General features: G+C 49.8%; 52 protein-coding genes and 1 tRNA gene (2 of these 53 running past the window's edge). 22 read left to right on the top strand and 31 right to left on the bottom strand.

Features of this window, described 5'->3' with window-relative positions:
• The 3 genes in view from BUQ78_RS09400 to BUQ78_RS09390 are tightly spaced (at most 52 nt apart) and all read left to right on the top strand, a layout consistent with a single transcriptional unit that may run on beyond the window.
• On the top strand, positions 1-327 hold the 3' portion of the coding sequence (locus BUQ78_RS09400) for a YjbH domain-containing protein (RefSeq protein ID WP_074200036.1). The gene continues 1,713 nt to the left of window position 1, outside the view; the window shows 327 of its 2,040 coding nt (coding positions 1,714-2,040); the start codon falls outside the window, past its left edge; it ends in the stop codon at positions 325-327.
• Positions 317-2,584: an SLBB domain-containing protein gene (locus BUQ78_RS09395; RefSeq protein WP_074200035.1), complete on the top strand. Its 2,268-nt coding sequence runs from the start codon at positions 317-319 to the stop codon at positions 2,582-2,584. Before BUQ78_RS09400 ends, BUQ78_RS09395 begins: the two co-directional genes overlap by 11 nt.
• 52 nt (positions 2,585-2,636) lie before the next feature.
• The gene (locus BUQ78_RS09390; RefSeq protein ID WP_074200034.1) at positions 2,637-3,896 is read left to right on the top strand and encodes a GumC family protein; all 1,260 of its coding nucleotides are present in this window, start codon (positions 2,637-2,639) and stop codon (positions 3,894-3,896) included.
• Positions 3,897-3,946: 50 nt separating this feature from the next.
• Here the strand turns inward: BUQ78_RS09390 and BUQ78_RS09385 are convergent, their stop codons facing one another.
• Both BUQ78_RS09385 and BUQ78_RS09380 read right to left on the bottom strand, forming a co-directional pair.
• Positions 3,947-5,833, bottom strand: coding sequence for a polysaccharide biosynthesis protein (locus BUQ78_RS09385; protein WP_074200033.1), 1,887 nt, complete (start codon positions 5,831-5,833; stop codon positions 3,947-3,949).
• A 395-nt stretch (positions 5,834-6,228) separates the two neighbouring features.
• Positions 6,229-7,461 carry an O-antigen ligase family protein gene (locus tag BUQ78_RS09380; RefSeq protein ID WP_074200032.1) on the bottom strand — a complete coding sequence of 411 codons (1,233 nt, stop codon included), beginning with the start codon at positions 7,459-7,461 and terminating at the stop codon, positions 6,229-6,231.
• A gap of 191 nt (positions 7,462-7,652) precedes the next feature.
• Here BUQ78_RS09380 and arsM point away from each other — a divergent pair, with 191 nt between their 5' ends.
• A complete protein-coding gene (gene arsM, locus BUQ78_RS09375; RefSeq protein WP_074200031.1) occupies positions 7,653-8,453 on the top strand; it encodes an arsenite methyltransferase in 801 nt (266 codons plus the stop codon).
• A gap of 183 nt (positions 8,454-8,636) precedes the next feature.
• Here arsM and BUQ78_RS09365 read toward each other — a convergent pair whose 3' ends face one another.
• Both BUQ78_RS09365 and BUQ78_RS09360 read right to left on the bottom strand, forming a co-directional pair.
• The gene (locus BUQ78_RS09365; protein ID WP_084532338.1) at positions 8,637-9,947 is read right to left on the bottom strand and encodes a glycine/betaine/sarcosine/D-proline family reductase selenoprotein B; all 1,311 of its coding nucleotides are present in this window, start codon (positions 9,945-9,947) and stop codon (positions 8,637-8,639) included.
• Between the two features lie 13 nt (positions 9,948-9,960).
• Complete coding sequence (locus BUQ78_RS09360) at positions 9,961-11,244, bottom strand: glycine/sarcosine/betaine reductase component B subunit (RefSeq protein ID WP_074200028.1); 1,284 nt, start codon at positions 11,242-11,244, stop codon at positions 9,961-9,963.
• Positions 11,245-11,401: 157 nt separating this feature from the next.
• On the opposite strand from BUQ78_RS09360, the gene BUQ78_RS09355 reads away from it, so the two are divergent.
• Positions 11,402-12,586: a CdaR family transcriptional regulator gene (locus BUQ78_RS09355; RefSeq protein WP_074200027.1), complete on the top strand. Its 1,185-nt coding sequence runs from the start codon at positions 11,402-11,404 to the stop codon at positions 12,584-12,586.
• A 101-nt stretch (positions 12,587-12,687) separates the two neighbouring features.
• Here the strand turns inward: BUQ78_RS09355 and BUQ78_RS09350 are convergent, their stop codons facing one another.
• Both BUQ78_RS09350 and BUQ78_RS09345 read right to left on the bottom strand, forming a co-directional pair.
• On the bottom strand, positions 12,688-12,903 hold the full coding sequence (locus BUQ78_RS09350) for a type II toxin-antitoxin system HicB family antitoxin (RefSeq protein ID WP_074200026.1): 216 nt from the start codon (positions 12,901-12,903) through the stop codon (positions 12,688-12,690).
• A gap of 50 nt (positions 12,904-12,953) precedes the next feature.
• On the bottom strand, positions 12,954-13,778 hold the full coding sequence (locus BUQ78_RS09345) for a ZIP family metal transporter (protein ID WP_074200025.1): 825 nt from the start codon (positions 13,776-13,778) through the stop codon (positions 12,954-12,956).
• 719 nt (positions 13,779-14,497) lie between these two features.
• On the opposite strand from BUQ78_RS09345, the gene BUQ78_RS10050 reads away from it, so the two are divergent.
• Positions 14,498-14,635, top strand: a complete 138-nt coding sequence (locus BUQ78_RS10050) for a hypothetical protein (protein ID WP_159432098.1) — start codon at positions 14,498-14,500, stop codon at positions 14,633-14,635.
• Positions 14,636-14,684: 49 nt separating this feature from the next.
• Here the strand turns inward: BUQ78_RS10050 and BUQ78_RS09340 are convergent, their stop codons facing one another.
• From BUQ78_RS09340 to BUQ78_RS09305, 8 genes are all read right to left on the bottom strand, one after another.
• Positions 14,685-15,800 (bottom strand): class I SAM-dependent methyltransferase, encoded by a 1,116-nt coding sequence (locus tag BUQ78_RS09340; RefSeq protein ID WP_200779709.1) that lies wholly within the window; start codon positions 15,798-15,800, stop codon positions 14,685-14,687.
• Positions 15,801-15,948: 148 nt separating this feature from the next.
• Entirely contained in the window at positions 15,949-16,539 is a 591-nt protein-coding gene (locus BUQ78_RS09335; RefSeq protein WP_074200024.1) for a hypothetical protein, read from the bottom strand.
• A gap of 36 nt (positions 16,540-16,575) precedes the next feature.
• On the bottom strand, positions 16,576-16,917 hold the full coding sequence (locus BUQ78_RS09330; RefSeq protein WP_074200023.1) for a hypothetical protein: 342 nt from the start codon (positions 16,915-16,917) through the stop codon (positions 16,576-16,578).
• A gap of 100 nt (positions 16,918-17,017) precedes the next feature.
• Positions 17,018-18,016, bottom strand: a complete 999-nt coding sequence (locus tag BUQ78_RS09325; protein ID WP_084532336.1) for a tyrosine-type recombinase/integrase — start codon at positions 18,014-18,016, stop codon at positions 17,018-17,020.
• A gap of 176 nt (positions 18,017-18,192) precedes the next feature.
• Entirely contained in the window at positions 18,193-18,453 is a 261-nt protein-coding gene (locus BUQ78_RS09320) for a UPF0175 family protein (RefSeq protein WP_074200022.1), read from the bottom strand.
• 348 nt (positions 18,454-18,801) lie between these two features.
• Entirely contained in the window at positions 18,802-20,448 is a 1,647-nt protein-coding gene (locus BUQ78_RS09315; RefSeq protein WP_074200021.1) for a M20/M25/M40 family metallo-hydrolase, read from the bottom strand.
• A 30-nt stretch (positions 20,449-20,478) separates the two neighbouring features.
• Entirely contained in the window at positions 20,479-21,852 is a 1,374-nt protein-coding gene (locus BUQ78_RS09310) for an MFS transporter (protein ID WP_318259655.1), read from the bottom strand.
• 174 nt (positions 21,853-22,026) lie between these two features.
• A complete protein-coding gene (locus tag BUQ78_RS09305; protein WP_318259610.1) occupies positions 22,027-22,695 on the bottom strand; it encodes an endonuclease III domain-containing protein in 669 nt (222 codons plus the stop codon).
• Between the two features lie 197 nt (positions 22,696-22,892).
• Between BUQ78_RS09305 and pfp the strand changes: the two genes are divergently transcribed.
• The 4 genes from pfp (at position 22,893) to BUQ78_RS09285 (ending at position 26,910) form a co-directional block, all read left to right on the top strand.
• Positions 22,893-24,155 carry a diphosphate--fructose-6-phosphate 1-phosphotransferase gene (gene pfp, locus BUQ78_RS09300; RefSeq protein WP_074200019.1) on the top strand — a complete coding sequence of 421 codons (1,263 nt, stop codon included), beginning with the start codon at positions 22,893-22,895 and terminating at the stop codon, positions 24,153-24,155.
• A 147-nt stretch (positions 24,156-24,302) separates the two neighbouring features.
• Positions 24,303-25,280 carry an ATP-grasp domain-containing protein gene (locus BUQ78_RS09295; protein ID WP_318259608.1) on the top strand — a complete coding sequence of 326 codons (978 nt, stop codon included), beginning with the start codon at positions 24,303-24,305 and terminating at the stop codon, positions 25,278-25,280.
• Positions 25,274-26,317, top strand: coding sequence for a hydantoinase/oxoprolinase family protein (locus tag BUQ78_RS09290; protein ID WP_074200017.1), 1,044 nt, complete (start codon positions 25,274-25,276; stop codon positions 26,315-26,317). The genes BUQ78_RS09295 and BUQ78_RS09290 overlap by 7 nt, the downstream gene beginning before the upstream one ends.
• The gene (locus tag BUQ78_RS09285) at positions 26,299-26,910 is read left to right on the top strand and encodes an amino acid kinase family protein (protein WP_074200016.1); all 612 of its coding nucleotides are present in this window, start codon (positions 26,299-26,301) and stop codon (positions 26,908-26,910) included. The genes BUQ78_RS09290 and BUQ78_RS09285 overlap by 19 nt, the downstream gene beginning before the upstream one ends.
• Here BUQ78_RS09285 and BUQ78_RS09280 read toward each other — a convergent pair.
• The 4 genes from BUQ78_RS09280 to BUQ78_RS09265 all read right to left on the bottom strand — a co-directional run bounded on the left by BUQ78_RS09280 (position 26,873) and on the right by BUQ78_RS09265 (position 30,451).
• Positions 26,873-27,625, bottom strand: a complete 753-nt coding sequence (locus tag BUQ78_RS09280) for a (5-formylfuran-3-yl)methyl phosphate synthase (protein WP_084532332.1) — start codon at positions 27,623-27,625, stop codon at positions 26,873-26,875. The two genes, BUQ78_RS09285 and BUQ78_RS09280, sit on opposite strands and share 38 nt — an antisense overlap.
• Complete coding sequence (locus BUQ78_RS09275; protein WP_084532330.1) at positions 27,622-28,362, bottom strand: HisA/HisF-related TIM barrel protein; 741 nt, start codon at positions 28,360-28,362, stop codon at positions 27,622-27,624. Before BUQ78_RS09275 ends, BUQ78_RS09280 begins: the two co-directional genes overlap by 4 nt.
• Positions 28,363-28,364: 2 nt before the next feature.
• The gene (gene lipB / locus BUQ78_RS09270) at positions 28,365-29,138 is read right to left on the bottom strand and encodes a lipoyl(octanoyl) transferase LipB (protein ID WP_318259606.1); all 774 of its coding nucleotides are present in this window, start codon (positions 29,136-29,138) and stop codon (positions 28,365-28,367) included.
• A gap of 89 nt (positions 29,139-29,227) precedes the next feature.
• Entirely contained in the window at positions 29,228-30,451 is a 1,224-nt protein-coding gene (locus tag BUQ78_RS09265; protein WP_074200014.1) for a dicarboxylate/amino acid:cation symporter, read from the bottom strand.
• A 566-nt stretch (positions 30,452-31,017) separates the two neighbouring features.
• Between BUQ78_RS09265 and mgtE the strand changes: the two genes are divergently transcribed.
• Positions 31,018-32,376: a magnesium transporter gene (gene mgtE / locus BUQ78_RS09260; protein ID WP_074200013.1), complete on the top strand. Its 1,359-nt coding sequence runs from the start codon at positions 31,018-31,020 to the stop codon at positions 32,374-32,376.
• Between the two features lie 337 nt (positions 32,377-32,713).
• Positions 32,714-34,225 carry a Na+/H+ antiporter NhaC gene (gene nhaC, locus BUQ78_RS09255; protein ID WP_074200012.1) on the top strand — a complete coding sequence of 504 codons (1,512 nt, stop codon included), beginning with the start codon at positions 32,714-32,716 and terminating at the stop codon, positions 34,223-34,225.
• 72 nt (positions 34,226-34,297) lie between these two features.
• Here nhaC and BUQ78_RS09250 read toward each other — a convergent pair whose 3' ends face one another.
• Both BUQ78_RS09250 and BUQ78_RS09245 read right to left on the bottom strand, forming a co-directional pair.
• Positions 34,298-36,052, bottom strand: a complete 1,755-nt coding sequence (locus tag BUQ78_RS09250) for a phosphodiester glycosidase family protein (RefSeq protein WP_074200011.1) — start codon at positions 36,050-36,052, stop codon at positions 34,298-34,300.
• A 71-nt stretch (positions 36,053-36,123) separates the two neighbouring features.
• Positions 36,124-37,557 (bottom strand): alanine/glycine:cation symporter family protein, encoded by a 1,434-nt coding sequence (locus BUQ78_RS09245; protein WP_074200010.1) that lies wholly within the window; start codon positions 37,555-37,557, stop codon positions 36,124-36,126.
• Positions 37,558-37,997: 440 nt separating this feature from the next.
• On the opposite strand from BUQ78_RS09245, the gene BUQ78_RS09240 reads away from it, so the two are divergent.
• The 7 genes from BUQ78_RS09240 (at position 37,998) to BUQ78_RS09210 (ending at position 45,401) form a co-directional block, all read left to right on the top strand.
• Complete coding sequence (locus BUQ78_RS09240; protein ID WP_074200009.1) at positions 37,998-38,732, top strand: basic amino acid ABC transporter substrate-binding protein; 735 nt, start codon at positions 37,998-38,000, stop codon at positions 38,730-38,732.
• A 28-nt stretch (positions 38,733-38,760) separates the two neighbouring features.
• The gene (locus BUQ78_RS09235) at positions 38,761-39,426 is read left to right on the top strand and encodes an amino acid ABC transporter permease (RefSeq protein ID WP_014807114.1); all 666 of its coding nucleotides are present in this window, start codon (positions 38,761-38,763) and stop codon (positions 39,424-39,426) included.
• A 9-nt stretch (positions 39,427-39,435) separates the two neighbouring features.
• A complete protein-coding gene (locus BUQ78_RS09230; protein WP_014807115.1) occupies positions 39,436-40,194 on the top strand; it encodes an amino acid ABC transporter ATP-binding protein in 759 nt (252 codons plus the stop codon).
• A gap of 2 nt (positions 40,195-40,196) precedes the next feature.
• Positions 40,197-40,895, top strand: coding sequence for an amino acid ABC transporter permease (locus BUQ78_RS09225; protein ID WP_084532328.1), 699 nt, complete (start codon positions 40,197-40,199; stop codon positions 40,893-40,895).
• 202 nt (positions 40,896-41,097) lie between these two features.
• Entirely contained in the window at positions 41,098-41,835 is a 738-nt protein-coding gene (locus tag BUQ78_RS09220) for an IclR family transcriptional regulator (protein ID WP_084532326.1), read from the top strand.
• Positions 41,836-41,930: 95 nt separating this feature from the next.
• Positions 41,931-43,937 carry a urocanate hydratase gene (locus tag BUQ78_RS09215; protein WP_074200220.1) on the top strand — a complete coding sequence of 669 codons (2,007 nt, stop codon included), beginning with the start codon at positions 41,931-41,933 and terminating at the stop codon, positions 43,935-43,937.
• 114 nt (positions 43,938-44,051) lie between these two features.
• Positions 44,052-45,401 carry a YjiH family protein gene (locus tag BUQ78_RS09210; RefSeq protein WP_074200007.1) on the top strand — a complete coding sequence of 450 codons (1,350 nt, stop codon included), beginning with the start codon at positions 44,052-44,054 and terminating at the stop codon, positions 45,399-45,401.
• A 72-nt stretch (positions 45,402-45,473) separates the two neighbouring features.
• On the opposite strand, the gene BUQ78_RS09205 is transcribed toward BUQ78_RS09210, so the two are convergent.
• The 8 genes from BUQ78_RS09205 to BUQ78_RS09170 all read right to left on the bottom strand — a co-directional run bounded on the left by BUQ78_RS09205 (position 45,474) and on the right by BUQ78_RS09170 (position 51,735).
• Positions 45,474-46,865 carry a YfcC family protein gene (locus tag BUQ78_RS09205; RefSeq protein ID WP_074200006.1) on the bottom strand — a complete coding sequence of 464 codons (1,392 nt, stop codon included), beginning with the start codon at positions 46,863-46,865 and terminating at the stop codon, positions 45,474-45,476.
• Positions 46,866-46,987: 122 nt separating this feature from the next.
• A complete protein-coding gene (locus tag BUQ78_RS09200) occupies positions 46,988-47,476 on the bottom strand; it encodes an ECF transporter S component (RefSeq protein ID WP_074200005.1) in 489 nt (162 codons plus the stop codon).
• Between the two features lie 103 nt (positions 47,477-47,579).
• Positions 47,580-47,774: a hypothetical protein gene (locus BUQ78_RS09195; RefSeq protein WP_074200004.1), complete on the bottom strand. Its 195-nt coding sequence runs from the start codon at positions 47,772-47,774 to the stop codon at positions 47,580-47,582.
• Positions 47,775-47,945: a Gfo/Idh/MocA family oxidoreductase gene (locus BUQ78_RS09190; protein WP_200779707.1), complete on the bottom strand. Its 171-nt coding sequence runs from the start codon at positions 47,943-47,945 to the stop codon at positions 47,775-47,777.
• A 39-nt stretch (positions 47,946-47,984) separates the two neighbouring features.
• Positions 47,985-48,860 (bottom strand): shikimate dehydrogenase, encoded by an 876-nt coding sequence (gene aroE, locus BUQ78_RS09185; protein ID WP_074200003.1) that lies wholly within the window; start codon positions 48,858-48,860, stop codon positions 47,985-47,987.
• 277 nt (positions 48,861-49,137) lie between these two features.
• Positions 49,138-49,920, bottom strand: coding sequence for a type I 3-dehydroquinate dehydratase (gene aroD / locus BUQ78_RS09180; RefSeq protein ID WP_074200002.1), 783 nt, complete (start codon positions 49,918-49,920; stop codon positions 49,138-49,140).
• A gap of 55 nt (positions 49,921-49,975) precedes the next feature.
• A complete protein-coding gene (locus BUQ78_RS09175) occupies positions 49,976-50,779 on the bottom strand; it encodes an IclR family transcriptional regulator (RefSeq protein ID WP_074200001.1) in 804 nt (267 codons plus the stop codon).
• A 29-nt stretch (positions 50,780-50,808) separates the two neighbouring features.
• On the bottom strand, positions 50,809-51,735 hold the full coding sequence (locus BUQ78_RS09170; RefSeq protein WP_074200000.1) for an isocitrate lyase/PEP mutase family protein: 927 nt from the start codon (positions 51,733-51,735) through the stop codon (positions 50,809-50,811).
• 196 nt (positions 51,736-51,931) lie between these two features.
• Between BUQ78_RS09170 and BUQ78_RS09165 the strand changes: the two genes are divergently transcribed.
• The 3 genes from BUQ78_RS09165 (at position 51,932) to BUQ78_RS09150 (ending at position 54,245) form a co-directional block, all read left to right on the top strand.
• A complete protein-coding gene (locus BUQ78_RS09165; RefSeq protein ID WP_074199999.1) occupies positions 51,932-53,494 on the top strand; it encodes an amidohydrolase in 1,563 nt (520 codons plus the stop codon).
• Between the two features lie 319 nt (positions 53,495-53,813).
• Entirely contained in the window at positions 53,814-54,035 is a 222-nt protein-coding gene (locus BUQ78_RS09155; RefSeq protein ID WP_084532324.1) for a Rossmann-fold NAD(P)-binding domain-containing protein, read from the top strand.
• A 135-nt stretch (positions 54,036-54,170) separates the two neighbouring features.
• Positions 54,171-54,245: transfer RNA gene (locus BUQ78_RS09150), tRNA-Val, on the top strand.
• Positions 54,246-54,248: 3 nt separating this feature from the next.
• On the opposite strand, the gene BUQ78_RS09145 is transcribed toward BUQ78_RS09150, so the two are convergent.
• The 3 genes from BUQ78_RS09145 to BUQ78_RS09135 form a co-directional block, all read right to left on the bottom strand.
• Positions 54,249-55,268 (bottom strand): DUF128 domain-containing protein, encoded by a 1,020-nt coding sequence (locus tag BUQ78_RS09145; protein ID WP_318259604.1) that lies wholly within the window; start codon positions 55,266-55,268, stop codon positions 54,249-54,251.
• Between the two features lie 204 nt (positions 55,269-55,472).
• On the bottom strand, positions 55,473-56,360 hold the full coding sequence (locus BUQ78_RS09140) for an isocitrate lyase/PEP mutase family protein (RefSeq protein WP_074199996.1): 888 nt from the start codon (positions 56,358-56,360) through the stop codon (positions 55,473-55,475).
• Positions 56,357-57,671, bottom strand: partial view of a TRAP transporter permease gene (locus tag BUQ78_RS09135; RefSeq protein ID WP_074199995.1) — the 3' portion only. Its footprint extends 569 nt past the window's final position; the window shows 1,315 of its 1,884 coding nt (coding positions 570-1,884); its start codon lies beyond the right edge, outside the window — the gene reads right to left on this strand; the stop codon is at positions 56,357-56,359. Before BUQ78_RS09135 ends, BUQ78_RS09140 begins: the two co-directional genes overlap by 4 nt.

Raw genomic sequence — 57,671 nt, 5'->3', positions numbered from 1 at the left:
GGAATTGGTTTTTATGTAACACGAGCCGACACGTTGAGGGCAGGCAAGGATTATTCTTTCGTCGGAGTTGAACTAGAAATACCAACAAACATATTTTTTGGATCCGACACGGATTATATATGGAATCAGGATATAATAATGACTGGCGGTTGGCCATACTATACCGGTAGAATGCCATGGCACTGGAAAGATCCAGAGCTAATGTGGGGACAGCTTAACCCTGACAGACTAGTGAATAATTTATACGATAGGCTAGAGCAAGGTCAAAATATGGCCAAGGAGATGAAATACTCGATGCAAGAGGGAGGAAATACGTATGTACCGTAGGATGTGGAAGTTTGCTTTTATTTGGTCCTTCGTTTTTATCATGTTTATGTGCGCCTCGCCAATGGCCTTCGAAGCGCAGGCCCAAGAAGGTTCCGTAAGCGCACCGGGAGGATCGGTCCAAGCACCTGGCAGTGCGCCTGCGCAAGGATCTCCCGGATTGCCATCTAACCTTCAAAATATTCAAAACATATTGCAGAACGCCGCACCCGCGCAGGAAGCTCCAGCGGTACAGCCTGGTGAAACCACGGCTCCCCAGGAAGAAACTCCGGCTGAAGCCCCCACACAGGCTCCCGTTGAAGTAGGAGAACAGATGACGCCAGAGGCCTTCAGCGCGCTTTCAGACGCTCAGTTAGACCAGCTTTTCTTAAACACCCCCGCATCCCAGGTGATGCGAATGCTACCCCGCTTTGGCACCAACTTTTTCAGGCAAGCCCCTTCGACGTTTGCGCCCGTTACGGCGGTGCCCGTGGGGCCGGATTATGTTATTGGTCCGGGTGACGAAATCCGCATCTCCATATGGGGCATGATAGAAGGGCAATGGAGCGTTACCGTTGATCGTGACGGCAACCTAAACCTTCCTCAAGCCGGTGTCATTGGAGCGGCTGGTTTGACCTTCGCTCAACTGCAGGAGGCGATAAAGAAGGAATACTCCCGCTACTATACGAACTTCGATCTAAACGTCACCATGGGTCAGCTTCGCACGATATTAGTGTATGTAGTGGGCAACGCCAGAAGGCCCGGAGCCTATACGGTATCCTCACTTGCTACGCTGGTCAATGCGTTGCTAGTATCGGGTGGGCCTAGCAATACCGGCTCGATGCGCAACATAGAGGTCAGAAGAAACGGCAAGGTTATAACTACGTTTGATATGTACGATATGCTCCTTAAAGGGGATACCGCAAACGATATAAGACTCATGCCCGGAGACGTCATATTCATAGGCGAGGTTGGCCCCCTTGTTGGTGTGGTGGGTAACGTAAAAAGGCCGGGACTTTACGAAATCAAAGAAAGGATCAAACTTGGAGATCTCATCGACATGGCAGGTGGCCTTACGGGACAGTCCTTCAAGGGACGCGTGCAAATCATGCGAGTCGAGGACCGCCGCTACCTTACGCTCGTCGAAGGCGATTTGGACACCTTAGGCGCAGATTTTATGCAGAAATTTGCCGTACAGGACGGCGATATCGTGAGGCTTTTCCCGGTGGCTCGAAGCACAAGTACAGCACGCATAACGGGACCCGTAGCAACACCAGGTGAGTACGCCATAGAACCGGGCATAACAAGGCTTTCTGAAGTTATAAGCAGAGCAGGCGGGCTTAGCTACATGGCGTCAAATCAGGCCGAAATAACGAGGGTGACCGTGACACAACAGGGTCCCGTAACTCAACACCTGCTGGTTGACCTGGAAAAAGCGATGAAAGGCGACCCTAAAAACGACATTCCCCTTGAGATGAACGACTACATATTCGTCAGAGCCGTACCGGAATGGGATTTGTACGCAACCGTCACGATTTCAGGCGAGGTTAAATACCCAGGGACATATACCATAAAGAAAGGTGAGACCTTGTCCGATTTAATCGAGCGCGCCGGAGGATACACCAGCCGTGCCTTCTTGCAGGGGGCCATATTTACGAGAGAATCTGTTCGCATCTCGCAGCAGCAAAGCATAAACGAAATGGTACAACGTTTGGAAAGGGAGCTCTATACCGCAAGCACAGCTGGCGTTGCCTCTTCGTTAACGTCTGAGGATGCACGGTTAGTCGAGATGGAAACTCAGCAGAAGCGCAGGATGCTCGACGTATTAAGGCAGACTAGGGCTACAGGTCGTGTGGTCATTAGGCTTGAAGATCCACCAACTTTACTTAAAAAGACCCCTTATGACCTCGTGCTTGAGGAAGGCGACCGCCTCCACATACCTCGCGAGGCTCAGACGGTTAACGTAGCCGGCAACGTGCTAAATCCTTCATCCTTTGTGTATGAGCCCTACACAACTTATGAGTACTACATCCAAAAAGCCGGCGGCTACGGGACCAATGCCGACAGAGGCAAGGTGTATATACTAAAGGCCGACGGAAGCGCCGTGCGTGTCGGTCACTTAAAAAAACCGTCGTACCTTGAACGAGGCGATACCATAATAGTGCCTGAAAAAATCCAGGTAGTATCCGACCTCCGAAGAACAAGTGATTTAATTGACATTGTATATAAGACTGCTATAAGTGCCGCTGTAATCGTAGATGCTTTAGATAGCAACGACTAAAATCAAGTTGTGCGACGAAGATTTTATCGCTTCGGTTAAAGGAGTGAGTTTTTTGGAAAATGAACAGAAACAGGACGGCCAAAAGTCGATTCCCGGAGGGCAAGCATCTGCACCTGAAGCTCAATACAAAGCTTCATATGAGGAAGACGAAATAGACCTGCTCGACCTGGCATTGGTCTTGGTCAAGCATAAAAGGTTGATAATCGCTACAGCCTTTCTGGCGGGCTTGGTTGCCTTGATACTGGGGTTTATAATGACGCCTATTTATAGGGCAGAAACTCACCTTGTGCCGCCACAATCGCTTGCCGGGCAACTTCCTGCTAGCATATTGTCGATGATCCCCCCGGAGTTTCGAACATTGGCCATTCAGTCCGGCGCCATAAAGACAACGGCTGACTTAGTTGTGGGCATTACAAAAAGTCGCACCGTAGTTGACAGTATAATTGATAAATTTAACCTAATGGATTACTATCATGCCGAAAAAAGAGATGCTGCACGTTCTGCCTTCTCCAAAGCAATAAGCGCTAAGGTCGATGAGAAGACAAGTCTAATAACAATTGCTATCGAGGATAAAGATCCAGTCATGGCTGCAGATATGACTAACGCTATTGTCGATGTGCTTCAAGACTTGCTTCAAGACCTGGCGTTAACTCAAGTATCTCAACAACGCCTTTTCCTGGAAAATCAACTCAAACGCGCACACCACAACTTAATACAGGCAGAAGAAGATTTTCAAAAGTATCAAATGGAGTCAGGGCTTCTTAACGTAGATGTTCAAACACAGGCATTGATGGATTCCATTGCAAGGATACAGGCCCAGATAGCCGTCAAGGAGGTAGAATTAAAGGCGGCTAAAACATACGCAACTGTTCAAAATCCACAGGTTAAACGATTGCAGGCAGAGCTGGCCGGGCTTAAAGGCGAGCTTAAAAAGCTTGAGGCTAAGGCTGGGGGTGGTCCAAATCCTATACCCGTCTTTAAAGAGATCCCCAAAGCAGGCATAGAGTATGCACGTAAGCTTCGTGATCTAAAGTTTCAGGAGACCTTATACGAAACTTTGCTGAAGCAATACCAAGCCGCCGTCATGGCCGAAGCAAGCGAGGGACTGGTCATCCAAGTAGTCGATCCCGCCGTTCCACCTGAGCTTAAGGTGAAGCCACAACGCAAGCTAATGATCATCGTTGCCGGCTTTCTTGGGCTTTTCGTCGGGATATTTGCCGCCTTCGTCAAGGAATTTATAGACAACTCTTCAAAAAATCAAGAAAGCGCCGAGAAAATGGCGCTGCTTAAGTCTTACCTTCGAAGGATTTAACTTTAAACCTAATACACCTCCAGCCTCATCACAAGGCTGGAGGTGTATTTTTAGATATTCTTTATAGTGATCCTGTCTGACAGGGCAACTTTTTCTTTATCGACTCTAAAATTGGGAACGATCGATTTTATCGTGGCTATGATTTCTTCAACATCCCCTTCATGAGCTACCTTAAGTAAATAATCGAGCTTCTCGCAAAAGCTTTCGTCGATGTCGTTTTGATTGGCAATGAAGATCTTCTCATGGGGTGACGGTACGGTACCCTCCTCTGCCGTCAATAGCTCCTCGAAAAGCTTCTCCCCTGGTCTTAATCCCGTGTAAACTATATCGATGTCTTCGTAGGGCGTAAATCCTGACAGCTTAATGAGATCTTCCGCCAGGTCTTTGATTTTAACGGGCTCGCCCATATCTAGGACGTAGACTTTTCCGTTATATGGCAATGCCGCGGCTTCCAAAACGAGCTGTGCGGCCTCAGGGATGGTCATGAAGTAACGTTTTATCTCAGGATGCGTCACTGTTACTGGCCCACCCCCTGCTATCTGACGCTTGAATATGGGAATTACGCTGCCTCTGCTTCCCAAGACATTCCCAAATCTCACCGAAACGAAGGTGTGCCCTGGCTTTGCCTTTGAAGCGATGTAGCGCACGACCATCTCGGCGATGCGCTTCGAGGCTCCCATGACGGATGTTGGGTTAACGGCCTTGTCCGTCGAGATGTTTACAAAACGCTCTACACCCCATTTTAGCGCCAACTCAGCTACGTTTTTTGTGCCGCCTACGTTGTTTATTATGGCCTGGTCAACATTTTCTTCCATCATGGGAACGTGTTTATGTGCTGCAGCGTGAAACACTACTTGAGGTCTAATTTCCTTAAAGACGCTTTCAAGCTTTTGACGATTCTGAACATCCGCGATGATCAATTTATACTTGAGGTCCGGAAATGAAGCTTTGATCTCAAGTTCAAGCTCAAATAAGCTGTTTTCACCCCTTCCAAGAAGAACCATAAATTCAGGGTCGAAACACGCAACCTGCCTGACGATCTCAGATCCTATGGATCCCCCCGCCCCCGTCACGAGGATGCGTTTGCCCCTTAGATATTTCGATATGGCGTCAATATCGAGCTTAATAGGTTTCCTGCCAAGTAGATCTTCTATGTCCACCTTACGAATTTGCGATATGGAGACGGCTCCGGAAAGGACCTGATAAACTCCCGGGATAATTCGATAAGAGACGTTGACTTTATGAGACAAATCCACAATTCGCCGCACAAGGCGACCATCACCGGAAGGTATTGCTATTAAAACCTCCTGTATGTTGTGCCTCTCTACCTCTTCGGGTAAGGAGGCAATGGGGCCAAAGACGGGAAGATTTAATATCCTGATGCCCTTCTTTGCTGGGTCGTCATCCAAGAAACCGATGGGCTTCAGTCCTGCCTCGGGATGACGAAGCATCTCGCGGGCAATCATCGTTCCTGCCTCACCGGCGCCAATTATCAATACATTTTTAGCTTCGTTACATTGGCCTGAGATCTGATGACCTCGATGCTCGCAGAAACATCTAAAAGACATCCGCACCCCGCCTAAAGCAAGCATCGATAGAAAGGCATGTATAATGGGGATGCTCCGCGGCACCCGAAATGTCGTACCACCGACGAAACATAACCCAGAAACGGATAGACCAAAAAATATCATGGCCTTTAATAACGCCATCAGATCCGGTATTCCCGTGCTTCGCCAAGAACGCAGGGGGAGTCGCCAGATAAATTCAGCAACGAATAAAGCCGCCGTAGACACAAACATATAAGGAAATATCAAATGTACATAAGCGAAGGCGCTACCTTCAAACCGCAAATAAAAAGCCAGCAAAACACATAAAACACAAGAAAGAAACCAATCAACAGATAACTTCAACGCACAATTTCTCCGAAAGGCCTTCATAATGAACCTCCAATGCCTAGTACTTAATTTAAAGCAATGTGAGATTGAATAAAAAAATCGCACGTCAACAGGATAGCACACTTACCATGACCCATTAACATTTTACCTTACTTTGGGCATCTTTGGCAAATATAATTAGATTTGGCTTTTAGGAGGGCGCCTTGGTCGCGGGCAGCTTTAACGTAGATACATAAATGTGGATGACAATACCTCTAAAAGCTTCAATGTGACCTTATACCTTTCAATATGTGAAACACGGGCATGTCTTTACGTTTTAAAGACACAATTTGTCCACCACGACAAATCCATTATACCCAAGTTTATTTACCTTGCGCAGTCGTCTACCATGTGGGCAAAATAGGCCAAATATCAAAATTTTACCATCACAACCTCTTTTAAACCTCACCTTTGCCCCTTCCCGGCAGTGCCACGGCGATGCCATACAAGGCCCAGAAGAGGAATCCGATCTTTTGTCTGGCGGCAAAGACACTTCCTCCCATGCTATAGACCAAGATAGCCAATATTGTGGCAAGGACTGCAGCGTAAAGATACTTATTTTCGCCTTTGCAGCTTTTAAATTTTCTCCAGGCAAGCCATGCACCGCGCAGCATCAAGCCCACGACGATGATAAGAAGCGGAAAACCTCCATAAGTCAGCAGCTGAATGTACATGTTGTGAGGCTCTACGGGAATGCCTACTCCTGGTATCGCTTCAAAATTACTCTTCAAAAACAAGGTCTTGTATCTAATCCACCCCCATCCCGTAATGGGCTTTTGGGAGATCAAATGCGCCGTTTTTTCCCATATGCGGGTGCGATTGGTGGTAAATTTCGAGAAATCCCCCGAGAAAGATATCAATTGAGATATCTCTCGTTTAAATAGGTCAAGGTAAGTAGGTTGACTTAAAGCAAACGAAAATCCCAAAATGGCCGTAATTAAAAGGGGAATCAATAACCCCTTAAATAAGCCGTATTTCCCGGGACGGGCTATTATCAAGAAAAGCAATATTTCTATCCCGCCCACCAGCCAGGGACCGGAGCTGAAACTTAGAAAGAGCGCTATTAAATTAAGGACAACCGTCAAAGAAGAAAAGACGTTTAGCAGCCTGCTGTCGTATCTTCGAACCGCAAAGTTAAGTGACATGGGAAGGGTCACGACGGCGTACAAACCAAGGGTGTTGTGATGAGAAAAGACGCTAAAGTTAAGCAAGTTCACTGCCTGCAAAATACAGGCTACGAATATCAGGACGCTCGAAGCCCACCACACCTTTTGAAGACGCCCCGTCCCCTCTTTAGACACGACGAACGCCGTCAGCCATATGCCAAAGACGGCCTCCAAAGGGTTTGATATCCCCTTGCCAAAATGGTACCATCCGTAAAAGTTAAGCAGCGTGGTAAAAACAGACCATATTATCATCACGTATATAATGATTTTAACCGCAGGGTCCAAAACCGGCCTGCGAAGCTGTGGGCTTCGAAGGATAAACATGCCGACTATCCCGATGATGCAAAAAAGCCATCCCAAATACCTGGGGATGGGACCCCAGGGATCGAAAAAGAGGGAAAAATAAAACCCGAAAGCGATCAAAGACGCCGGCCACGAAGGGGTTTTGACAAGGGAGTCATTCATCTTTTAATCCTCCATTATGTCAGATAATTAATATCACTTACGCACATAAAGAAATAGGGCATAAAAGGCCAAAATATTTTATCACATATCGCAAGAAATAAGACAAAGCACCTATACTAAATTTGAGCGACACACCTTCATTTAAAACCAGTATAATAAAACAGTAACCCAAAGATCGGGAGGTTGTTACCGTGAGTGAAGACATAAAAAAGCAGATACGACATTTTTACGGAAAGTTAGCAAAGAATGCAAAAAAGGGAAATTCCTGCTGCTGCAGCGGCTCATGCTGCGGGCCCATCGCAAACGCACCGCTCATTTACGGCGAAGAGTTTCTTGAGGGACTGCCCGAGGAAGCCTTGGCGGCATCTCAGGGGTGTGCCAATCCGCTGGTATTTGCCGATCTAAAGGAAGGCGACGTGGTGCTCGATTTGGGAAGCGGCGGCGGCATCGACGCATTCTTGGCAGCAAAGATCGTCGGAGACAGCGGAAAGGTTTACGGCCTTGACATGACGGACGACATGCTTGCCCTCGCCGAGGAAAACCGGAAAAAGGCGGGGCTTATGAATGTGGAGTTTATTAAAGGCTATATCGAAGATATCCCCCTGCCCGATGAATCCGTCGACGTGGTCATTTCAAACTGCGTCGTAAACCTGTCGGAGGACAAGGAGAAGGTCTTCAGGGAAATCTACAGGGTCATAAAGAAGGGCGGCCACCTGTCCATAGCAGACATAGTTACGTTAAAGGAGGTGCCCGACAGCGTCAGACAGATGACAGATCTTTGGGTGTCATGCATAGCCGGCTCCATGCCCGTCGACGAATTGAACAAAACGCTCGCCCACGTCGGCTTTAAGGACATCACGATATCCGTGGAACACGTATATAGCAAAGACGTGATAAAGTCCATGCTTGGAGACGAGGCAAAGACCGATTCTGTCGACTTCGACCTCCTTGACGGGGCCTTCGGCAGCGCCGTGATAAAAGCCGTTAAATAAGCAGGGCTTGACACAAGGGGAGATCGCCATGCATCTCCCCGATTTTTACCCCACCCCCACATCCAAGATCATCATCATGGCAAACCCTAGAATGATAGCCTGGTGGTGATGTTGGTTTTACCGCTACGCTGTGCTTCGGGGATGGCCTCGAGCTTTCCCCCCTTAAGGTAACCCCCCACAGTGTTAGGATTCAAATATTGTCTGTTCGGATATATCTGCCTGCAGGGCCTTTAAAGCCCGAAGCACGAGTTTGCGTCTCGTCTTTTTGTCCTCCTCGGGGCCTGCCTCGGGGTTGCCCACAGGGTGAGGTATGGCAACGCCCGGCACGATCCGATTGGCCCCCACGGTAAGCATTATGGGCACTATCGTCGCGATCTGGGCAACGGGGATTTGGGCCACCCTTTCTATTTCCCTCGTTATCGATGCGCCGCATCGGGTGCACGTCCCTCAGGTGGAGGTCAAAATTACGCCGTCCACGCCAGCTTCTTTCAGTTCGCGGCCTATCTCTTGGCCAAATCGCTCGGCGTTTGCTACAGATGTCCCCGTTCCCGTGGTCGTATATAAATAAGGATGAAGTTTGCCAAACACCCCTTCCCTTTCAAGCTCCCTCATGACATCTAAGGGCACTACCACGTCGGGGTCCAAGTTTGCCCACATCCGGTCATATCCTCCATGGATCGACTCAAATTCGTCGGGAGTCAAGTTATTCAGCCCCGAGATGTCGTATTTGGCATAACTTTCGGCCGAGGAAACGCGAAGCCTATCGGGGTTGCCCCTCGGCACGATCCCGCCCGAGGTGACCAGGGCTATGGTTGCGCGCTTTAAGTCCTTGATAGGAGGCGCCGGAGGGATCTTTTTAAAGGCGGGCATCTCATATTCCGTGCGAAATTCTTGCCCTGCGATTTTTTGAAGCAGCATGTCGATGGCCCGAAGCGATCCTCTTTTATCCTTGAAGAAGTTCTTGCGTATGCCGCGGTGGATGTAGCCTTCTTCATATGCGGGGCCGACTGGTTCGCCTTTTAACAGCTTAAGGCCGAGGCGCGCCATGCTCGCCAACGCCTGCTTCATGCCCCTGGCGCTGTTCTCGGTTTTAACGATGAACGTTTGGGCACGGTACAGCTCAACGCCCGGGTTTTCGGGAAACATGCCCGTGACGGAAGGTATGCCCAAGCTTCGCGTTACGGCGGCACATATGTCGCCACAGGCCACGCCGTAGCGACCGGCGTTGAAGGCAGGGCCCGCCACGAAAAGGTCTGGTTTTAGATCTTCGACGATCTTTATGCACTCGGCACGGGCTTTTTCGATGTGTTCGGCGTAGTAGCCGTCGCCGCAGATGACGGTGCCTATCACCCTTGTTTCGTCGCCAAACAACCTTTGAAGCTCAAGCCCCGGCCCCACGGGACCTTCGACGAGCTCAGGTCTGAAATCGGCAACTTCCTCTCCTCCCCTTCCTCCGTAAAATTGGTTTATGTAGCAAACCACGCGGTAAGACATCGCACTTCCCCCCTTATACCCACTCGCAGCCGACCCGGCTGTAGCCAATTTCCACTGTTGAGCCGATGACGGACTGAAGCTCAACGTACATGGAGCCGTCTTCCCGCAAGGATTCGGCAGAACCGCCCGAAAGCAGGGCTATGGCCTTAGGATCGCCGATCACCTTTTCCATCGGCGGCACGACGATCATCTCATTCACGTTTCCCGTCGAGACAAAGGCATTCATCTCGGGCGTCGCGTCTGCCAAACTCTGGCTTTTGCCGTCCGTACCTGCTGCTTCGTCTGAGATGACGACCGTCCTGATGCCGGCTTCCTCGAAATATTTGGCCGTAAGGCAAAGGTCGGTATCGGGGTTGCCGTAGCCTTCCTCGGTTATGACTGCCCCGTTGGCGCCAAGCTCTGCTCCTATGGCAGCGCTCATCCTGGCGTTTCTTTCCTTTCCCGCCAAGACGGTGCTTTCAGGCGAAACCACCACGCCAAGGAAGTTAAGGTCCTTGCCGTGGCGCTCGTACAGGTCGCGCACGACTGGGTTATCTACGTGGTGATAGGTCGTGTTTTTATCGCAGGCCGAGACGCAGTTTCCCGACACGACGGCGCCGTCTAAGACCTCGTTTGGGTGAAGCAAGAAGGGAAAGCTCATCTTTACGTCCGTTCCGTAGACGTAGGTATCGTGAAGCAGCCCCTGGGCTATGGACATGCATACGTAAAGAATTCTTGGAAGCCCCGGGTATTTCGCATTTTCTTCGGCGATCGGGCCCTTATCAAAGGTCTCTATTTCGTCGGCCCTTGAGTCCATGCAACATTTGGCTAAATAGACAGCCAGCTTTAACCCCGCTGTTCGCAGGGAGGCTTCGTATTTGTGCTTATCCAGGCCGTCGGTCGGCTCTACGACTAAGACTACGTTGTTGGTCTCAGAAAAGGGCGTGTAGCGTGCTCCCTGGCCGCTCATGTCGATGAAGCCCTCCTGGAAGGCCACGATGGACCCGCAGGTCACGACCGCAGCGCCGTCAAGCACGAGCGTCGCACCGCTACCCGCCCTTTGTAAGGGGGCACAAAAGCCGGGAAAGTATTCCTTTCCGCCCGATAACTTCACCCTCGGTTGGATGCAGTCCTTGACCGGGATTATCCTTATGCTTTCGCCGGGCCTTGCAAGCTCAAGGTCGACCTTGGCGAAGGCGTCGTCTTTTACCGCCTCCAAGGCGGACGTCTTGTCTACGTACAAGACTCCTTCTTGGACCTTGGTGACGTCGCCCCAACGGACGTCGCGCACCTTTACCTTATGTAACTCCAACCTCATGACGAGCCCCTCCTCGCGCGTAATGACTTAAGAATATTGTAAAATAGCGATGCTCAAAAAACATTGGGTGATGGCATAAATATATATGTTATAATTATCTCTATATAAGGCGGATGCATAATGCATTTGCTGTGTCTTTGAGATAGAGGTGTGTTAAATGTTAAATCAGGTGGCACAGGATATTGCCGTGACGGTAAGCGACATCATCGGCCACGGAGTCTTGGTTACCGACGACAGGGGGATCATAATCGGGTGCGACGATGCGTCTCGAATCGGAGTTTGCCACATACCTTCGCTTGAGGTCATGAAATCAAGGAAGCCCCTCGTGACCACCGAAGCCGAGGCATCAAAGATGTCCGGAGTAAAACCTGGTTTCACGCTGCCGATCTTACTGGCCGAAGAGGTTGTCGGGTCCATCGCCATAGCAGGCGACCCCGACGAGGTCAAAAAGTTCGGGTTGCTCGTGCAAAAGCAGGCTGAAATAATGTTACGACAACAGGCCCTCATACAGCAGAACATGCTTCGCGAAAGGGCGCTTTCCGATTTGGCCCAAAGCTTAGCGTCCTTCAACCCTGCCTACGGAAACGAGACGCTTATTTTGCTGCAGGGCGAAGAGCTCGGCTACGACCTTAAACTGTGCCGCATAGCTATGATCGTAGAGCTTGAATCCTACGTGGGCGAACAGGTGGGATCCACGATGCGCCGTGTGCTGGACCGCTTAAAAGAGACCTTTCACCATCCCAAAAACGTCTTTTGTCCCTTAAACAGCTTCTCTGCATGCGCATTTCTCGTCAACGACCGCAAGCTTGACGACGACAAATTTGAACGTTACGTCTTCGAGCTGTGCCGATCATGCATGAGCTTGCTTTCCAAAGAAGGCATTGCCGTCTCGATCGGCATCGGGCAACCGGCTAAAGACATCGGAGAGCTTGCCGAATCCTACAGGAGGGCCAGAGAGGCCTTGACCTTGGGCAAAAAGATTCGCCAAAAAGGCGAGCGCTGCTTTTCAGCAAGCGACATCATCATGGAATGCGCCCTCGCCTCCATCCCTTTAAAGAAACAAAAAGACTTCGTAGAGCAAATCCTCGGCAAGCTAACTGCCCATCCCGATTCTGACCAGCTCATCGAGACCTTTTGCGCCTGGTGCGACCATTCATTCAGGACGAACGAAGCCGCAAAAAGCCTATCGCTGCATCGAAACACCCTTCTTTATCGCCTCAAAAAGTTAGAGTCCGTCACCGGCCTTTCCCCCTGGAACTTCAAGGACTGCATGAAGCTTGCCATTGCAATCTTCCTCAAATCCTTGGGGTCTACCATTACAAAACCACTAAATGAACGGTAGGCCCTCAATCCTCTGATACCTGGCTTCCCCTTTGATGAACTATTGTAAAACCAGCCTTTAGAAGAGCTTTAATTAACTCCTCTCCAGACAGAACCGGCAGTTTACTCACCCATAGCAACCTCAAAGGGATATAGTATCACTTCACAGCTACTTTCCAGCAAATCCTCACGCCCAAAGCTTTCTATATATAACTCCACAGCTTCTTTTAGGTTCGCTTGAGCTTCCTCTATAGTCCTTCCTTGGCTAACAAGCCCAAGCTCAACACAATGAGCTATGTACCATTTTCCTTCTTTTGTTATAACCGCTGTAAATCTCATATTCTCACCCTAAAAACGCTATTATAGGCAATCTTAATAAAGATTTACCACTACCCCAGCGCCACATCCAAGACCATCATTATGGTAAAGCCTAGCATGGCAGCCATGGTGGTGATGTTGGTTTCACCGCTACGCTGTGCTTCGGGGATGACCTCTTCGACCACCACGAATATCATCGCTCCCGCCGCAAAGGCAAGCGCGTAAGGAAGTATGGGCTGAGCGATCATCACGGCCCAGGCGCCTATGACGCCTGCGATGGGTTCAACCACCGCCGACATTTGACCCATCATAAAGCATTTTCTTGGAGAAACGCCCTCGCGGCGCAAGGGCATTGAGACGGCAAAGCCTTCAGGGAAATTTTGAAGACCGATGCCCAACGCCAAAGATACGGCTCCGGCCAGAGATGCCGTGGGCAGCCCGTACGCAAGCGCTCCAAAGGCAACGCCGACAGCCAGGCCTTCGGGGATGTTATGAAGAGTTATGGCAAGCACCAGCAAGGTGCTGCGCCGCCACGATGTCTGGATTCCCTCGGCATCGGACCTTTCCAACCCTATGTGAAGGTGAGGAAGGACCATATCGATGGCCCGCATGAACACCCCGCCAGCCAAAAAACCCACGGCAGGCGGAATCCACGACGGAATGCCCTTTCCCTCGGACATCTCTATAGCGGGCGCAAGCAAGGACCAGTAGCTTGCCGCTATCATGACGCCCCCGGCAAAGGCAAGCATGCTGTCAAGCAGCTTTTTGCTCACCTCTTTGGTCAAAAACACCGCTGCAGCACCAAGGGCCGTAACACCCCAGGTAAAAAGCGTCGCCAATAACGCCTGCACCACAGGACTTAAGCCGATAAAAGCCTGAGCCAGGTTCACGGGCATCCTCCCCCATTCTCGCAAAGTCTGTTCAGTCTGACGTAACAAATATACCATGGCCAGCAAAGAAAACTATCTATACTCCATCAAATATCAAAGGGAATAATGGGGACATGACGATGATCATTGATATCCGTCTTCCCGTGATAGGGCTTCACAATTGTCTCTTGGACGAGTACGATAATGTATCGTCAAGCGCTACAAGACATAACCGTAGTCCCTAGGACTTTTAAGCCGAGTGTCGCAGGTTCGAATCCTGCACGGCTCACCAGAAATCAGTTCCTGACAGCCTTCTTGGCCTGTCGGGAATTTTTTTGTCCAAATTTGGGAGCGTCGGCCTGGATTTTATAAGGCAGTGCTTTAAATGACTCCTAGAAATCAGCATCTTTCCGAGATGTAAGGTCTTTCCTCCCTTCCTATTGTGTAATATGTTTTTATTCCAGTTAGTTTATATTCTATTTCTCAACGATATTCAAGTCCGGCGTTTATCTTTCATGGACGGTTTTGCGTCTTCGGCAGTTGAGGCCGGTCAACATGAAAAGCTGCCGTCCAGACGCCTTGGAAGGCCTCAAAAAGAGGAAAGACGATGAAATGTATTGTCTCGGTCGAAGATGACGCCTTAAAACAGCTCCTGGAGCTACCAGGCAAAAGTATGTTTAAAGGATTACGACTTACACCACGCCCTTACCCTCTCTTACCTGCGAAAGGTTGGAGATCTGCTGTCGTTGCAGCGTATTATGGGACATACCGATCTTGCAATGACCAAACGTTACGTAGCCTACACGCTAGGCGACATAAAAGAACAACACACCCCTGCCTCACCTGTCGACAAGCTTGTGTCGGTGAGGAAGGTGAAGCGATAGAGATTTATATCAAAATAACCTTAATTTTCCCTTTTTGTCTTTGAACTTTTTACTCTTTTCTTCTTATCCAGAAACTGCCAGGCCAAACTTTGTTTCTGTTATAAGAACTAAATGCCTTTTCTAACCTTTCTGGATATTTTAGGTGCATATAACTGCCAGCCCATAAAACTTCAAACTTGCTATTAAAAGCAAGAAAGGCTTGGAGTAGGTACTGTTCTGTATAAAATATACGCCTATTTAACACCCATTCTTTAGGATACTCCGAGGGTAAAAACACATCGTGAATATGGATAACAACGCCTTTATTAAGCCTAGGGATTATTTCAAGAAATTCATATTGCACATCACTGCCAATTTTTAGTACATGACTTGAATCAATAAAAAGAATATCATTCTCTCCTAATTCACTGAATTTCGATAAAGGAATATCCTGAACTTTTTCGGGTATTAATTCAGATAGACCGGGGAAACCAGCCCGTAAAACACTATTTGGATATGGCTCGATTGCTATTAATTTACATCTATAATTTTTATCCTCCTTTTCATTTGCAAGGATAGCTTGTGCAGATAAATACGTAGAATTACCGGACCCAATCTCGATAATTTTTTTTGGCTTAAAATAGCGAATCATACAATACAAGATTTCACCATCTACAGATTCAAAAGCCCCATTATTTACGTAGTACTGGTGAGGAATTGGAGTCTTATATCTAGGAAATGCTTCATACTCTTTCTTAAATTTAGCAGAAAAATAATGCAAGAGTTCAAATTGTTTAATTTCATTAACATCAATGCCAACTAGATCGGATAAATTTGACCACAGCTCTTCCTTTAAAGTTCTAGTATCTGGTATAGGTTCATAAAAGTGATTTGTGGTAATGTGGAATCCAAGTCTTTGCCAAATTGGGAAAGATTTCTTGATAATTTTCCTAAGTGCACGATTATATAAATTCCTCATTTTTGCTTTTGCTCCTTCCGCTATTTTTGATAGAAAAATTATACCGCCCCATGCATATCTTTGCACACCAACCCCAGCTCTTTGAGCCTTATCTCCATGGCCTGCATGGAGACCAAATAGCGGCGGGCAAGGGCCCTTAGGCTGTATCTGTGCGCCTTGCGAGCTAGAAGCTTTTTGTGGTATTAAAATATTAAAACTTGAAGGCAAATATATCGGCCCCACCTTCCTGGCAAGGCTGTGGGAGAGGTGCCGGTAACGACAAATTTGATCGGCCCTCCGGGGTGGCCTTCTTATATTTTGGTGCGAGAGGCCACCGCAAAGGGCCGAGTAAATTTGCATTTCAATAGGGAAAGTATCAATTTTCTTTTTCTTCGGGAACAGCCTTGAGTTCTTTATGAAGCATCGTGTATATGCCTCTTGACTTCTTCCGCGACTTGTAAATAATCTCCTCGAGTTTCTTAGATGCTTCGACTTCTTTTAGCAGCATCTCAATGAAATTATTGAGCTCGTAATCTGTAGGTTCTTCTTTTGCCCAAGATATCATGAAGTCAAACTGAGTCCCGTGTCTGACGAGCCTTCCGGGCAGGCCGTAGTGTTTATTTTCGCCGAGGAGGATGCCGTAACGCAGGTAAGGATGAACCTGACGGTGACTCATTGCTTTATGGCTGTACGTTATGGCGTCGTGAGTCGTTACCTGACCGTTTTTCTTGGTCTCCACCACGACCCTCGGAATCCATTTGTCCTGCTCACAAATTTCGACTATCAAAAGGTCGGTTTCATATTCCATTGACTCCGTATGATGTGGGGACGTGCCTTTATATGACTTGATCTCGTAAGCGTAAGGAAGCTTATAACCGGCACGAACGGAAAGGTTGTATTCGGAGCGTTTTAAGCCTTCCTCGATGGCAGGCGCCACGATTTCTTTAACCCAACGCACTTCTTTCATTTTTCTAGGCCTCCGCTGGCAAACAAAGGTAGTGACTTACCTAGATCCTTTTTCTTGGACTTCCTCAAGCAAGCCTTCAACATAGAGTGCCCCATCTGCCTTTAAGTATAAATGATGTATCTTTTGTTGGTCTACAGTATCAGTAATCCATCCCTTTTCTTTTGCTGCTTCAATAGCATTTAGGATATCTAGTTTTTTAAGCCCCGCATCACGTTGTAAAGTTTCAATATCGACTGTATTTGTGCCGCTTTTCCTCAAGTTCCTTAGTTTGTAAATAGCTGTTAAGACCTTATCGAAGTTTTGTTTCTCTTTGGTTTCCGTTTTCTTTTTATAAAACCTGTCTATCAGGTCAAATAAGAATTTAATATCATCAAGCATTATATCCTCCACCTCATCTAATTTTTTGTATAAACCAATTGTATCACTTACAAAATCAAGTACATGCTGGCTGGATATGCCTAAAGTTGCTACGGTATCATTACCTCACCCTCTTGTTCTTCCCTATCAATCTTCTCACCGGCGATGCCTTTTCCTGTGCCTCGCGGATGTCGGCCTCGACCAGCGCTATGTAATGCTTCGTGGTCTCTAAGTTTGAATGTCCCATGATGGCCTGAAGGGCAAACGGGTTCATGCCGTTTCTAAGGAAATAAACGGCCGCGTCGTGGCGCAGGTCATAGGGCGAAAGGCGCTTAAGGCCGAGCTTTGGCGCGTAGTGCCTCTGCAGCTTCTGCCTCCAGCCGGAAACGGTTAACATGTCTCCCTCGTGGTTGGTAAAAAGCAGCTTCGTGTCCCACTCCTTCGGCCGCATTGAGATCATGGCCTGCAGGGCCTTTGCCGTCTCAAGAGAAAAGGGCAATATCCTGCTTTTTCGCGTCTTTGAGACGGAGGCTCGAACCAGCACGGTCAGATCGTCTAAATCCACGTCGTCAAGGGTCAAAGCCAGCGCCTCGCCCGGCCTTATCGCCGTGTCGATCGAAAGGCATATAAGGGCGTAGTCGCGCTTGCCGCAGTAAGTCGACTTGTCCGGAAGCTTAAGCAGCTTTTCCAAGACTTCCGCCGGATGCTGGACGATCCTCGGTTCGGCCTTCCTTCTTTTGATCCCCCATGCCGGATTTTCCGGGAAAGCGCCTTCAGCCACCAGCCAGGAGAAGAAGGCCTTTATGTAGTTCAGCCTCAGATTAAACGTGGCGGGAGCGATGCCGTCCTGGGCCAGATAGGAAAGCACCGCCGCCTTGGCCTTGCTCGGGCATGCCGGGTCCCAGGCCTGCGGGCGTTCTTTAAACAGGTGCGCGATGTGGTAGCGGTAGTCCTCGATCGTCCGCTTCGAGTATCCTTCGGCCTTCCTGAAGAGGATAAACGCCTCGAGCGCCTCCTCCCATGAGGCAAATTTCTCGTTAAACAGTACAATCTTTCCCTTTTCTTCCATAACATCAACCAGACATCTCGGAAAGCCTGCGTTTTTAGGAGCGTCGGACAAGGCCTTTTTTATTTAAGCCCAGTTTCCTAGCGAACTCTCGGGCCTCCTTTTCGTCAAGTAAAACTAATCTGGCTCCCATCTCAAGAGCCAAGGCAATAACTTCAGCCTCTCCATAGTCCAGCTGAGTGAATCGATCGAGCTCAATGCAATCAACACCGAGGAATCGCAGATCACTGTCAATCTAATTCCTCCAAAACCTTTAGATCTTCGCTTAACTCTTCAAGATCGTAATGACGCACGATATCTTCTTCCCCCAAAAGTTTGGAGAACTCCCACTTTGTCATCCCTGCAAGCTCGCGAGCCTTTCCAAAACTTAAAAGACCTTTCTCATATAATCTTAAGGCAAGCTCTCTTTTTAGCCGTGCAGGCATCTCTTCTCTGGGAAGCTTTATGGACATGACCAAATCATCGGGTAACTCTAATTCAAATCCGGACATTGCGACACCTCCTAAAACTTGCTGCTTCAACAACAAGAGGCCTGATGTTCGTTTAACATCATATCATTCGCAAGAATAATACAGGTGGCTACTCTTTATATTTGAAATTTAATTTAACAGGTTAACATTATGTTGTTGCTGAACAATGAACTGATGTATTATCGCCAAAACCATCAAGCAGGACAAGGCTTAGTGCTGCTGTGGCGGTTCGTTCTGCGAACCTTTAGACAGCGCCTCGCTGCTTTATCCGGATTGAATTAATCAAAGGTCATACGTTTTAATAACCCTTTTGCTCTACGTTACGCCTTTTGCGTAATTGCTGCTTTGTTGCGTAATGGGATAAATTTTTCAATGACCTTCCCGTGCCAGCTCCCTTAGAAACTGTCGCAGCAGCTGAGGCAGCTCGCCCAAGGCGTAATCGCGCTCAAGCCTTTCAAGCCACGTATGTGCTCCCCTCCCCAAGGGGCCCAGGTTTATTATGGGCATGTTAAGCTTTTCCATCAGATCAAAGGGAAGGTCGTATATAACGCCCCAACCGGGGGTGTTTTCCTTCAAGGTCTGCCTTTCGCCTTCATCTATTTCGCAACCTATGTAGCTTAAGTCGCACAAACCCCCAAAGGCGGGACACTCCATCAAGCGCCTGCCAAAGACGTTTTCGGCGTAAGATACCGTAGCCTCGACAGCACGATTAAAACGCAGTTCCACCTCCGTTCGGCCGTAATTTGATCGATGGGGCATAAACGGAGGCAGAAACCCTATTATAATGGCAGGCCCTTTTTTATCCCGCCAGGACATCTCCCATTCAAGTAATGCAATGCCTTGCTCCCTTAAGTCCTTGCCTGATGATTTGAGCTTTAAGGCCATCTCGCGTTCTGCCCCTTCAAAGTCGCCGGGGTAGTTGCGGGCCGCCTGACGGCGAAGCTCCGCAAAGTCAATTATCGAAACGTCGGCTCTTTCCCGTGCCGCTCCAGCGTAGCCAAAACTCTTCATTTCCTTATAGGAAGCGTCGATGTAGTCTAAGGCCTTTTTTACCCCCCTGCCGGCAGCCTCCTTAAAGAGCTCAAGCACGTCGCCGGGCGTTCGAGTTACGGTAAAGACGTTGAAGTAGGCCATGCTCAGGTGGGGAATGGAAACCGAGTACACTTCCTTTTGCCTGCATTCGCGGTTGAGCACAAAGGGCGGCAACGTGACGCTTGCACCAAGGACGTCGCAAACCTCGGGGCGCGCTTCAATTTCCAGGTCGATGAAGCTCTGCAAAAGCGACGCGCTAAGTCCGCCAAAATAGCTTCCACCGTGCGCTTCTTTTCCTATGACGTAGGTCATCACCAAAGCCTTTCCCATGGTGCTTAAAAAATATCCGGGCCCTGGGGCACCGGGAAGGCCGGCATCGGTCGGCTCGGTGTTTACGGCACCGATAAAATGCAACCCTTCCTGCTCGGCCAAATCCGCCAAAAAGGGCAAGGCCGAAATCATGCCCTGGCTTGATCCCTCCTCGTCAAAGACCAAAGCAACGACGACATTAACGCCAAAAAGCGAGGGGGTGCGGGCAAATTCCTTGAGCAAGTCAAGCTCCAGGGCCACACCGCACTTCATGTCCATGACGCCACGGCCAAAGATCCAGTTGCCGCTTTCAAGGTCGGCCCTTGCCTGCCCATCCATGGGTCGGCTCGCCATAGCTTGCGCCAAGGCCTCGGGGTCAAAGGCCTTGTCCGCCAAGTCTCCGTACACTTCAGCCCCCACCACGTCTAAATGTCCGATGAAAAGGACGGTGTCGGACACGTTCAAGGAAGAACGAACCAAGGCAACGACCGAATGGCGATGGCCGTCAGGGCCGGGCACAATATTTAAGTGGCCCGGATGTTCCATGAAGTAGCGTTCTTTCTTCAGGCTATCATATATGTGCCTTGCTATCTCGACTTCACCCTCGGAACCCGTGACGCTTGGAATGCGAACAAGCTCGATCAGCTCCTTGTATATGCGGTCATCCACAGACATCGACGTGACATCTCCTTTGCAGTGTTATCGTCATTGTACCCGTTCCTTCGCCGTCGCCTCCTGGCGTTTCAAAGCATGCCCGCTTCGCTCGACTCCCGCGCCAGGCCTGCTTGGCATCATGAAGATCAAGGGCATTGCCGCGATGAAGGCAATGGCAAGGCCAAAAAAGACGATGGCAAATCCCCGGGAGGGGTCGCCAACCGTCTCGACGACCAATGTGGCTATGGTCACGCTAAGCGCGCCGCCCATTTGTCGAAACATGCCCCTGATGCCGGTTATGGTAGCAGCCCTGTCGGGAAGAAGCTCAATGCAGGCGTTGTTTGCCGTCGGCGACAACACCCCCACACCTGCGCCCAACAGAAACATGATGAGGTACAAAAACAGCACGCTGGCAGGCTCCAGGCCCAGCAAATAGAGCCCCACGACTGTCGCTGTGTTGCCTATGATGAGCGGCCAGCGATAACCCCACTCCATGATGTAGATGCTGGTCAAGACCGAGGCTATTATCATGCCCACCGACCTGGGCGTAAGAAGCAGGCCACACTCCGAGGGCGTCATGCCATAGATCGCCGTAGCGTACGTAGGAATAAGCGACAACACGCCCACCACGGCACCGCCGTATATGAGGTTATAAAAATTTGCCGCCACAAAGGGCTTTCTTTTAAGGATATCGAGGTCCAGGATGGGATCTGAGACCTTATTTTCATGCCTTAAAAGCAAGAAGGCAAGGACAACGGACGCCACAAAGGACGGCCATGCCCACTTTGCCGCCGAGCCGTAGCCCAAAAACGTCAGCCCAAGCATCAGCATTGCAAGAGACATTCCCAACAGCCCCGTTCCAAGGAAGTCTATGCTGCCCTTTTTCCGCTCGCCTGCAGGAAGAAGAAAGACTGACAAAATCAAGGCAAACAAGCCTATGGGTATGTTGATTAAAAACACGGACCTCCAGCCGAAGGAATCGACCAGCCATCCCCCCACGTTTGGCCCTATGATCTGGCCTATCGGAAAGATGCTGCTAAACAGCCCGATCATCTTTTGCCTCGACTCGGGAAAGACTTCGGATATGATGCCCACGGCCGATGGCATGAATCCGCCTCCGCCAAAGGCCTGCACCAGGCGAAAAAATATCAACATCTCGATGTTTTTGGCAACAGCGCACATCGCCGAGGAGACGATGAACAGCACTAGACAAACAATAAAGGTCGACTTTCTGCTGAACACGTCGCTAACCTTGCCTATTATGGGCATCGTAACGGTAAAGCCCAGCTGATAGACGCTTATGATCCAGCCGGCTATGGTCAATGGCACCATGAAATAGGACGTAATTATGGGAAAAGCCACGGCGATGGACGTAGCGCTAATCGAAGAAAGCATCAAGGCCACGCTCACCGTCGCAAATATCATGTAGTTCAAATTAACACGCCTCCGTTGATAAAAAAGCAAACCGCCCTTTTTGGCCGAAAGCCACATCAGGCGGTTACGCAACTTTCACTATTATAACAAAAATATTACAAAAAGCGTCCTCTGTATTGAGGTGTATTCAGGCCGAAACCTTATGGCTTTGCCAAAATTCTACCCCTAATAGGATAAATCCCTTAAAAAGTCCACAGATGCCCCTGAGGACTCTCGAGCTTTGCCGCTGTAAAACCGCTTTGCATGCTCGACCAACAGGGCGTGATATTCCTGATAAAGAGCGACATCTCTGGGCAGGTTTGACTCAAACAGATCTTTAAGCTCCATGTAGCCTGCTCCTCTTTCGGCAAGGCCCAAGGCGGTTGCAATGCGCTTCGTGTAGGCATCTATGACGAACTCCGGCCGTTTGTAGGCGTAAAGCAAGATGGAATCAGCCGTCTCGTTTCCCACGCCCTTGACGGACATAAGCTCCTTTCTGGATGGCGTCCTTCCCTTCAATCCCGCAAAAAGGAGAGCGACTTCCCTCAAATAAATCGCCTTCTGGTTGAAAAACCCTGCGGGCCTTATGGCCGATTTAAGCGCGTCCAAGCTTAAAGCAAGGATTTTGCAAGGGTTCAGCGCTTCGATGCGCCTCAAATTTTCAAGCGCCCTCTCAACAGACGTCCAGGCCGTATTTTGCGTGAGCACAGCCCCTGCGATGATCTCAAAGGCCTCCTCTTCGTTTCTGGGATATCCGTAATCTCCGGGATGGTAACTTCCCGCAACTGGCCACCATCCCTGCGGGCCGTAATGCTTTAGTAAGGCCTCGTATATCGCCATTACTTTTGCGTTCACCTTTTCATACACCTTCCCAAGACCATGAAATGCCTAATATATTTTAGCCGCATTTAAGCAAAAAGCTTCATGTCAAGCTCGAATTTTCTCTAGGCCTTCAACCTAACGGATCGCATGGACAAAATAAGCAAACGCAGTTAAAATACGATAAACTTGCCGTTATTTATGAAGGCAATCGCACAGGAGGAGGAACGCGCATGAACTTTAAGGACAACACCTTGGCCCTCATATGCGGCGGAGGGCCCGCGCCGGGGATAAACAACGTAATAGCTTCCGTCACCATAGAGGCGCGAAACAACGGCTGGGACGTGCTTGGCATCTGCGACGGCTTTTCCCGTCTGGCAACGGCCAATAAAAGGGTCATCCCCCTTACCATAGACATGGTAAGCCGCATCCACACCGAGGGAGGAAGCATACTGCGCACGTCGCGCTTTAACCCCACAAAAAGCGAACAGACGCTAAAGACAGTGGTCGAAAACTTGGTCGACCTTGGCGTCACCCATATAGTCACCATCGGCGGGGACGATACGGCCTACGCTGCCTACAAGCTGTCTGAGTTTGCCAGGGAAAGGCTCGGCTTAAACATCCATTTCGTCCACGTCCCAAAGACCATAGATAACGACCTGCCTTTGCCCGAGGGGCTGCCCACCTTTGGCTTTGAGACGGCCAGGGCACTGGGTGCCGAGCTGGTGATGAACCTAATGGAGGATGCAAAGACCATGGGCCGCTGGTTTCTGGTCGTAACGATGGGACGTTCCAGCGGACATTTGGCCTTAGGCATAGGCAAAAGTGCCAGCGCCACGCTCACCGTAATACCAGAGGAGTTCGAGGGAGACACCATATGCCTTAAGCACGTCATCGATATAATGAGCGGCGCCATCATAAAAAGACTTGCCCTGGAAAAGGACCATGGCGTGATAGTGGCGGCCGAAGGGCTGATCTCCAAAATCCCCTCTCAGGAGCTGGCGGCCATAGATTCCATAGAAAAGGACGACTACGGGCACGTCCGCTATGCCGAGATCAACTTCTCCGACGTCTTAAAAAAGCAGCTTAACGGCGAGCTAAAGAAGATGGGCATCCCCATATCGGTCCAAAACAAGGAGATCGGATACGAAGTCAGATGCGCTCCCCCAAATCCCTTCGACGTGGAGTACACCCGAAACTTGGGTTACGGTGCCTTCGAGTTTCTGGCAGGCGGCGGCACCAATGCTGTGATCACCATACAAAACAACCAACTGACGCCCATACCCTTCGATGAAATAGTAGACCCCACCACGGGCAAGATGAGGATCAGGCTCGTGGATACAAATTCGCTGCAATACCGAATTGCCAAGGAATACATGATCCGCCTGGAAAGGGGCGACTTCGAATCGGAATTCCTCTTAAACAAGATGTCGCGCATCGCCAACATGACGCCGCAGCAGTTCGTGGAAAAATACGGATATGTGGCTGGGCTGTAATCCGTTGATAATGCTGCTTAAGGTGATATATTGTCAATTTTAAGAAATGCATCAGGCTCTCATCGACAGGTAATAATATACGAACATTTTTCGTCGGGCGAAGATAAAGGAAAGAACGACAGATCCTTTGCAAGGGAAGGTCTCTTTATGGCGAGGACGATGCTTTCCTGTTTTTCTCGCCTGAACTACATAAAGCCCCTTTTGATCTTGAACGAAAGGTTCTCCTTTGCCCTTGACCCTACCGAACGGCAAAACCAGTACATCGTGCACAATGGCGAAGGAGAAAGTGTACTGTTTGAGCTTTGCGGAAACAAACTCGTTGTACTCATTGCTCCAGAGACGCAGGGGATATCCGCGCGTCTTGCCTTAAAGGTGACTCAAGCCGGCGGTATAATTTTGGGATCAGCCCCAGGTGCCGTAGAGGCAGCGTCGGACAAGGCTCGCCTTCTTGAACTGCTTGCCGACAAAGGAGTGCCGTGTTCGCCTTTTGCCGTAGCCTACGACCAAACCACGATAAAAGAGGCGGCCCTGTCGTGGGGTTTTCCCCTTGTCGTCAAGCCCTCCTGCGGGACCGGAGGAGAGGGAAGCAATTTGCTTAACAACAAAATCGAACTTGATGAATTTTTAACGTCAAATAAAGCCGATCCAAGAGGTTTAATCATTCAGCCATTCATAAAAGGATTCCCAGCCAGCTTGTCCCTTTTGATAAGCCGAAGCGGGAAGGCACATCTCATCTCGGTAAACGAGCAAAAGATCGCCCTAACTGAAAGCGATGATGGCAAATCCGCAAGCTTTAGGTACATAGGAGGAAAAACTGGCCTTTCCGAAGAGGACTATGCTGCCTACGGAGGCACAAGTCTGGAATACCTTCAAGGGCTTAGCCAGACTGTCGTAGACGCGATACAAGGTCTTATGGGATATGTTGGAATTGACCTGATCATGACTACGAAGGGCTCCCAGGTGCTTGAGGTAAACCCGAGGATCACTACGCCTTTGGCCTTCCTGGGGAAGTTTGCAACTTGGAACATAGCCGAGGCATTGATGGAAGCCTGCCTCCTCGACAAGCTTCCATCAGATTCTGCTGTGCCGAAAATTGATTACACCGTGGAGGGTTTATCATGCTAAAAACATACGACGTGATCGTAGGCTGGGACATTGGCGGGGTACAAAGTAAGTGCGCCTGCATCTCAGGCGACTTTGCCCTTTTAAGCTCTAAGGATATGACCTTTGAGATATGGAGGGACCCTGACAAGCTGTCGACGGTGCTTGAGTATCTTGCCTCAGACATCTCCCTCTCCAACACAGCCATGGCTATCACCATGACGGCTGAACTTTCCGATTGTTTTGCCACCAAAGCTGAAGGTGTGCGCTTCGTGCTGGATGCCTTCATCAATACATTTCCTGGCATCCAGCTTATGTGCCTTGGCACAGACGAAAGGTGGGTGCCAGCAGAAAAAGCCATGGGCGATCCGATCAACCTTGCGGCGACCAATTGGATTGCGGCTGCGCGAGAGATAGCAAGGTCCATCGGCGACGGAATATGGATAGATGTTGGAAGCACCACAACGGACATAATACCCATCAAAGAAAATGCCCTGTACGTTAGAGGAAGAAACGACACAGACAGACTGCGCTTCGGCGAGCTGGTCTATACGGGCTTAATCCGCTCAAATCCCAACGCCCTAGCCTCACTGCTTCCCTTTAGGGGAGACTGGTATCGCACTTCCAACGAATATTTTGCCGTCATGGGAGACTGCTACCTTCTTTTAGGCGAAATCGACCCGAAAGACTACAGCTGTACCCCGCCTGACAGCGGATCCGTTAACGCCGAGGGCGCTGCCCGTCGCCTGGCCCGACTTATATGTGCGGACGCTTCTCTTATAAAGCCAGAAGATCTGTTGCCATTGGCCGGATATTTGAGGGAACGTCAAATCGGGCTAATAGTTGACGCGCTGTATCAAGTTTGCTCGCAGCCCCACGTAAAGGGGCCTGCCGCAGTCACGGGAGCAGGCCAATCCTTAGGAATTCAGGCAGCCCTCCGGGCAAATCTGTCAATCTTAAATACTGAGGCGATCATCCCTGATGTGGTTAAGAAACATTTTCCCGCCTATGCTGCTGCCAAGGATTTGGCCATTTACCTCTCATGTCCGCCGAAGTCGTAGTAAAATTTGGCGGAAGCCTTGAAAGGCTACCACGATTTCTTGAGATATGCAGAAATTTAAGCGAGTCGCTGCGAGGCCATAAATGCATAGTGGTACCGGGAGGCGGTAAATTTGCCGATGAGGTACGCCTATGCGACAGACAATGGAAGCTAGCGGCTTTCACGTCTCACTGGATGGCCGTGCTGGCGATGGATCAATTTGGTTACGTTCTTGCTGAAAAGGTACCGCATTCCGTAACGGCCTACAACAAAGAAGATATATCACAGGCCTGGCTTTCGGGAAAGATCCCTATATTTTTGCCATCTAACTGGCTTAAGGAGCAAAGAGGAATACCCGAAAGCTGGGAAACAACCTCTGACAGCTTGGCCTGCTTTATCGCCGCAGCCTTCGACGCCTCAAGACTTGTCCTGCTTAAAGACAACATTCCTCCCCATGACGTGAAGGACCTTACGGGCACAAGTTGGGTCGATCCAATGTTCTTCCGTTTCCTTTCCCGCTACAATGGGGAGGTCTGGCTGTGCGACGGAAATAAGAAGCTTTCGCTAAACGACACCGTCAGCTGTGGCAACAGGCGCTGCTTTCGCCTGCAATGAGCGATGAAATTTCAAGGACCTTTCTTGACGAAAGTTTGCCCGACCGACCTCCCTCGCAAAGTGCACCTCGAAAGCCCAGGTAATCAGGCCTAAGGGGCAATAATAAAGGTACATCTTCGAGTTTTAAAGAACCAGCCAAGGCAGAAAAAAGGCCCCATTCCCTGCAGGCCGAGACAAAATCCCCTATTGCCTCCATGGAGGCAATCTCAAGCAAGTTGTGGCCGAAGGATTTATCAAAAGTATCAAGAAGACAACCTGCAGCACCGGCCTTCGCGGCCAAAGCCGGGACATCAAGGAAATTAATGCCGCCAAAGATTTGAGCATCCGCGTAAGCTCCTGCGACCAGCAAAGAGGTCGGGAAATACATTTTTAACGCATTTGCGACCGAGCAAAGCAGATTCAAGGCCTCATCGGATGTTTTTGCACCGTAAAGGCCTATTTTAACCATATCGGCTCCTGCACAGGCTGCTCCTACGGCCGCAAGCGCTGCCGTGCCCGGAAGATATGGCATGTCTCCAATGGCGGCGCTCACGGGAATGGCCTTGGGGACGACGCCTCTTATCTCGGTTATTGTCTCCGGCAAGGCTGCCCCAAGAGCTCCTTCGGCGGGGTTTTTCACGTCTATCACGTCAACTTGGACCTTCAAGGCTTCGGCGGCCTCTTCCTTAGATACAACGCTTGCCAGAAAGGCCGCCCTTTTTGGATATGAACTCACGACGCCAGCTCCTCTATGTCTTTTTTGGTGATTCGCCCTTCGTGAAGGGCCGTGGCGACCAGCAGGCCTGCCATGTTTAGCTTTTTTAGGGCAAAAAGCTCATTCTTGGAGCTAAATCCTCCGCCGCCGTAAAAACTTATTTCAGGCGCCCTTTGAATTGCCCTCTCATACATCTGCAGGGGCAATCCACTGCCCGTTCCCACGCCGTCTAAAGTAAGAATTATGACCTTTTCCCATTCTACTTCTTTTAACAGGTCTATCCCTTCTTCCAAGGAAACGCCCCAAAAGGGCGATCCCTCACGAGTCAGGATTTTACCTTCTTTGATATCCAAGCTGAATACAACGCGATCCATCGGGCATTTTCTTGCTATCTTTTCAAGTTCTTCGCTGCTTTCAAGGGTCTCAGAGCCAACGACAACCTTGCAGGATGGAATCTCGGACATCAGGTAAAGCACTTCATCCAAGCATCCTGTTCCCGCATCTATCCAAAGGGTTGCCATTGTCTCTTTCCGTACTTTTTGCAAAACCTCGAGATTATCTTCCATGTCTTGAATGGCGTTGAGATCGGCGACGTAAAGGTCACTTCCTCCTGTTACGTGAAGCAACGCCTTTGCCACTTTCACAGGATGGGGCGAATTTACCAAAGGGCTTTCCATAGGGCGATATTTATCCCTCTCTCCTCTATATGCTCGCACGATTAAACCATCCAAAAGATCCATTACCGGGATAACTTGCAAATTTACGACATCCCTTCTGATAATTCCTTTTTGAAGTTAGTTTCAAAAACTAAAGAGAATTTTTCTTTTACTTTTTTTACGACCTCCCGAAAATCTACGTCCTCGACGTAGTCGTCGAGCGAGGCCACGGAAAACTCCTTTATACCGCAGGGGTTGATGAGCTCGAAATGTGACTTGTCAACCCTTACATTAAAGGCAAAGCCGTGCATGGTGATCCACCTGTCGGCGGCGATACCTATGGCTGCGATTTTTTTGTCTGCGACCCAGACGCCCCTGTATTTGGGCTTCCTGCCGGCCTTTATATTGTAATCTTTCAGCACTTGTATAACCACTTCTTCAAGGCATGAGACGTACCATGGAAGGTCCTTCTTCCATTTGCTCAAATTAAATATGGGGTAGGCGACTATCTGCCCAGGACCGTGATAGGTTATGTTTCCTCCCCTGTTCGTCTCGTATAGCTCTATCCCGTAAGCTTCAAGGACCCTTTCATCCACGAGCAGGTTTTCCCTTCCCCCCGATCTTCCCACGGTAAAAACGGGCTTGTGCTCCAAAAGAAGAAGTATGCCGTCGGCCTCACCCGCTGAAACTTTTTCAAAAGCCCTTTCCTGAAATGTAAGGCCGTCGCCGTAACCCAGGGGCTCTTTAAATTCCACGACAAAACATCTTCTGCTCAACCGGCCACACCTCCCAAAGGAAGGTGTGGGGGCATTTTCGATCAGCGCATCACCGTCAGAAGCAATTTCGTACAACTTCTTGCCGATAGCGTCCTTGACCAAGGTATCTATTTTCCAAAAAAAATTACGGCCATGCAGCCTCGCGGGCTTACATGGCCGTCATTACGCATATTTAGTTTACGATTCAGTCGCTATTTCCCAGCAAACTGAGGTTCCCTGGACGTTCGTTTGCCCTTTTGAGTAGCGGTTTCCCTTTCCATCCTTGCGGCTATCTTGTCGACAACGATGGCTATTGCGTTGTCCCCCGAGACGTTGCAGGCCGTACCGAAGCTGTCTTGGGCGATGTGAAGGGCTATCATGAGGCCAAGCTGGGCTTCGCTAAAGCCAAGCATGGTCTGAAGCACTCCAAGGGCAGACATGATAGCGCCTCCGGGAACGCCGGGTGCGGCAACCATGGTAATGCCAAGCATCGCTATGAAGCCGACCATGGAGGCAAAGTTAAATTGCATGCCATGAAGCATCATGACGGCTATGGAGCACATGGTAATGGTAATGGTTGAGCCTGCCAGGTGAATCGTAGCGCACAGCGGTATCACGAAGTCCCTCACCGCCTTGGAAATGCCGTTTCTTTCCGCGCACTGGACATTCACCGGTATAGTCGCAGCCGAGGACTGAGTACCAAGGGCCGTGACGTAACCCGGTATCTGGTTTTTAAGGCACTGGAAGAAGTTCTTTTTGCCGTAAGCGCAGGCCACGGCGAAGTACACCAAAAGCAGCGTAATATGGCAGGCTATTACAAGCAGCAAAACCTTGCCAAATACTGACATAATTCTGCCCACTTCTCCCGCAAAGGTCATATTGGCAAATATGCCCGCCACGTGGATGGGCAGCAACGGTATTATGACGTAACTGACTAGCATTGTGACGATCTTTTGAAACTCGACCGTGGCGTTGTGTAAGGTCTTTTCCTCGATTGCCGGCATTCCTATGCCAAGTATGAAGGCAAGCAGTATCGCGGTCATCACGCCCATGATCGGGGGCATTTCGATCGTAAAGTATGGAGGCAGCAAATGCTCCTCAGGGTTGGATGCAGCCACATTGGCCACGAAGTTTATAAATTTGGGCATGATGTTGGTTCCGACGAAGTAGGCAAAAAAGCCCGCTAGCAAAGTCGAGCCGTAGGCAAGCGCAACAGTTATCCCAAGCAGCTTTCCGGCGCCCTTCCCCAGATCCGCTATGCCCGGAGCAACGAAACCAAGGATTATGAGCGGGATGGCAAAGCCCAGGAAATTGCCGAAGATGCCGTTAAAGGTAGCAAGAAGTCCGACGCACCACTGGGGTAAAAACTTTCCGATTAAAATACCGCAGATGATCGCAATGATTAGCCTTGGCAACAAGCCCAATTTCTTAAACATTCCCATAACCTCCCGATTCGTTTTCGTGTAATTTTTGACAGCACTGACAAATGGACTTGCGTATAAAAGCAACCAGCCTATTCGTTACGCCATCCTATCGACGGATGTTACCTGGGACATCACCTCCAAGAAATTACTTACTCTTCCGCCAGATATTATTATATACATAAAACGGATTTGTAAATGTATACATGTCATTTTATGTTAAATTTTCCACTTAAGTTGGCCCTTTCAACATCGCAAAAAAGGTGAAAAATATCATCTCATATGTTATCCTAATTAAGGTCTTATTCTTTATGCAGGAAGGGTGGTGGCAATAGGTGGACGCCGGACCCAGTAGTCATCGGTGTAGCGTGTATGAAATAACAGGCGGACATGCTCCGGTTCTTTCGGAGGGTCAGGGCTTTCCTATGGCCACATCCTTCATGCCTATCCCTCTGCTTTAGGCCATCCCAAACGCCCTCCGGAGATCGGAAAGATTTGGCAAAACGACAAAAACGTCTTTAAGACGCTACGCACCTCTTGCGTCCCTTTAGCAACCCACTGATCTCTGGGAGGTGATTCCAATGGAACAGAGAAACATCGATTTCTTCAGGGGAACCGTCGAGGATATGTTAGAGGCACGTAACTATGAAGCCTTGCGGGATTACCTTAGCGAGCTTCATCCTTACGAGATCGCATCGCTTTTGGAGGAATTCGAGGAACCGGAACAAATCACGATACTTTCCTTGACCCCTCCGGAAACCGCAGCTGAGGCCTTGGAGCACTTGGACTACGACGACCAGTACCGACTGCTTGATCACTCCGACAAAGCCGTGGCCAAGGCGATATTTGCGGCCATGGGGCGGGACGCCATAGCCGATCTGCTCATGGCCATCCATCCAAACAAGGCACAACAAATAATGGCCATGGTGCCGGAGGAAGACCTGGAAAGCATCAAGTACCTCATGACCTATCCGGAGGATTCCGCCGGCGGGATAATGTCCCTGGACTACATCCAGGCCAGAGAGTACTGGACCATAGAGCAGGTCATAAGGCATTTCAGAAAGGTCGGCCAGAAACAGAGCATCGCAAACTACATCTACATCGTCGATGCGATAGGCAAGCTGGTCGGCGTGTTATCCCTCAAGGAACTGCTTTTAAACGATCCCAAAAGCCTGGTATCCGACGTCATGCACAAAAACATCATAACGGTGCTGGCGACGGCAGACCAGGAAGAGGCAGCCAGGGTAATGAGCCAGTACGACCTCATGATCCTGCCCGTGGTAAACGGCCAGGGCAGGTTGGTCGGTGTCATTACGGCCGACGACATCATGGACGTCATAGAAGAAGAGGACACCGAAGACATCCACAGGCTCGGAGGCAGCCAGCCTCTGGAGTTGCCCTATCTGGAATCAAGCCTGATGACGCTTTTCAGCAAGCGAATAGGCTGGCTTGTGTTTCTTTTTGTCGTCCAGGCGGTCACCAGCAATATCTTAAAGTACTATGAAAATGTTTTAAGCAGCGTGGTAACGCTGGCCTTTTTCATCCCACTGCTTGCCGATGTGGGGGGAAACTCCGGCACGCAGGCGTCGTCGTTAATTATCAGGGCCTTAGCCCTGGGAGAGGTCACGGTTAAGGACATCGCGGTCATACTCTTCAAGGAGTTAAGGGTAAGCGGTTTGATAGGCATCGTGATGGGGTTCATAGGGTACTTCTTCGCCTGGGCCATAAGCGGCTCGGCGACGATCGGCATGATAGTTGCCTGCACCTTAATAGTAGTCTTGATCATGAGCTCTACGATAGGGGCCATCCTTCCTATCCTGGGAAGGATGTGCCGCGTGGATCCGGCAGTGTTTTCCGCGCCATTTATCACAACAGTTGTCGATATCACCGCACTTACAGTGTACTTCAATATCGCAATAAGGCTATTGAACATAGATTAAAAATCCGAAATCCGCCCTTTCCCTTCGACGGCACGGGCTGTTTAACGGCGGCTCGTGCCGTATTTTGTATTAGCAGACTGTCATTTTGTATTAACTACTGGTTATTTGAAAAACAATCTGATATACACTTACAATTTAAACTTTATTTTTATCATTCATGAATTTATGAATACTTGTACATATAAATTAAAGTGCATTAATTCATAAAAACTTAACTTAAAATTTCTTAAAATTACCGCTTTTATGAAAAATCAGTCTTGTATAGTGTCCTTATTATAAATATAATCAAAGATAAGTATTATAACATAAAGCTATACCCAAAGGAGGAACGGGCATTATGAAGGAAAGCGAAAGCTCGCACCGAAGACCGACGCTGCTTGAGGCGATCGTCGCCGTGGTTGTATCCTTTGCATGCATCGGCGTGGGGGTCCTTGCCTTGGGCGTCGACGTTCACGTTCCCATCGTAATTGCGACTTCTTTCATATGTGTGATTGGTCGCTACCTGCTTCACTTCCAATGGAAAGAGATCGAAGAGGGAATTTTTCGCGGCATCATGATAGGACTGCAGGCCATATTGATCCTCATGATAGTCGGCATGATCATAGGTGCATGGATCCAGGGAGGGGTTGTACCCACCTTGATCTACTACGGTTTGCGCTTGCTGTCGCCTGCCATATTTCTGCTTGCAACGCTTTTAATATGTTCTATTGTTTCTCTGGCGACGGGCACGTCTTGGGGTACATCAGGCACTGTGGGGCTCGCCTTGATAGGCATCGCTGCAGGTTTAGGCGTTCCTGCACCGCTTGCCGCAGGCGTGGTAATATCCGGAGCCTACTTTGGAGATAAGATGTCCCCCTTGTCGGATACGACAAACCTGGCACCTGCCGTGGCAGGCACGACTCTTTTCAGCCATATAAGGGCTATGATATCTACCACGATGACAACGTACGTTATCGTCATCATCATTACCGTAGTCCTCGGATTTAAGTTTGCAGGCGGCACTTTGGATGTATCGAAAATACAGGCCTTTCAAAAGTTACTGGCCGCAGAGTTTCATATCTCGCTTCTAGGGTTTATCCCACCCATCGTAGTAATACTTCTTGCTGCCCTTAAGTTTCCTGCGATTCCAAGCATGTTTGCAGGCGTCGTATTGGGCGGCATAATGATACTTCTTCAGGGAAACGGATTGGCCACGATGGTCACGTCCATCCATTACGGCTACACCCCCACCTTGAGTGCCCAGCTTGCAGGAGCCGAAAATTTAGAAGCAGTATCTGTTTTGCTTGCATCAAAGGGCATCACTGACGTTGCACCGGAACTTGCAAAAGAAGTGGGTCAAATGCTGAGCGATTTGCTGCAGCGCGGCGGACTGGATTCCATGATGTGGACGGTATCGTTGATACTTTGTGCCCTTTCCTTCGGCGGAGTCATGGAACGCTGCGGGTTCCTGGAAGTGCTCCTTGAGGCGATCCTTAAGCACGTTGAAAGCGTGACGGGATTGGTCACGTCCGTCATCATCGCCTGCTTTGCCACCAATCTGCTCGTGGGCGACCAGTACACGAGCATAGTCCTTCCCGGGAGGATGTTTAAATCCGCCTTCGACAAAAAGGGCTTGCATCCAAGGATGTTATCCAGGACGCTGGAGGACAGCGGCACGCTCACGTCCGTCCTGATCCCCTGGAACACATGCGGAGCTTATCACACGAGCCTCTTTGGAGTGCCAACCCTTGAGTATCTGCCTTACGCCTTCCTGAACTACCTAAATCCCCTGGTCGCCATAGCGCTCACGGCGATGGGCAAATTCATATTCTGGCGCAAGGATACCGACGACGACATCATAACGGAATAAACTTAATGCCAAGAACAGCTTAAAAGGGCCGCTTGCGGGCGGCCCTTTTTGATAGCGCGGATATCTTTAAGATCAATCGATGTAAATTATATAAGGAAGGGGTCTTTCCCTGCCTCCCGGAGAATGATTTACCAAAGCCCCGTTCCACCAGAGGCCCGATGAGCCCCCACCGTCCAGGTTTACGGCATCCCTCATCCCCAGACGTTTCGCCAAAGACCTTAGCTCTGCAAGGGTAACCCCGCGGGAATGCCAGGGATCGCGGCCATCCACCACGACCCAATAGACCTTGCTTCCGTCGCATCCCCACAATGTCCTTGGGTGTCTTTTGTCCGTGAAGCTCGGTTTAAAGCCCTCGTTTGCACTCACGTCCATGCCGTTCTTTAAAAGCAGCGGTCCTGCCTGGAAGGCCCACGTTGCACCACCAAACTCCTCGGGAGTAAGCGCGCTTTCAAAGGATACCTCCGTCCCAAGGGGCACATCGGCAAAATACGACCTGCTGTTTCCGCGGGCCACCAAAAGAAAGCCGTCGGGCGGAATATAGTGGTGACTTGCCGTAGCCGTGCTTTGCTTCCACGTCATCTTGCCGTCTCTTACCATTACTTCCAAGGCGTCGGACTGAATCTTTTGAGCCTCCTGGCCAAACTCAGGCGTATAGATGCTTATGCCGTGATAGGTTGGCGGAGTATTAATGCCATCCACATTGAACTGAACCTTTCCCCCAACGGTAACCTTTGTAACAAGCCTTGCCTGTCCGATGTAAATTTCGCCCCTGTCACTCCAGCCTATGGCGGTCCTGCCGTTGTAGGGCTTATAAACCACGTTGCCGTCCGCTATTATAAGCCCTATGGGACGCATACCGCTGAAATAACCTCCGTTTACGGCAGCCCTTGCATTCTTGGCCTTGGCCAGCTCGCTTAAAGGCTTGGACGTCCCAAATTCGGCGCTTGAAAGGGCAATCTTTGGGGTGACGGTCGTCGCATCAAACACAAGGGCAACCCACGACAGGGCCGGGCTTTCCTCTGCACCGCCGTAAGGAATTATGGAGGCCGTCATGGTCTTGGGTAAGCCCGACTTCACCTCGAAGGCCTTGACGTAATTCGCGAAGGGCCCTATGGCCACCTGAAACGCCCACTCCTGTCGCACGACGAAGGCGGGATATCCCATGTTTTTTAAGCTGCCGGCCAGATCGCGGGCACGGGCTTCGCTGTTCAACGGGATCTCGTCGACGCAGACGAGCCAAAGCTTAGGAGGTCGACCTATGCCTTCCCTGTGCATGACAACCGTGGATACATCGTCCTGCAGGGTCTTTTCAAAGACGAGGCCGTTTTTGCAAGCCCTAAGCCACGAGACCAAGGATCCAAGCGTCAAGCTCGTAACGTCAGCGGTTGGGTCGGACAACATCTCATCGGGCGCTTTGGGGGTCATTTCGCCTGCTATCGTCATGTAGGGCATGAGGTACGGAGGAACGTCGCCCGATTGAAAATTGCAGACAGCTCCCAAGGCTTCGGCTTCGTTAAAAAGCCCCAGTGCCCGTACGGCAAACATTAAAGCCTCTGCGTTCGTTGCCTCCAAAGAGGGGTAAAACTGCTCCAAGGGCGGCAATATCCCCAAGGCCTTGGCGGCCTGTATGGAATCCCCGTGAGGGGTCGACGAGGACACGTCGGAAAACCCCGTGCCTTCCTGTACGACCGGCAAATCCAGGGCGTTCATGATCTCGTAAACCACTTCCCCGCGCGATATCGCCGTCGCAGAACATACTGACGACAGGATAATGAAAAAGGTCAGCAAAATCGTCGACGATATCTTGATCCTTTTACCTGAAAACATCTGCCTGCCTCCTTAACCGTTTATGGCTTACGCAATCGCGCGAGAAATGTTTACCACAGATTTAACATTTTTTAAAGCCCGTTCTTACGATAACTGCTGGACGTTGCATTTTCGAGCCCAAGTGATAAGGCCTTGCCTTCTACGTCCTTTAGGTAATATTTGCCCGGCGTGCCGAAGAACTCGTCTTTAAGCTCAGCAACTTGCCTTGAAAGCAACAGCAACACCATAACGTTAGGAATGACTATCATGGCCAGGCTTATATCCAAAAATTGCCACAGAAACTTTGCCCCACCAACGGCGCCGATGTAGATCGCTGCAATATATAAGTACCTCGAAAGCTTAGCGGGCTTCAAGCCAAAGAGAAACTCCACCTGCTTTTCCGCGTAATACACCAACACCAACACCGTTGTGATGACGAATAAAAACAGGCTCACGGCCACCAGCCCGCTTCCGTAGTTGCCGAAATATTTGCTCAAGGCCACGGCAGCCAGGCTGGAAGGATTAACGGCAGCGATGTCGCTGCTCCAAACGCCTGATATAAGCACGGCAAAGGCAGTGGCCGTGCAGGCGACAGTGTCCAGTATGACTTCCGTTACAGACCATAGGCCCTGTCTTACGGGATGGTCGGTGCTTGCCGTAGCGTGCGCTATGGGGGCCGTGCCCATGCCGGCTTCGTTGGAATACACTCCTCTGGCAAAGCCCCATCTCATGGCCTGCGCTATCGTCGCGCCCATGAAACCTCCAACGGGAGCATGCGGCGAAAAAGCGTAATGAAATATCAGCGCTATGATCTCTGGCAACCTTCCTATATCCAGGATCATGGTGACCAGCACCCCTCCGACGTAAAGCAGCGCCATGAAGGGCACCAGCTTTTCCGTGACGTTTCCTATCCTTTTGATGCCGCCAAGGACAACTACTGCTACGAAAAGCATCGACCCCAGACCTACAATGTAGCTCGAGATCCCAAAGGATTCCGCAATATTGCCCGCGATAGCGTTGGACTGCACCATTATGCTGCAGAAAAGCTCGACCAAAAAAGCGAGGGCAAACCAGACCCCAAGCCACTTCCAACCCAAACCCTTGGACATGTAATACATGGGACCGCCTACATATTCGCCTTCCTCGTTTCTTTCCCTATATTTCAAGCTCAAGACGGTCTCGGTGAACTTGGTAGCCATCCCCAGGGTTGCTACGACCCACATCCAAAATACAGCTCCGGGGCCTCCGTAATATATGGCCACGGACACGCCGGCTATATTGCCGGCACCCAAGGTAGACGCCAAGGCAGAGGTCAAGGCCTGAAAAGGAGAGATAGTGCCCTCGCCCAGCCTTTCCTTGGAAAAGACCTTCCCCAGCGTTTGCTTAAAGATATAAGATATGTACCTTACCTGAAAGAAACGAAGCCGGAAGGATAAAAATACTCCTGTGATGGCAAGAACTGCTATCATCGGCGTACCCCAAAGCCAAGTCGAGAAGGCCTCAATGCACCCTAAAAAACCTGTCACGATACATTCCTCCTAACTCTAATTTGTTAACCTTGAATGAGAAAGGTTCAGGCCCGTACGGTTGAACATCGTGATTTGATGGGTAGAACTTGAATGAGCATGAAATAATACTAAACCATGAAAAGATTTCAATTTAAACAAACGTCAGCCATAACATCGGCAGTCAATTATAAATAACGCTAAGTAAGCATGTTATCACCTCTGCCTCCATACGCAATTTGCGAAAGATAACCTTTGAAAAATAAACTTAATGATTACAATAGTTACTATAATAGGCAAAGGAGATTTATTCAAGAAGAAATTCTATATAGAAAATATTTCAAATAATTTAGCAAGTTCAAGATAAACCAGGGTTTATTGACAAGGCCCTGCGGGGACTATATATTTAAACGTAGTACTTCACGAAAATAAGGATTCCTAAAACAGGAGGTGTCGAGAAAATGAAAAAGTGTTTATTTTATCTGTCGATGATAGCGTTGGTGCTGTTTGCGGCCATCACGCCCGCTGTGGCCAAGACCTACGTGGTGGGCACCAGCGCCGATTTCCCGCCTTTTGAGTACATCAAAGACGGCCAAATAGTGGGCTTTGACATCGACCTAATCAAGGCGATCGCCAAAAGCCAGGGCTTCGACGTGAAGTTTCAGGACATCAGCTTCGATTCCCTAATACCCGGGCTAACGGCCGGCACAATCGACATAGTCGCATCGGGCATGACAATTACCGAGGAGAGAAAGAAGGTCGTAGACTTCACGGAACCCTACTACTCCGCTAACCAGGCCGTATTGGTCAAAAAGGGAAGCGGCAAAAACGTGACCGTGCTTTTCGGCAACCACAAGATAGCCGTACAGACGGGAACGACGGGAGACCTATGGGTCGAGGAAAACCTGGAAAAGACGGGCATACTCAAGGGAAAAGTCACCAGGTTTGATACCTTCGTGCTGGCCATACAGGACCTCATAAACGGAAACGTCGACGCCGTCGTATTGGATACCCCGGTGGCTAAGCGCTACATGGCCGAAAACCCCGTCACGATGGTTGCCGAGATAATAACCGGCGAGGAATACGGAATTGCCGTCGCCAAGGGCAATAAAGACTTACTTGACAAGCTTAACAAGGGCTTAAAGGAAATAAAGGCCAATGGCAAGCTCGACGAGCTTTTAAAGAAATACTTTTAAATAAAGCCACACGAACGAGGGGTTTTTATTGAAGGAAACCATTGCCTTGATCGAAAAGTCCCTCCCAACCCTGCTGGAAGGGACTTTCGTCACAATTAAGTTGACCGTGCTCATCGTTGCCATGAGCCTTGTTTTAGGGCTTATAGTCGCCTTTTGCCACACTTACGGAAACAGGCCGCTTCGGGCATGTGCCGCCGTCTACGACAGGATATTTCGAAGCATTCCGGAGCTGGTATTGCTTTTGCTGGTCTTTTACGGCCTGCCCGGAGCGGGCATCAGGCTGAGTCCCTTTTACGCTTCAGTGCTCGCATTGGGGCTGCGCTCGACGGCCTACATGGCCCAAATTTATAGGGGAAGCTTCATGGCAGTGGGGTCAGATCAGCTCACGGCCGCCTACTCACTTGGCATGAGCGAATACAAGGCCTTTGCGTATGTCATATTTCCGCAGGCAATCAGGACGTTCATACCCCCCTTTGCCAATGAATACGCCATAATACTCAAGGATACGTCTCTTGCTTACGCCATAGGCGTCGTGGAGCTGCTCAGGCAGGGGCAGTACATCATCGCCGTGGAATATAAGCCTCTGCCGATCTTTTTGGTCATAGCTGCCATATATTTCGTCTTGACCTTCGGGGTCACCAGGCTGCTTAAAAGGTTGGAAGAAAAGCTCAAACTTCCCGGAATAGGAGTGTAAAAAGTACCAATGTCGGACAAACCGCTGCTTAGGATAATAAACTTAAAGAAGCGCTTCGGCGACAAGGTCGTCTTGGATGGGGTTTCCTTTGACCTGTATAAAGGCGAGACCAAGGTGATCATAGGCCCAAGCGGCACGGGAAAAAGCACCTTGCTTAAGTCCATAAACCGCCTGGTCGTCCCGGACGAGGGCGAAATATGGCTTGAGGACACCGAGATCACCAAGTGCAAGAACATCAACGCCATTCGACAGCAAATAGGCTACGTCTTCCAGGACTTCGGGCTGTTTCATCACCTCACTGCCCTTGAAAACATCATGATAGGCCTGACCAAGGTCAAAAAGATCCCCAAAAAAGAGGCCATGGAGCGCGCCCGTTACGAGCTAAACAGGGTCGGCCTGTCGGGGATCGAGGACCTTTACCCCGCTCAGCTTTCGGGGGGTCAAAAACAGAGGGTCGCCATTGCCAGGGCTTTGGCCATGGACCCCAAACTCATGCTTTTTGACGAGCCCACGTCGGCATTAGACCCTGAGCTCATAGGAGAGGTCTTGGCAGTCATGCAGGGGCTGGCCGAAGCCGACATGACCATGCTCGTCGTTACCCATGAGATGGGCTTTGCCCGTTCCGTATCGGACGAGATAATATTCTTGGAAAACGGCAGGATCGTAGAACAGGGACCTCCCGAAAGGATGTTCACGCAGCCTAAGCATCCGCGAACCCGGGAGTTTTTGTTTAAGCTGCGGGAACTTTACGGCGAAGGCGGCAGGTAGAGATGCCCGGATTTTTGGGAGACTTCATGATCGTAGACATATTTACGACCCATTTTTCCACGTTGATGAAGGGATTGGCCTTTACATTTGAGCTTGCCGTCGTCTCCATGCTTTGCGGAAGCCTGCTTGGGATATTTCTTGCCCTGGGAAGGACCTTTGGCGCTAAGCCTGTGTCGTGGTTGTGTGCCGCCTACATAGAGCTGATCAGGGGAACGCCACTTCTTGCGCAGCTTTTCATACTTTATTTTGCCCTTCCGCCCTACGGGATCAGGCTTTCTGCCGTGACAGTGGCTTTTTTGGGCTTCATACTGAATTCCGCAGCCTATCAGGCCGAATACACGCGCGGTTCCATACAGGCCGTGGGCTCAGACCAGTACATGGCGGCTTATTCATTGGGCATGAGCCGCTGGCAGACCATATTTCACGTTGTGCTGCCGCAGGCCGTCAGGTGGTCTATCCCTGCCTGGACCAACGAGTTCATATATCTGCTCAAATCCACCTCCATAGCCTACGTCATAGGCGCCCCGGACTTACTGACACAGGGAAAGTTCATCGCAAGCAGAAATTATCAGTTCTTCAGGGTCTACCTCATCGTTGCCGTCATCTACCTCGTCATTGTATTGGCGGCAGCTTGGCTCGTGGGCAAGATCGAAAAGAGGATCGAAATCCCGGGCTTCGGCCACGCCAGGGACAGGCGCTGAAACAGCAAAGATCCCATACCTTTGCGTTTTGGGAGCTTAAAGTCCGTTTTAAGCTCCTTTTTTAATTTAAGCGCTTTTTGCGCTTTTGCCTTTCTCGTCAACGCCTCTGAGGGGGTGCTTGTCCTTCTATTGACAAAGTACCGACTATTCGCTATGTTATACACAAATGGGACAGGCTGTCCCGTTATTAGGAGGAGAGGACATGGCCAAGGCTTCCTCAAAGACGGATACCGTCGGCAAGATAGCAGCCATCATGAGGCTGCTGTGTTCCTCGAACGATACCTATAGCCTGCGAGAGATAGAAGGCTTTACGGGCATACCGAAAAGCACGCTGCATCGCCTGCTCAAGTCTCTCGAAAAGGAAGAATGGGTTTATGCCGACCCCAAGACCGACCAATTTCGCCCCGGAGTCGGTTTTTTCCTCCTCCACAACGAAAAGCTCTTTCATCAGGCCTTGATCGGCGCCGCCTCAGAGGAGATGAAACGCCTGGTTGCCGAAACCCAGAAGACGGCCATACTAAGCGTCTTGGAAGGGCGAAGGGGCCTTTGCATATACCACGTAGAACCTGCATGTCCCGTCAAATACGTTGCTCGCCGCGGGATGAGCATACCCTTGCACGTGAGCGCCACCGGAAAGGTCCTTTTGGCCTTCAGCCCGATGGAGGTGCGCGAACGCATCATCTCCTGCGACCTGCCGCCCGAGGTGGACAAAGACCGCCTGAGACAAGAGCTTGAATACATACGAAGACAGGGCTTTGCCTACAGCCGTGAGGAATGGCTCACGCATGCCGGAGACATCAGTGTGCCCCTTTTTGACCGAAGGGGCAACTTCTTGGCCCAGCTTGGTCTGGCAGGCTTAGTTACGAGCTTCGACGGGCAGGAAGAGACGATCATAAAAAAGCTAAAGGAAGCTGCCGATCGAATTAAAGGCAAGCTATAAGGCAGCTTTCCCTAAAAAATAAAGTCTTAATCTATCCAAATATAAAAAGGAGGTAGTTTGAATTGAAAGAGACGAACGAGTTGAACGGTAAGGCGATGACGATCAAGCTTCCCCCCGAACTTCCCGAATACCCTCCCTTTGAGCCAAACGTAAGGCGCGCTCCCGACAGAGGATTTACTCTAACCCAAAAGGAGGCGGAACTGGCTTTAAAGAATGCCCTTCGCTACGTCCCCGAGGAGCTGCACGAAAAGCTCGCGCCCGAGTTCATGGAAGAGCTAGTCACCAGAGGTCGCATCTACGGCTACCGCTTCAGGCCGAAGGGAAGAATCTGGGGACGACCCATCGACGAGTACAAGAGCAACTGCATCGAAGGAAAGGCCTTTCAGGTGATGATCGACAACAACCTCGATTTCGAAGTGGCGCTTTATCCTTACGAGCTTGTGACCTACGGCGAGACGGGGCAGGTCTGCCAAAACTGGATGCAGTACAGGTTAATCAAGATGTACCTGGAGATGTTAGACCAAGACCATACCTTGGTGGTCATGTCAGGACATCCCTTAGGGCTTTTTAAGTCTCATCCTGAGGCTCCAAGGGTCGTCATCACCAACGGCTTGCTGGTGGGCCTTTACGATAATCAGGAAGACTGGCACAGGGGCATGCAGCTTGGCGTCACCAACTACGGTCAGATGACGGCAGGCGGCTGGATGTACATAGGCCCCCAGGGCATAGTGCACGGCACTTACAACACCATACTCAACGCAGGAAGGCTGCACCTGGGCCTTAAGCCCGGCGAGGACATGCGCGGACATCTCTTCATCTCCTCAGGGTTGGGCGGCATGAGCGGCGCTCAGCCCAAGGCCTGCGAGATAGCCGGGGCCGTCGGCATCATAGCCGAAGTGGATCCGTCGAGGATCGAGACGCGAAGGAAACAGGGCTGGGTATCCTACGTTTCGTCTGACCTGGACGAGGTATTTCGCGTGGCAAACGAACACCTAAAGAAAAAGGAGCCCATATCCATCGCCTACTATGGAAACATCGTGGATCTCCTGGAATACGTCGTCAAAAACGGAATAAAGGCCGAGCTCATATCCGACCAGACGTCGTGTCATGCTGCCTACGACGGCGGCTACTGCCCCCAGGGGCTGACCTTCGAGGAACGAACTAAGATGCTTTCCGAGGACAGGGAAAGGTTCAAACAGCTCGTCGACAAAAGCCTGCGCAAGCACTTCGAGCTCATAAAGACACTGGTGGATCGCGGAGCGTACTTCTTCGACTACGGCAACTCCTTCATGAAGGCAGTCTACGACGCCGGCGTGAAAGAAATTTGCAAAAACGGCGTCGACGAAAGGGACGGCTTCATATTTCCCTCTTACGTCGAAGACATCATGGGACCGCTCCTTTTCGATTACGGATATGGGCCTTTCAGGTGGGTGTGCCTGTCAGGTAAGCACGAAGACCTGCTTAAGACGGACAAGGCAGCCCTTGAATGCATCGACCCCAACCGCAGGCCGCAGGACAGGGATAACTACAACTGGATCAGGGACGCCGACAAAAACAATCTTGTCGTCGGAACGCAGGCCAGAATTCTTTACGCCGATGCTCATTTAAGATACGTCATTGCACATAAGTTCAACGAGATGGTGCGAAAGGGCGAAATAGGCCCCGTCATGCTTGGCAGAGACCACCACGACACGGGCGGCACTGACTCGCCCTTCAGGGAGACGGCCAACATCAAGGACGGAAGCAACATCGCTGCCGACATGGCCGTGCAGTGCTACGCAGGAAACGCCGCCAGGGGGATGTCTTTGGTCGCTCTCCATAATGGCGGCGGAGTCGGCATAGGCAAGGCGATCAACGGAGGGTTTGGCCTCGTTTTGGATGGCAGTGAGCGCATCGATCGCATAATCGACAGGGCGATCCCCTGGGACGTGCTCGTAGGCGTGGCAAGAAGATCCTGGGCAAGAAACAGCGGCGCCATGGAGGTTGCCCGCGAGGTCAACGAAAAGCTCAGACAAGATTATCACATCACCCTACCCTACATACCCGACGACACCCTGGTCGCCGAAACCGTTGCCGAAACTTTAAAGAAGAAAAACAAATAAACTTTAAAGCCATAAAACAGGCGCTTGTGGCCTCCTGCCGGTCATAAGCGCCTTGTGCATGGAAGAATCATTTTGCCCAATGCATGTGGCATTTATCACAAAGGAGGTATCCCTATGTCTCAGAATCACACATTCGAGGGTCGCACGATCGAAAATAAGCTAACTTACAGCTTTTCTGCAATGCGCTTTATATTATTTAGCCTATTTGGCCTTTTTATGTTTTTCTATCCCCTTAAGATCGGTTCTGTCTCCTCAATTCCGGTTGATCATATCATCACTTTTATAAGAAATTATTTTCCTACTGCAGCGAAAGTATATACGATCGCTGTCATGATAGTTGGCGCTGCCCTGCCCTTTATCCGAAAGACCTGGAACCGCTCCAAAAGCGACATCTTTTTCTCCCTTGCAAAGGTAATGGGAGCCTTCATAGGACCGATGATATTTTTCAACGTAGGTCCTTCTTTTCTGCTTGATAAAAGCGTCGGCCCCTTCCTTCTTTCAAGCCTGGCCGTTCCCGTGAGCCTGGTTATCCCTATAGGGTCGGTGTTTTTGGCGTTTCTGACAGGATACGGTCTTCTTGAGTTTACGGGCGTTTTCATGGCGCCGGTAATGAGAGCTCTATTTAAAACCCCGGGCAGATCTGCTATAGATGCCATCGCATCCTTCGTGGGAAGCTACTCGGTGGGCCTCATCATAACCAATAACATATACAGGCGAAGCCTTTATTCGGCCAGAGAAGCCGCAATCATAGCCACGGGGTTTTCCACGGTCTCTGCAACCTTTATGCTCGTGGTAGCCAAGACGCTTAAGATCATGGATTACTGGATGCTGTTTTTCGTTGTCTCCATGATCGTCACTTTCGTCGTCACTGCAATAACCGCAAGGCTGTGGCCCCTCAGTGCGATACCTGACAGCTATTACGACGGAAGCAGCAAGAGGGCCAAGGAAGAAAGAGGCGGATTTTCGTTCAAGCGCGCCTGGCAGGCAGGTGTGATGACAGCCATGGAGGCACCATCCATAGGGCAAACGATCAAGGACAACTTCAAAGAGGGTTTAAATATGGCTTTTGCCGTGATTCCTTCCATAATATCGATCGGGTTTTTGGGCCTCATGACGGCAAAGTATACTCCAATTTTCGACATCGTTGGCTATATCTACTATCCACTTTTCAAGCTCTTTAACATTCCCGAGGCTATGCTGGCTGCAAAGGCTTGTGCCGTATCCCTGGCTGAGATGTTTCTTCCCGCAATATTAGTGGCCAACACAGGCATAGATCCCGGCCTTGTCTTTCGATTTACCATCGCCGTGATCTCCATATCCGAGGTCCTGTTCTTCTCAGGCATCATTCCCTGCATCATGGGAACAGACATCCCGCTAAAGATAAAAGACCTTATAGTGATATGGTTTGAAAGGGTTGCACTATCCATCCTCGTTACCATCCCCATAGCGATGCTGCTGTTTTAAATTTTTTCCGCAAAAGCACTCATAACATAAAGGCGACCGAAACCCGGTCGCCTTTATGTTATAGGCCCGTCGCTAAAACGGCCCGTATCCTATCATCGATCCCACGATCACCATGCCGGTACCGACGATGAACCAGAAGACCATTATCGGCCATATGAACTTAAGCCATCTTTCATAGGGAATCTTTGCCATGCCCAAGGTGGCCATAAGCACACCTGAGGTTGGGAACAGCTGGTTTGTAAATCCGTCGCCATATTGGTATGCCAACACGGCAGTTTGTCTGGTGACGCCTATGAGGTCAGCCAGAGGAGACATTATCGGCATCGTCGCCATGGCCTGTCCGCTCCCCGAAGGAATGAAGAAGTCAATCGCAGCCTGAACCCAAAACATGCCGGCAGCGGTAAGAGACTTGGGCAGATGATAGACTGCATTGGCCAGGTAGTAAATGACGGTGTCGATGATCTGTCCATCGGTCATCACCACCAGAATTGCCCTGGCGACGCCCACAACAAGGGCTCCAAAGGCGATGCTCTCCGAACCCTTCACGAACAGCCTGGCTATGGCGTTGGGAGAAAGGCCGCCTATAAGCCCGCTAATTACGCCCATGGCCAGAAATATCGAGGCAAGTTCCATGATGTAGTAACCTTTGGCCATTACCCCATATATCATGAAGGCAAAAAGCAAACCCATGACTAACAGCACCAGTTTGTGAGAGGTGGTCAGTTTGACATCCTCGCTTTTTCCTTGCTCGCCTTCTTCTTCGGCCATTAAGTCCCAAACCAAGCTGTTTTTCGGGTCTTGCTTAACCTTGGAGGCATAACGCATCACGTAATAGCAGGCCACGATGAAGATAAGAATGTAACCTACGGTCCTAAATCCTATCCCGGAAAAAAGCGGAAGCTCGGATATGCTTTGAGCCACCCCCACCGTAAAGGGATTAAGGACTCCTCCGGCAAAACCCACGGCAGCCCCGGTGGATATCATGGCAGTACCAACTATGGGGTCAAACCCGACGGCCCTTGCCAGAGCCACTCCCATGGGGATAAAGACTATCGTCTCCTCGGACATGCCAAAGGACAACCCTCCGAGGGAAAAGACGAACATCGTGGTGGGGATGAGCAGCTTTTCCTTGCTCCTCAGCATCAAGACGACCTTGGATATCCCCGCATCGATGGCCCCCGTCGCCTGGATTATCGTGAAGGCTCCGCCCACCACGAAGATGAAAAATATGACCTCGGCTGCCTCCACCATGCCCTTTGGCACGGAGGCAAAGACGTCCAAAACGCCAACGGGCGATTGCTCGACGTAGTGAAAGCTTTGAGGATCTACAAGAGTACGACCTGTAGCTTCGTCCTTGTATCTGTCGAACTGTCCCGCAGGCACAAAGTAGGTGCCTATGGCCACTATGATAACGATCAAAAATAAAAGCACGTAAGTATGAGGCATTGCCAACTTAACACGCATGTTTAACCTCCTTTTAAATGATGAGATAATGACTTATTATGAAGATTTTTTAGCACATATTAAATTCGGGTGTCAAGATAATCACGGCCTCAAACAAGCTTTGTCATGCATAACTGCGAGGGCTATTTGCCTATGAACCTCCTTACTGGCCGTTCTATGTAGGGCAGTGCCACCAGGGCTATTGCGGCTCCCACGCCTGCTTGAGCAAGGTCGGTTAAAAGCTCGATAGGGGCCACCTTCCAGCCATAAAGCAATCCGGCTGCCAGTGTGTAGCCGGCCACCATCACGCATGCCCCTATCAACACTGCCTGCTTTCTTTTCTGTCTAAATCTTCCCGCAAGCAACCCCTCTGCCCCCTTTATCACGAAGGTGAAGGGGGCCCAAAGGGGATATCCCAGCACGACATCCGCCATGGCACCACCAATGCCGCCGCAAATAGCACCGTACTTAGGACCCATCAATAGGGCGATGCAATAGATAACGCCTTCACCAAGGTTGAAATAAACCCTGTAGCCGGGTACCGGTATGTGTATCATGGTGGCAACGGCCACGATGGCGGCAAAAAGGGCTCCCAACGTCACTTCCTTTGCACCGCCTTGAGACGCGGACATACTCCTCACCTCCTTTTTATGTTTATGTTTATACCACAAGTTGGAAGCTATAAAAAACAAGCCGCCGCTTAACGTTGCAAGCGGCGGCTAAAAAGCGCTATATCTAGGGCCTAGGTATTCCAAATTCTTCAGGCGACCTCTTGGTATAACCCATATCGTGAAGCAACCAAGCCGAGACGGACTGATTATGTCTGATATATTCTACGGCTTTTGTGCCGGTTAGAGCTAACTTTACCCCGCCAAAGTCGTGGGCAAACTTGAGAAAAAGCCTGATATTAAGGGCATACGATTTATTCATCTATGCAATCTCTATCGCCTTCCCCTCCTCTGCTGATCTGTATGCTGCGTAAATGACCTTTACGGTTTCATATGCCAGGTCGAAGCCGCAAAGCGGACGCCTGCCGTAAGCTACGCATTCAATGAAGTCCTGCATTTCGCCGACGTAGCCTCTAAGCACTTCGTCAGACATAAATACGTGTTGCCATCCAATACGATGTATAAATTGCTTTCAAAAGCATTTAAAGTAACTTTCAAGGGCACTTTTCATCAGTTTGACGTCAGAACCCTTACCGAACCACAGCTTAAAGGCAGCAGCCGCCTGATAAACGAGCATGCCGTCTCCGCTTAAGGTCTTGCAGCCTGCCCTTTTTGCGTCGGCCAGCAGCTTGGTCTCGGGCGGGTTATAGACGACGTCGCAGACGAACTGTCCCGGACGGAAGCTGTCCGGCAATACCAGCGACTGACCTTCCGCTTCGCCTTTCATGCCAACCTTCGTGGCGTTGATGATGATATCTGCCTCGGCGATGCCCTCAGGGGGCACCGGCTTATTGTTCAGTGGCCTCCACTCGCATTTTCCGGGAAAGAACTTCTCTACCCTTTCTAGCAGCGACATGGCCCTGGTTTGGCTGTTGTTGTAGACGATCACCTTTGAAACTCCTGCGTTTAGAAAGGCAAATACGACGGCCTTGGCAGCTCCTCCTGCGCCTATCAAAAGAAGGGTCTTTCCTTCGGGGCTTACGTTGAACTCCTCCATGAAGGAATTGAGAAATCCCATGCCATCGGTGTTGTAACCGATCAATCCCTTTTCGGTAGTGACGACGGTGTTGACCGCCCCGCACTGCTCGGCGCTTTTGTCCAAGCCGTCCAGAAGCTCTATGACCTTTTCCTTGTAGGGCATGGTGACGTTGGCGCCTATTACGTTAAACACGTGCATGGTCTTCAATGCCTTTGACAGATCATCGAAGCTCTGTATCTCAAGTGGGTAATACAAGTTGTTCATCTTTTTCGACTCAAATACAGTATTGTGAAGCAGGGGCGACAAAGTCTGCTTTAACGGGTTGCCGTAAATTACAACATATTTAGTATCCGCGTTTGGATAAAACATCCTAAACCCCCCTGTTAGTTTAACATCTATAAACTTGCCAAAAGGCTTATGGTTTGATAAAGATTTTCTAGTAAAGATTTTAATACATAATGGTTATATTTATAGAGAGCGAGGAGCGTAATCAATTTTTTCTAGGAAATGGATTGGTGCTTTTTAGTCATATGTAGTCCATGACTACTCCGAAAAAGAGGGGTGAATCTTTAGGCAGACTCACAATTTACGGTGACAAAACATCATTATTTAAATCTAACACGCCTTATTCTTGCCCTCTTGTCCTTTACTCGTTCAGGTAAAGGGAATAAAGCAGCTTATAAACTTCCCTCAGCTCGTCTGCCGGTATCTGGCCAGGGGCAGATGATGCTACGCCCACCGCAAAGGTGAGATCCGAACCGAAAAGCCAGCCTGCAATCCTCGTGATGGAACCAAGCGCACCCATGGACATGGTTATCAAGGGAATATCGGGAAACTCCCGCCTGGCCATCAGCGTCGCTGACATCAGGGCCAAGACGTCTTCCATGGACTGGGGCATTACGGCGACCTTGGCGACGTCTCCGCCAAAGGCGATCTCCTTGGCTATGGTCGCAAAGATGACTTCTTTAGGAGGGGTTTTCTTGAAATCATGAAATGAGACAACTACATAAACGCCACGGGGTGAGGCAATTTGTTTTAAATTCCTGATTTCTTCGTAGCCGCTTATTAGCTCGATGTCGACGAGGTCAACCAGTTTCTCTTCTATCGCACCTTTATAGAGGGCGTTTCTCGTTTCCGCCGATACTTCCTGAAATCCGCCCTCAAGGTGGCTCCTGCACGTCAAAAGCAAGGGTATGTCGGTCAATTTTCGTATCTCGCCAAGGACTTTCATGGAAGTTTGTTTGTCTGTTATGAAGTCCCAGGCATCAACCCTGAGCTCGATAACGTCGGGAGAGCCCGCAATCGCCTTCTTGGCCTCCTCTAAAGCTGCCTCGGGAGTCTTTCCCACAAGGGGAAAGCAAATCAGTGGCTTGTCTCCTCCAAGTTTCTTTCCCCTAACGACGACCGGCTTGGCTGCCTTTGGTCTCACGGATTTGTCCTCCTTTTTTCATATTAAGATATATTTGCATAAAATTTTTTGCCCTTTACGATACCTTAATTTTTCCTCCCGACGTTACGGCTTCCAGGTCTTTTAAATAACCCATTTGATAGGAAATTTCGCCTGCTGCGTTTATAATCGCCTCTACCACCTGTGGAGTTATTTCAAAGCGGGAGACGGGGCCGCTGGCGCTTAAGGAGGCAAGGATCTTTCCTTCTTCGTCAAAGACGGGTGCAGCAACTGCTGCCACCTCGACATCTCTCTCGCCGAAACTTACTGCATATCCCTGCCTTCTTATTTTGGCAAGCTCCTCTTTAAAGAGGCCTGCATCAGAGATCGTGTTTTTGGTCAAAGGTTTAAGTCGTGTATGGGAGATCAACCTTTCGATGAAATCCTCAGGTTGCCAGGCAATCAACACCTTCCCGGCAGCTCCGCAATATGAAGGGATCTTCTGGCCAAGGCGGACCACCTGTCTTACCAGGTGAATGCCTTCAGCCTGCTCAATACAGACACGATCAAAGCCGTCTAAAACGTAAAGGTTTACGGTCTCCCCCGTAGCGTTGCGCAGCCGCTCCATTACGGGACGGGCAACGTAACTAATATTCATCGTGTTAGCAGCGATCGTTCCAAGGTGAAAGAGCTTCACGCTGAGACGATATTTGCCGGTCTTCGGGTCCTGACACACATAACCTTCATCCTGGAGGACTTGAAGCAGCCAGTGAACCGAGCTTTTCGGTAGCCCTAGTTTCTTTGCGATTTCGCTCACTCCAAGAAAGGGCTCCTCCAAGGAAAAAGCGGAAAGCACCTTTAAAGCCCGTCGAATCGATGTGCCCTGTTCCCTTTCAGCCATCTGCTCTGCACTCCCTAAATTATTTAGCTTTAGTGAAGCTCCTTCTTTGCCCTTTCCAAACCCTCACGGCCCTGGTACCTCAGCGCGATCTCTTCTTCAGTGAGGTAGCGCGACTCCAAGTCCCTGATCTTATCCAGCTTTACAAGGCTCTCAAATTCTTCGAAACCTATCACGCCCGGCAGGTCCTTTATTGTGCCCTTTTCTTTTATGTATTCCAATGCCTGCTTGACTCCCCACGCAGCAGCCATTATGGAAGTGACGGGTATGCTGACCCTGGCAGCCCCCCATTCCTGAAGCTCCTGGATGGTAACTAGTGGCGTCCTTCCGCCCTGAAGGAGATTTATTGAGACGGGAGCATCGATGCCCTTTATCACTCGCTTGATTCCCTCCACGGAGGTTACGGCCTCGACGAAGATGAGGTCAGCGCCTGCTTTAGCATACATGTTGCCTCGACGGATGGCCTCCTCCTCCCCGTAGACCATGTAAGCATCGGTGCGGGCGTTTATCACAAAGTCGGGGTCCCTGGCAGCCTCCCTTGCCGCCTTTATCTTTAGGACCATCTCCTCGGCGGAGATGCACTGCTTTCCCGTGATGTGGCCACACCTTTTAGGGCTAATCTGATCTTCCAGGTTGATGCCTGCAGCACCTGCGGCCTCAAACTCCCGGACCGTGTAGTAGGTATTCACGGCGTTTCCAAAGCCGTTACCACCGTCGGCCATGACGGGGATATCGACGGCGTGACAAATGCTGCGCGTAATTTCAAGCATCTGCGTGCTGCTTAAAATGCCGATGTCGGGCAACCCCAGAAGCGAAGCTGCAAAGCCAAAGCCAGAGCACTGCACTGCCTTGAAACCGGCAGCCTCTATCAGGCGCGCCGACAAGACGTCGTAAGCACCGGGCATCACCAGGATCTCGGGATCATTTATCAGTTTTTTCAAAAGGGTAGTTTTCTTCACTCAGATCACCTCAGTGTTCAATATCATTGAACGTAGTACCAGAATATCGAACGTTAATTGTATTCTACCACTCCACTATTCCTTGTCAAGCTTCCTCCGTACAGAAAAATGGACAAATGTATGGGTAATCCTCCATCATGGTGCTGTAAAATAAAGGATATGATTCAGGCAAAAAAATACATTGGAGGTTGACAAAATGACGAGTCGCGTCACGGGATTTATCAATTGCAACGGCTTTGGCGACGTCGGGGAGGATCATTTCTTTGAGGCCTTCCTCGTCGCCCACGGCAAAATCATTTCATTTGGATCAAGCAAGGACATTGCCGAAAAAGCAAAGTCCTTGGGCGGTGAGGTCGTAGATTTCAATGGCAAATGCGTACTGCCTGGCTTTGTTGATTCGCATTTGCACATCGATGAGCTGGGAATGTACCTTAATTCCCTGGATTTAAGGGGCACCAGGAGCGTAAGCGAGCTTCAGGAAAAGCTTCAAAATTTCGCCTCAAAGGTGACCACATCGTGGATTCTCGGCCACGGCTGGGACCAGGAGCTTTTCATCGAAAAAAGGTGGCCCACCAAGGATGACTTGGACGCCATTGAGGATAAAAGGCCCGTCATGATATCAAGGGCATGTCTTCATGCAGGTGTCTTAAACTCAAAGGCGCTGGAGATTTCAGGGATCCCCTCTCCCAGTGGCATAGTTGTGGAAGGAGACTTTCAGCGTGCAAGAGACGTCTTTAAACAAAGCTTATCGCTCGAAGACTTAAAAAAGATGATCAAAGACGCCTTAAGGCATGCTTCAAACCTCGGATTGACGTGCCTTGGCTTCGTAAGCTGCGACGAAAGGGCGTTGTCGGCATTGATGTCCCTGTGGCGAAACGGGGAAATTGCCACCAAGATCAGGGTATACCTGGAACCGGGCAGGAGATGTCAGACGGGAGAAAGGATGTATGAGGACAACGAAATCCTTCAGGCCCTCGTAAATCTCGGCATAAAAAGGGGTTTTGGCGACGAAATGCTTAAGGTGCAGGGCATAAAGATATTGGCAGACGGTTCACTGGGAGCTCGTACGGCATGGCTTACCGCGCCTTACTTGGACAAGCCTGACCAGCAGGGATTTCCAAACATCGGCAAAAGTGAGCTTGCAACGCTCATAGCGCGGGCTGACGGCGCGGGCCTGCAGCTGGCGATCCACGGGATCGGAGATGCCACCATAGATATGATCCTTGACGCATTTAACGATTCCAAGGTCTACAACCGCGGCCATCGGATCGAACATCTTTCTGTCTTAAGGCCCGATCAGATCAAGCGCCTGAAAGAGCTTGGCCTGTATGCCTCGGTACAGCCCCATTTCGTGATCTCCGACCGCTGGGCAATCGAAAGGCTGGGCCCGGAAAGGGCAAGCTTCATACATCCCTTTAAAAGCATCTTAGAATCAGGAATTCCCATGGCCTTCGGCACCGACGCCCCTGTAGAGGACGTTAACCCGTGGCAGACCGTGTACGCTGCGGTAACCAGAGGCAAATTCGAGGATATCCCGCTTGCCCAGGCAACCCCAACCGAAGCCTTGAGCATAAAAGAAGCCATCTATTGCTACACGAAGGCCGCGGGAACCGTCATGCAAGACCCGTACATAGGCGCCTTGAAGGAAGGAGGCTTTGCCGACTTCATTGTCGTAAGCGAAGATCCCTTTAAGGCAGACCCCGTGCGCCTGAAGGACATAAAGGTGCTAAAGACTTACGTAAACGGAATGCCGGTGTAATTTACACCATAAATAATTAAAGCTTGGTTCGTCAGAAGACAGCCCCGAAACTTGAGCTAAACTTGTTTAAAGTTTTCGGGGCTTTTCTCATGCTTCTATCAGCAATTAGGACCCTTCTGGTGTTGAAGTTATAAACTTCCGTGACCTCTGTAATCGAACTTTTTTTGAATCTTAACATTATATTTGCCCCTTTCCCATGAAAAATATTAACCCAAAAATTTCTTAAGCTTAATGCTTGATTTTTGATCACAGAGGTGATATATATCATTGCCATATCATCCGGACGATATAACTAGGCAATAAATTCCCTAATAATGACATGGATCGCCGACCTGCTGCCTTTGAAGGGACAATCAATAATTCGAACGCCCACGACGTAAAGGCAAATATCACATTAGAGCTGGCCATCGGTCCCGTAACTCCTGAGGCTGAAAAGGTGCTCATCGACAAAGGAATCCTCATTATCCCAGACGTGCTGGCAAACTCCGTCGGCGTAACCGTCAGCTATTTCAAATGGGTTCAAAGAAGGACTGGGGAATAAGGATATACCAGGCCATGCGCATCCGCGGCATTTGGCCTTAATTCTTAGGTAATCGTTCTTTTGAGGTTCATCCTACGTTCCGGTAAGTTTCGCTTGCCATAACACAGGATGGTAGTTTATAATCAAAACCGCGGTGGGCGACTAGCTCAGCGGGAGAGCGCTTCCCTCACACGGAAGAGGTCACAGGTTCGAAACCTGTGTCGCCCACCATTTTTATTGGATTTTCGCTTGAGGAACATGCATATCCTGTATATTAAATAGCCCCGATGCTATGGAGAGGGCACTAGTAATTCCCCATTCGACCAGAGGCGCAAAGTAATTGGCACCACCAAAGACAAGCATATACCCGCGAGTACGATCCTTAATGCTCATTTGGTATTTCTGAGGCATCAGATAGCCCAACTCAAAAAGGCCGCTAATGTTGTCGTTCTTACAATTTTTGATGGCCTCAACAACTGTTTCGTACATAAAGGACGGAAACGTCTTAATCGCAGCGGTAACATATCCTCTTCCGGTGCGCACCGCAGACATTACGTCGGTAAAACCACCTCTGACGAGAAGCTCGCCGGGGCTAAGCGTGGTCCCCGAATGGGAAATGATATCGGCAAAACCCTTATACTTATGATCCTGTATCCTAAAAAGACCTGTAGCGACCGTTTCTACATGCACACCACATCGCCTCAAGACAACATCGTAGTTGGCGGAAGAAAGACAAAGAATTGCCCTATGGCCTTCCGGTACCCTGTAATTCCATATTCGCTGACCTCCCTCCAAAAACGCAACCAATGGAGAAACTATAATGTTGGAATTTGATACTTCCTTTAAAATGGACACAGCTTCATCGAAACGCTCTTCCTGCACAGCAGTTATGTTTACGATTGCTTTTCCCTTGTTAGAACATAAATCGAGGTCACTTTTCGTTATGAGTATCTCGGTTTCCATAGAAGACAGGCCTATCCTGTCAAAGACGAACAAAGCCCTTGCCTCTTCGCTGCCCTCGGGAGTAAGCAGCACCCCCTTTCTTCCAAAACGGGTAATGAAGCCGTCTTTTTCCAAATTGGAAAGGTGATAACGAACAGTCCTGTCATCGATGCTAAAGCCACGCCTAGCCAATTGATCTTTCAATTCAACGGACGTAAGCGGATCTTCGGAGAAATATAGGCTTCTAAGTATCTCAACTACCGTTGGAGGGTATTCCTCCACATTGTTTACCATTGGAATCTTCACTACCATAACCTCCTGGTATCCCAGCTGCAAAAACTCATAGCTTTGACAGTTGTTAGATCTTGCAATCAAAGATAAAAGTATTTTAAACCAAGATTGGATATTTTTCCTGCAATTAAGATGATGCATATAATAAATCGGAGAGGTACTAAAAATTTAATAGCTCTCCGATTTTATTATATTATATTCATCTACCGAATTGTTGGCATGCTTTTAAGAAATGAACTCCGGCAAATACTTTTTTTCAAGATCTCGATATTTGTTAAATCCTATCAGTTCTTTAAACTCTGCAAAGGGAACCACCAGGTCGTCCCTTCCTTCGGCGATGCCATCTTTTATCACGTCAAGGTAATTGATCATGCCCCTTATGGCAGCAAACAGAGGGCCTACGGGGATGCTTATGCGAGCTACTCCCATCTCGCGAAGCTCGTCAATGCTTATAAGAGGAGTCTTGCCACCGCTTACGGCATCGAACAGATTAATGCTTATGGGCGCCTGAATTTCCCTGGTTAATCTCTTTATGTCTTCCTTGGTGCGCGGAGCCTCGATGAATATCAAATCCGCTCCGGCATCGGCATAGGCATTGCCCCGTCTTATTGCTTCATCCACACCGCTCACGGCTATGGCATCGGTCCTTGCGTTAATGACGAAATCCGGGTCTAATTTCTTTTTGACCTCTATGCAAGCCTTTATCTTGAGCACCATTTCCTCCATCGGGATTATTTGCTTTCCTTCAAGGTGCCCGCAACGCTTTGGGAATACTTGGTCCTCGATGTTCATCCCCGCTGCCCCGATCTTTATGAATTCCTCGGTAACTCTCATTGCGTTAATGGCATTCCCAAAGCCCGTATCGGCATCCACCATTACGGGTATTTCTACTGCATCTATTATGTTTTTGGAAAAGTTCAACGCCTCGGAGAAGGATAAAAAGGCCATATCCGGAAGCCCAAGATATGAAGCCGAAAGGCCGAAGCCGCTGACCTGGCATGCCTTAAAGCCTGCGCGCTCTATGAGTTTGGCGGAAATTACGTCGTGAGCGCCCGGACAAACGAGGGCTTTTCTTTCAGCAATCATATTTTTAAGTAATGTAGATTTCTTCATAGCGACAACTCCTCCAGTTTGATTTTTTTGGTTACAGCCTTTTGAGCTATCAACATGGCGATAGCTACGGCTAGCCCTACTGCCGAATAAAGATGATTAGGAAATAGCAACAAAACTCCGCCAAGGAAGAACACTATCCTAAAAATGAAGTTGACTTTGCTATTCATGTGGCCAAAAAACCCATATCCCATAAATATGGCTCCCAAAAATCCCGTTACAGCACAGACCGCCACATCCACAGGATCACCACGCCCGACAAAGGCGGGGTTCCACACAAAAAAGAAGGGCATTATAAAAGCCACTATTCCCAATTTCACGGCGTTAATCCCTGTCTTAAACCAATCTCCCTGAGAGATGCCGGCAGCTACGATAGCCTGGGTGCACGTTGGCGGGGTTACTCCTCCTAACAAGGACCAATAGATGAAGAAAAGATGCAGCGCAACCGGATCTGCTCCCAAACGAAGCAAAGGCGGTGCCAATATGGAAAGCGAAAGCACGTACGTGGGCACAACGGGAAGCGACGTCCCAAGCAAAAAGGGTATGACAGTGGCTATCATCAAAGCTATGATGAAGTTGTTGCCGCCAACGTCCATAATCAGCCCGCTGATCTTTGGGGCGATGCCTGTTATGCCGACCATGTTCACAAGTATGCTTACCGAGACCAGGATCGGAATTATCCTGGCAAGGCTGGTCCCGCCATCTTCCAGGGCCAAAAGCAGGTTCTTAAAGGTTTCCTTAAAGCCCTTCTTGGGAATGTCGGTTATGAGCATTAAGACTATCGTGGTCAAGCAAGTATAAAAGCCGGCAGTGAGAAGAGGCCTACCGATGGCAATCAACCCAAGCAATACAACCATAGGTATTATGAGGCAGGCAAGGCGTTGAAATGTCAAGACATCCCTCCACTTAGGTATCTCTTCCTCGGGCATGGGCACCAATCCCAGCCGCAAGGTCATAAAATGAACGCCGGCATAAATGCTGGTATAGTAAAGAATACAAGGGATCAGGGCGTACCCTATGATTTTTAAGTAGGATATGCTCAGAAATTCTGCCATCATGAAGGCGGCTATGCTCATTATAGGAGGCGTGATTCCTCCGCCAGTAGAGGCTATCGCTTCTACTGCGCCGGCAAAATCTTTGGGGTAACCCAGTTTTTTCATCATGGGGATGGTGTAATTTCCCGTCACGGCAACGTTGGCCACGGCACTACCCGATATGCTGCCAAAAAGCGCGCTGGCCACTATGGCAGCTTTGGCAGGGCCTCCCCTCCATCGACCTGTCAATGCAAAGGCTATATCTATAAACGTCTTTCCT

It is taken from the genome of Acetomicrobium flavidum (assembly GCF_900129645.1).
GTDB lineage: Bacteria > Synergistota > Synergistia > Synergistales > Acetomicrobiaceae > Acetomicrobium > Acetomicrobium flavidum.
The sequence above is the reverse complement of the archived record's forward strand: the minus strand, read 5'-3'. Positions and strand labels throughout refer to the sequence as shown.

Coding starts and splice junctions, on each gene's coding strand:
- BUQ78_RS09395 (WP_074200035.1), top strand. CDS start 317: ATGTACCGTAGGATGTGGAAGTTTGCTTTTATTTGGTCCTTCGTTTTT.
- BUQ78_RS09385 (WP_074200033.1), bottom strand. CDS start 5,833: ATGAAGGCCTTTCGGAGAAATTGTGCGTTGAAGTTATCTGTTGATTGG.
- BUQ78_RS09380 (WP_074200032.1), bottom strand. CDS start 7,461: ATGAATGACTCCCTTGTCAAAACCCCTTCGTGGCCGGCGTCTTTGATC.
- BUQ78_RS09360 (WP_074200028.1), bottom strand. CDS start 11,244: ATGAGGTTGGAGTTACATAAGGTAAAGGTGCGCGACGTCCGTTGGGGC.
- BUQ78_RS09355 (WP_074200027.1), top strand. CDS start 11,402: ATGTTAAATCAGGTGGCACAGGATATTGCCGTGACGGTAAGCGACATC.
- BUQ78_RS09350 (WP_074200026.1), bottom strand. CDS start 12,903: ATGAGATTTACAGCGGTTATAACAAAAGAAGGAAAATGGTACATAGCT.
- BUQ78_RS09345 (WP_074200025.1), bottom strand. CDS start 13,778: ATGCCCGTGAACCTGGCTCAGGCTTTTATCGGCTTAAGTCCTGTGGTG.
- BUQ78_RS09335 (WP_074200024.1), bottom strand. CDS start 16,539: ATGAAAGAAGTGCGTTGGGTTAAAGAAATCGTGGCGCCTGCCATCGAG.
- BUQ78_RS09330 (WP_074200023.1), bottom strand. CDS start 16,917: ATGCTTGATGATATTAAATTCTTATTTGACCTGATAGACAGGTTTTAT.
- BUQ78_RS09320 (WP_074200022.1), bottom strand. CDS start 18,453: ATGTCCGGATTTGAATTAGAGTTACCCGATGATTTGGTCATGTCCATA.
- BUQ78_RS09315 (WP_074200021.1), bottom strand. CDS start 20,448: ATGTCTGTGGATGACCGCATATACAAGGAGCTGATCGAGCTTGTTCGC.
- BUQ78_RS09310 (WP_318259655.1), bottom strand. CDS start 21,852: ATGATATTTGCGACGGTGAGCGTGGCCTTGATGCTTTCTTCGATTAGC.
- pfp (WP_074200019.1), top strand. CDS start 22,893: ATGAACTTTAAGGACAACACCTTGGCCCTCATATGCGGCGGAGGGCCC.
- BUQ78_RS09295 (WP_318259608.1), top strand. CDS start 24,303: ATGGCGAGGACGATGCTTTCCTGTTTTTCTCGCCTGAACTACATAAAG.
- BUQ78_RS09290 (WP_074200017.1), top strand. CDS start 25,274: ATGCTAAAAACATACGACGTGATCGTAGGCTGGGACATTGGCGGGGTA.
- BUQ78_RS09285 (WP_074200016.1), top strand. CDS start 26,299: ATGTCCGCCGAAGTCGTAGTAAAATTTGGCGGAAGCCTTGAAAGGCTA.
- BUQ78_RS09265 (WP_074200014.1), bottom strand. CDS start 30,451: ATGTTTAAGAAATTGGGCTTGTTGCCAAGGCTAATCATTGCGATCATC.
- mgtE (WP_074200013.1), top strand. CDS start 31,018: ATGGAACAGAGAAACATCGATTTCTTCAGGGGAACCGTCGAGGATATG.
- nhaC (WP_074200012.1), top strand. CDS start 32,714: ATGAAGGAAAGCGAAAGCTCGCACCGAAGACCGACGCTGCTTGAGGCG.
- BUQ78_RS09250 (WP_074200011.1), bottom strand. CDS start 36,052: ATGTTTTCAGGTAAAAGGATCAAGATATCGTCGACGATTTTGCTGACC.
- BUQ78_RS09240 (WP_074200009.1), top strand. CDS start 37,998: ATGAAAAAGTGTTTATTTTATCTGTCGATGATAGCGTTGGTGCTGTTT.
- BUQ78_RS09230 (WP_014807115.1), top strand. CDS start 39,436: ATGTCGGACAAACCGCTGCTTAGGATAATAAACTTAAAGAAGCGCTTC.
- BUQ78_RS09225 (WP_084532328.1), top strand. CDS start 40,197: ATGCCCGGATTTTTGGGAGACTTCATGATCGTAGACATATTTACGACC.
- BUQ78_RS09220 (WP_084532326.1), top strand. CDS start 41,098: ATGGCCAAGGCTTCCTCAAAGACGGATACCGTCGGCAAGATAGCAGCC.
- BUQ78_RS09215 (WP_074200220.1), top strand. CDS start 41,931: ATGACGATCAAGCTTCCCCCCGAACTTCCCGAATACCCTCCCTTTGAG.
- BUQ78_RS09210 (WP_074200007.1), top strand. CDS start 44,052: ATGTCTCAGAATCACACATTCGAGGGTCGCACGATCGAAAATAAGCTA.
- BUQ78_RS09205 (WP_074200006.1), bottom strand. CDS start 46,865: ATGCGTGTTAAGTTGGCAATGCCTCATACTTACGTGCTTTTATTTTTG.
- BUQ78_RS09200 (WP_074200005.1), bottom strand. CDS start 47,476: ATGTCCGCGTCTCAAGGCGGTGCAAAGGAAGTGACGTTGGGAGCCCTT.
- BUQ78_RS09195 (WP_074200004.1), bottom strand. CDS start 47,774: ATGAATAAATCGTATGCCCTTAATATCAGGCTTTTTCTCAAGTTTGCC.
- BUQ78_RS09190 (WP_200779707.1), bottom strand. CDS start 47,945: ATGTCTGACGAAGTGCTTAGAGGCTACGTCGGCGAAATGCAGGACTTC.
- aroE (WP_074200003.1), bottom strand. CDS start 48,860: ATGTTTTATCCAAACGCGGATACTAAATATGTTGTAATTTACGGCAAC.
- BUQ78_RS09175 (WP_074200001.1), bottom strand. CDS start 50,779: ATGGCTGAAAGGGAACAGGGCACATCGATTCGACGGGCTTTAAAGGTG.
- BUQ78_RS09165 (WP_074199999.1), top strand. CDS start 51,932: ATGACGAGTCGCGTCACGGGATTTATCAATTGCAACGGCTTTGGCGAC.
- BUQ78_RS09155 (WP_084532324.1), top strand. CDS start 53,814: ATGGATCGCCGACCTGCTGCCTTTGAAGGGACAATCAATAATTCGAAC.
- BUQ78_RS09145 (WP_318259604.1), bottom strand. CDS start 55,268: ATGGTAGTGAAGATTCCAATGGTAAACAATGTGGAGGAATACCCTCCA.
- BUQ78_RS09140 (WP_074199996.1), bottom strand. CDS start 56,360: ATGAAGAAATCTACATTACTTAAAAATATGATTGCTGAAAGAAAAGCC.